We start from the raw sequence: 54,744 nt of genomic DNA, 5'->3' as shown, positions 1-54,744 counted from the left end.
AACGGTGATCTATCTGAAAAACTGAACCGCGCAGCTTAACGCCGCTTCTTTGTTGCCTTGGCGGGCGCCTTGGGCGCAAACCCCAGCGAGGCGCGCGCGAGCGTGTCGGCCTCTTGGTTGCGGTGCCGCGGCACCCACCGAAGGCTCGCTTCTTCGAAGGAGCCGAGCAGCGCTCGGGCATCCTCGAACAAGCCGGCCATGCGCGCGATCGGCCTGGCGCCGGGCCCGCCAAGCTGCTCGACGAGGATGCTGTTGTCGGTATAGGCCAGCACCGCGGTCGCGCCCCTGGCCTTCAGTTCTTCGAGCGCGAGGGTCAGGGCCCTCAGCTCGGCTTCGTTGTTGCAGCCGGTGGCGTGGCTGGCCAGCGACAGCGTGTGACGGACGCCGTCGGGGTCGGTGATCACCGCGCCGGCGCCCATGCGGCCGGGGTTCGGCATGGCGCTGCCGTCGCAGTACACGGTCCACGGGCGAAGTTGCATCGGCTGCGTCGGCTCAGCAGTTGCTGCGCTTGATGCCCGCCAGGTTCTGGCACGGCCGCTGGCCCGGTGGCGGCCCCGGGTCCTGCGGGCGCGGGGGCCGCGGGCGGATGACGGGGCGGCCCCCGTCGTAGTACGGATCGGGCCCCCAGCTGTAGACGGGCGGCGGCTCGGGCGCCACGCGCGGCTCTTCGACGTTGCGCGGAATGATGGCGGGGCCCTGCGGCACATTGCTGACGGGGGGCTGCGGCAACGCCGCGCTCGGCGACGGCGTGTAGGCCGGGCGGCGCGCTTCTTCCGAGGAGGAAGCAGGCGGCACCACCGACAGCGGCTCGGAAATGGGCACCTGGCGCGAGAGCTTACTCCCGGGCGGGCACTGGCCGTCGGTGTAGACGATGCGGCCGCTGGCGTCGGTGCAGCGAATCACGTCCGCCGCATGCGCCGCCATGCCCATGGCCGCGGCAGCAAAGACCGAAATGAAAAGAACCGTTGTGCGCATCATGCGACCCTCGTTGTTCACTGCCGAAGTCTTGCAGCGTTTCCCCTTGGCCGCATTCTGGCCCGAACTCGGGACTTGCGGCAGCACCCGCGCGGCCTTCAAGCCAAGACGCGCAGGCGCGCCGGGCCCTGCTCCATGCGGCCGACCACCGCGGCATGCGAGAAGCCTTCCTCGCGAAAGACCTGCAGCACCGCTTCGGCCGACTCGGCAGCGCAGCTCACGAGCAGACCGCCCGAGGTCTGCGGGTCGCTCAGCAGTGCCTGGGCAGCGGCGGGGAGGCCGTCCGCAAGCTCGATGTCCGCGCCGTAGCCGGCCCAGTTGCGGCCGGAGGCACCGGTCACGAAACCATCCGCCGCCATGGCGGCCACGCCGTCCAGCAGCGGCACGCGGGGCCAGTCGATGGTGGCCGTGAGCTTGGCGCCGCGTGCGAGCTCCAGCGCATGGCCGGCCAGCCCGAAGCCCGTGACGTCGGTGAGCGCATGCACACCCGGCATCGTCGCCAGCGTAATGCCCGGCGTGTTCAGCCGCGTGGTGTTCTCGATGAGCTGCCGGTAACCCGCGAGCGACAGCTTTTCTTTCTTGAGCGCAGCCGAAAGCACGCCCACGCCGAGCGGCTTGCCCAGCACCAGCACGTCGCCCGCACGCGCCTCGGCGTTGCGCTTGACGTGGGCCGGGTCGACCAGGCCCATCACCACGAGCCCGTAGATCGGCTCGACCGAATCGATGGTGTGGCCCCCCGCAATCGGAATGCCGGCCGCGCGGCACACGTCCTGCCCGCCGCGCACGATGTCGCCGATGACTTCCACCGGCAGCTGGTTGACCGGCATAGCCACCAGTGCCAGCGCCATGATCGGCTTGCCGCCCATCGCGTAGACGTCGCTGATGGCGTTGGTGGCCGCAATGCGGCCGAACTCGTACGGGTCATCCACGATGGGCATGAAGAAGTCGGTGGTCGCGATCAGCGCCTGCTTGTCGTTCAGTCGGTATACGGCCGCATCGTCGGCGGTTTCGATGCCTACCATCAGCTCCGGCGGAATGAGGCCGCCGCCGCTGTTCTTCAGAATTTCCGACAGCACGCCAGGCGCGATCTTGCAGCCGCATCCCCCGCCGTGCGAAAAGCTGGTGAGCCGCAGCGGAGCCAGCGGGTTGAGGGGTGAAATCGTCGGCGTGTCGGTCATGGCGCAATCCGTATCAGGGCAGTCGCCCATTATCGAAGCCGCGCGCAAACGGCGCCCGGACACGGGTTTCTACAATCGAAGGTTGTCCCTTCTTCCTTGCGCCATGCCGCGCCACGCCATGAAACCCATCCTTCGCATCGCCCTTGCACTCTCGCTGTCCGCCTTCGCCCTGGGTGCCTTCGCACAAGGCAAGGTGCTGCGCGTCTCAGCCATTCCCGACGAGGCGCCCACCGAACTGCAGCGCAAGTTCACGCCGCTGGGCGACTACCTGAAGAAGGAGACCGGCATGGAGGTGCAGTTCACGCCCGTGACCGACTACGCCGCGGTGGTCGAAGGCCTGGCCACGAACAAGATCGACCTGGCGTGGCTCGGCGGCTTCACCTTCGTGCAGGCCCGCCTTCGCACGAACGGCGGCGCGGTACCGATCGTGCAGCGCGCGGAGGACGAGGTGTTCACCAGCAAGTTCATCGTGCCGGTCGAAAGCACCGCCAAGACGCTGGCCGACCTGAAGGGCAAGACCTTCGCGTTCGGTGCGCCCTCCTCCACCTCGGGCAGCCTGATGCCGCGCTACTTCCTCATGCAAGCGGGCATCGATCCTGAAAAGGACTTCAAGACGGTGGCTTTTTCCGGTGCGCACGATGCCACAGTGGCCTTCGTGGCCGCCTCGCGCGCCGAAGCTGGCGTGCTGAACGCGTCGGTGTGGGAGAAGCTGGTCGAAAGCAAGAACCCGAACGCCGCCAAGGTGCGCGTGCTGGCCACCACGCCCACCTACTACGACTACAACTGGACCGTGCGCCCCGGCCTCGACCCGGCGCTGACGAAGAAGCTCACCGAGGCCTTCCTGAAGCTGGACCCGGCCAATCCCGCCATGAAGGACATCATGAACCTGCAGCGCGCGAGCAAGTTCGTCGCCACCAAGTCGTCGAACTACGACGGCATCGAGGCTGCCGCCAAGTCGGCCGGCCTGGTCAAGTGATGTCGTTGCGGCGCGCCAGCGGAGCCGTCGCGTGAGTTTCTCGCTCGACCGGGTCGGGCTGGTTCACCCGAACGGCCATCGCGCGCTGCAAGGCGTGTCGCTCGCGGCGCGCAGCGGCGAGCGGGTGGCCGTCATCGGGCCTTCCGGCGCGGGCAAGACCACGCTGCTGCGCGTGCTCGGCGCCGCGCTGCGGCCCGGCGAAGGCACGGTGCAACTGCTCGGTGAATCGCCGTGGAGCCTGGCTGCGCCCGCATTGCGCACGCTGCGCTCCCGCATCGGCACCGTGCACCAGAGCCCGCCGATTGCGCCGCGCCTGCGCGTGGTCACCGCCGTGCTCTCGGGACGGCTGGGGCAATGGAGCGCGATGCGCGCTCTGGCTTCGCTGCTGCGCCCTTCGGATCTTGCGGGCGCGCACGAGGTGCTGGCGCGCCTCTCGCTCGAAGACCGGCTGTTCGACCGCTGCGACCGCCTCTCCGGCGGCCAGCTGCAGCGCGTGGGCATTGCGCGCGTGCTCTACCAGCGGCCCGCGCTGCTGCTGGCCGACGAACCGGTGTCCGCGCTCGACCCGACGCTGGCCGATACCGCGCTGCAGCAGCTGGTGGCGCAAAGCGAATCGACCGGCGCCACGCTTGTGGCCTCGCTGCATGCGGTCGACCTGGCGCTGCGCTGGTTTCCTCGCATCGTCGGCATGCGCGGTGGGCAAGTGGTGTTCGACGAGCCAGTCGGCAATGTGACCGAATCGATGCTCGCGGCGCTCTATGCAAGCGAAGGCGGGTTGCCGGTGCAGGCACCGGAACGCCCTCTTGGCATCGCATCGGGTCCCTTCGCTTCAAGCGCCGTCAACTCCATCGAACGCCCGGATTGCCTGTGAGCACCGTGCAGCAGCCATCGCCGCCACGCACAGCGCCCGCGCTGCGCGACCCGCTAGCGCGCCGCCGCGTCGTGTGGCTGCTGGCCGCGCTCGTCATCGCATGGCCGATGCTGCAGCTGTCGGGCTTTGCGCCGTCGGCCCTGTTCGCGCCCGGCAACCTGCAGGTAATAGGCGGTTTCCTGGCCGGCTTTCTGCCGCCCGAAACCGCACCGGATTTTCTGGCGATGCTGGGCAAGGCCACGCTGGAGACGCTGGCCATGGCCACGGCGGGCACGGCGCTGGCATTCGTCATCGGCGCGCCGCTGGCTTTCGTGACCACGCGCGCGCTTTCGGTGTCGCGCATCGGCCCCGGCCCGGGCCGTGCGAAGGCCGGCATGGTGCGGCAAGCCGGGCGCTCGGTGCTGATGGTGCTGCGCGCCGTGCCCGAGATCGTCTGGGCGCTGGTCTTCGTGCGTGCGCTCGGCTTGGGCCCGGCGGCGGGCGTGCTGGCGCTGGCCATCACCTATGGCGGCATGCTCGGCAAGGTGTATGCCGAGGTGCTCGAATCGACCGACACACGCCCCGCCCGCGCGTTGCTGGAAAGCGGCAGCGGGCGCTTTGCCGCACTGGTGTACGGCCTGTTGCCCAACTCCGCGCAGGAGCTCATCTCGTACACGGTGTACCGCTGGGAATGTGCCGTCAGGGCCTCGGTGGTGATGGGCTTCGTGGGCGCGGGCGGCCTGGGCCAGCTCATGGACCAGTCGATGAAGATGCTCAACGGCGGCGAGGCCAGCAGCATCCTGCTGGTGTTCCTGGTGCTGGTGCTGCTCGCCGATGCGCTGAGCAATGCGTTGCGGCGGTTGCTCGCATGAACGGGCGCGTCGACTTGGCCAGGCCGCCCCGCTGCATCCGCTGCTGGGTGGCATCGGCATTGGTTCTGGCGGCCGTGGTGGCCAGCTTTGCGTATCTGGCCATCGACTACCGCGCGCTGTTCACGGCGGAATCGATCGGCTTCATGGGCAAGTTCATCGCCGAGTTTTTTCCGCCCGATTTTTCGAGCGCCTTCCTTTCCAAGACGGCGTGGGGCGCGCTTCAGACGCTGGCCGTTTCGGCGCTGGGCACGCTGCTGGCCGCCGCGGGAGCCGCCGCGCTGGCATTGCCGGCCTCGGGCAGGTCGGGCCTCCTGGTGCGGCAGGGCTGCCGTTTTGTCCTCAACTTTCTGCGCAGCGTGCCTGAACTGGTGTGGGCCGCGCTCATGGTGCTGGCCGCGGGCATCGGCCCGTTTGCCGGAGCCTTGGCGCTCGCGCTGCATACCACCGGCGTGCTGGGCCGCCTGTTCGCCGAAAGCCTGGAGAACGCGCCGCGCGAACCCGAGCAGGCACTGGTTCTCAGTGGTACCGGCGCGGCAGCGGCCTTTGCCTACGGCAGCCTTCCGCTCGTGCTGCCGCAATGGGTGGCCTATGCGCTGTATCGTTGGGAAATGAACATCCGGATGGCCGCGGTGCTGGGTTTTGTCGGCGGCGGCGGCCTGGGCCAGCTTCTCTACTTTCACTTGTCGATCTTTCAACAGCAGCAGGCCATGACCGTATTGATTGCAATGTTCGTCCTGGTGGCCCTTGTCGACCTGGCAAGCGGCCGGCTGCGGCGCAACCTGGGGCACGCCCATGCGTGACCAAGACAACCCGCGCCACCAGCCCACGCGCGTGGCCGACCTGCCCCGGTTCGACACCGTCATCGACGCGCGCTCGCCCTCCGAGTTTGCGCTCGACCATATTCCCGGCGCCATCAACTGCCCGGTGCTCGACGACGAAGAGCGCCGCATCGTCGGCACCATCTACAAGCAGACCGGCGCGTTCGAAGCGCGGCGCGTGGGCGGCGCCATGGTGGCCGCCAACCTCGCGCGGCACCTGCGCGAACGCTTCAGCGAGCAGCCCGCCAACTGGCGGCCGCTCGTGTATTGCTGGCGCGGTGGGCTTCGCAGCGGTTCGATGGTGACCTGGCTGCGCCTGGTCGGCTGGGACGCGCAGCAGCTTGCCGGCGGCTACAAGAGCTTTCGCCACCATGTGCTGGCGCAGATCGAGGCCACGGTGCCCAAGCTGCGGCTCAAGGTGATCTGCGGTGCCACGGGCAGCGCCAAGACGCGCGTGCTGCAGGCGCTGGCCGCGCGCGGCGAACAGGTGCTCGACCTCGAACACTACGCCAGCCACAAGGGCTCGCTGCTGGGCGCCCTGCCCGGCGTGCCGCAGCCGTCGCAAAAGCAGTTCGAAACCCGCATTGCCACCTGCTTCGGTGCGCTCGACCTCTCGCGCACGCTGTATGTGGAAGGTGAGAGCGCCCGCATCGGCCGGCTCTCGGTTCCCATTCCGCTGGTCGCGTACATGCGCGCCGCCGCATGCATCGAAATTCAGGCGGATGCGGCCGCGCGGCTCGACTACCTGCTGCGCGACTATGCCTACCTGGGCGACGACCGCGCGGCGCTCGCGGAACAGCTCGGCAGGCTGAAGGAAATGCAGGGCAAGGCGGTGGTGCAGCGCTGGCAGGAGTGGGCGATGGCGGGCGACCTGCCGCAGCTTTTTGCGGAACTGATGGCACTTCACTACGATCCGCACTACGAACGCTCGCAGGCGCGCCATTTCGAAAAGTGGCCGCTGCGCCAGCAGGTGGCGGCACCCGACCTGACGGACCAAGGCATCGAAGCCGTGGCGGACGCCATCCTGCGCTTGAACGCGGCCGGGTGACCGGCCGAAAAAAGAGAAGGCACGCTCCATGACACTCGAATGGCGCCATTCGCTCCAAGGCATCGACTGGGAAGAACTCTCGCGGCTCTACCAGGCCGCACCGCTCGGCAACAAGCAGCCCGACGGGCTGAAGCTCGTGTTCTCCAACAGCATGTTCAAGTGCTTCGTGTACGACAACGGCCGCATGGTCGGCGCCGGGCGTGCAGTGGCCGACGGGCTCGACTGCTCCTACATCTGCGACGTGGCGGTGCACCCCACGCATCAGGGCACGGGCCTTGGCAAGCAGCTCGTCTCTCGGCTCATGGATCTTTCGAAGGGCCACCGCAAGATCATTCTGTATGCGGTGGCCGGCAAGGAGCCCTTCTACGAAAAGTTCGGCTTCAGGCGCATGAAGACCGCCATGGCCGTTTTCGAGAACCAGGCGCAGGCCGCGGAGCGCGGGCTGATCGAGTGAAATGGAGCTCCCATGTGCAGAAGCATCAAGACCCTCTACAACTTCGAGCCTCCGGCCACCGAGCAGGAGATTCGCGCCGCGGCGCTGCAGTTCGTGCGCAAGCTCAGCGGCTTCAGCGTGCCTTCCAAGGCCAACCAGGAGGCCTTCGAGCGCGCGGTCGATGAAGTCGCTGCAACGGCCGCCCGCCTGATCGAGTCGCTGGTGACCACTGCCGAGCCGCGCGACCGCGCCATAGAGGCGGAGCGTGCCAAGGCCAGGTCGGCCGCGCGCTTCGGCACCTGAACGCAACAACAACCCTGGAGACTTTTCATGCCCGTTGAACTCTGGCTCGCCTTCGTGGCGGCATCGGCCGTGCTGCTGATCATTCCCGGCCCGACCATCCTCACGGTGATCAGCTATTCCATGTCGCACGGCCGGCGCGCCAATGTGCCGCTGGTGGCGGCTGTGGCGCTGGGCGATTCGACGGCGCTGGTGGTTTCGCTGCTCGGCCTGGGTGCGCTGCTGGCCGCTTCGGCGTTCTGGTTCACGGTGGTGAAGTGGGCGGGCGGCCTGTACCTGCTGTACCTGGGCATCAAGCTGCTGCGCGCGGGCATCACGTCGTCCGAAGTCGCGGCGCCTGCGGCACCCGATTCGCGCTGGCGGCTGTTCGCCAATACCTACCTGGTAACGGCGCTCAACCCCAAGGGCATCGTGTTCTTCGTGGCGTTCTTGCCGCAGTTCCTGAGCCCCGCGGCCGACATGACGCGCCAGCTGTGGGTGCTGGCGGTCACCTTCGTGGCCATGGCGGCGCTCAATGCCACGCTCTATGCCGTGTTTGCGGGATCGGCCCGCAAGCTGCTTTCGTCGCCGCGCGCGCAGCGGCGCTTCAACCTTGCGGGCGGTTCGCTGCTGAGCGCGGCGGGCGTGTGGGCGCTGCTCGCGCGCCGGCCCGCCTGAGGCGCGCTGCAGCCTGGATCAGCGATACGGGTTGTTCGGCCGGCGGTCGTACCGGTTGGGCACCCCGTCGCCATCGCGGTCGCGGTCATAGCGGTTGGGCACGCCGTCGCGGTCTCGGTCGCCGCCATGGTACTGGCCGCGCGGCGGGGGCGGACGGTCGTACGGTGCAACCACGCAGCCGGCCAGAATAGCCGATGCGGCAAGCAGAATGGCCAATGTCTTCTTCATGATTTTCTCCTTGGAGTTTTCAAACGCGGCCTGCCTCCGCAAGCCGTCGTCCGCATTGAAGGCCGCCTCCGTCTCGGCTGCGTATCCCGAATGACGCTCGGGCGTGAAGTTCGTTACCGGATGTGGAACCTTGCTGTGAACTTTGGCTGTAATTGCTGAGCAAGGGAGGCGGCGGCACGCCCGAGTCGAAGTAGGTGCAGTTCCCGTGGGCGCATCGCCGAGAATGGCGCGGCTTGGCCACCGATTTGCCCTCCTCCAGTTCACGCCCTCCATGCATCGCCCGTCATTTACCGCCAGCCATCTTGTCGCCGCGTTGATCGTGGCGGCCTGCGCGCAGCCGGCGCTTGCGCTTGCCGCCGGCGTCGTGAGCTTCGACGAGGTGAAGCGCGAGTTCCGTTCTTCCGACACCGCGGTGCTCGACCGCAGCGGCGAGCTGCTGCAGCGCGTGCGCACCGATGCCACGGTGCGGCGCGGCCAGTGGATTGCGCTGGCCGATGTGTCGCCGGCGCTGCGCATGGCCATGGTGCTGAGCGAAGACAAGCGGTTCTACGAGCATAGCGGCATCGACTGGCGCGCGGTGTCGTCGGCCGCGTGGGCCAACCTGTGGAACACGCGCACGCGCGGCGCCTCGACCATCACGATGCAGCTGTCGGGCCTGCTCGACGAAGACCTGCGCCGCGCCAACAGCGGACGCACCTTCACGCAGAAGATCGGCCAGACCGTGGCGGCCACGCAGTTGGAGCGCAACTGGCGCAAGGACCAGATCCTGGAGGCCTACCTCAACACCGTGCCGTTCCGCGGCGAGATCGTGGGCATCGATGCGCTTTCGCGCACGCTGTTCGGCAAGGCGCCGAGCGGACTGGACGCGCGCGAGGCCGCGGTGGCCGCGGCGCTGGTGCGCGCGCCCAACGCCAAGCCGGCGCACGTGGCACAGCGCGCGTGCGAGGTCATGCGCGCGATGGAGCCGGGCCAGAAGATCGACTGCGATGCGCTCGACATGTTCACCAGCGCAGCCGTGCAGCGGCGGGCGTTCGATGCGAACGAAGGCATTGCGCCGCATGCGGCGCGGCGCGTGCTGAAGGAGTTGGCCGAAGCCGAAGCGACCGCAAAGTCCGCGGCGCCCGCGCGGCAAGCAGGCCCGAGGGAAACCGCCGTGCGCACCACCTTGCGCGCGCCGCTGCAGCGCTTTGCGCTCGACGCGCTGCAGCGCCACCTGAAAGAACTGCGCGGGCGCCATGTGGAAGACGGCGCGCTGGTGGTGCTCGACAACGCGAGCGGCGAAGTGCTCGCGTGGGTCGGCTCGTCGGGCCCGCTGAGCCAGGCGGCCGAGGTCGATGCGGTCACCGCGCTGCGCCAGCCGGGCTCCACGCTCAAGCCGCTGCTCTATGCGCAGGCCATTGCCGAGAGGCGGCTCACCGCGGCATCGCTGATCGACGATTCGTCGGCGCAGATCAACACGGCCAGCGGCCTCTACATTCCGCAGAACTACGACCGCCAGTTCAAGGGACCGGTGTCGGCGCGCACGGCGCTTGCCGCATCGCTCAACGTGCCGGCCGTGCGAACGCTGGTGATGGTGTCGCCCGAATCGTTCGCGCGGCAGTTGCGCGCGGCCGGGCTGCCGCTGCGCGAAAGTGGCGACTACTACGGCTACAGCCTCGCGCTCGGCAGCGCCGAGGTGTCGCTGCTGTCGCTCGCCAATGCCTATCGCATGCTGGCCAACGGCGGGCGCTACGGAACCACCACGCTCACGGTGCGCACGGCCGCGCCGCCGCCGGCCTCATCCGCCAAGGCCAAGGCTGGGGACAACGCATCCGCTGTCGCACCCATGCTCGACCCGGCCGCGGCCTTCATCGTCGGCGACATCCTGTCCGACGCGAACGCACGCACGCGCACCTTCGGGCTCGACAGCATTCTTTCCACGCGCTTCTGGACCGCGGTGAAAACCGGCACCAGCAAGGACATGCGCGACAACTGGGCCGTGGGCTGGTCGCAGCGCTACACAGTCGGCGTGTGGGTGGGTAACGCGAGCGGCGCGTCGATGTGGGACGTGAGCGGCACCAGCGGCGCAGCCCCGGTATGGGCCGAGGTGATGCGCTTTTTGCACGCACGCGAGCCGAGCCGCGCGCCCAGGCCGCCCACCGGGCTGGTGGAGGCGCGCGTGGCTTTCGGGCCCGGCACCGACGGCAATCCGCTCGAAGCGGCACGCAGCGAATGGTTCCTGCAGGGCACGGAGCAACCGCTCTTTGCGCTCGACTCCGGCGCGGGCGCGCGGGCGGCAAACACCGCGGCGGCGCGCATCGTCGCGCCGGTCGACGGCACCATCATCGCGCTCGATCCGGACATTCCGCCCCTGCACCAGCGCGTGCGCTTCGAGTCCGAAGGCCGCGGCGTGCAATGGCGCATCGACGGCAAGCACTTTGCGCGCGGCAACAGCGCGCAATGGCTGCCCTGGCCGGGGCGCCACGTGATCGAACTCGTCGACGCGGCAGGCAAGGTGGTCGACCAGCGCAGGATCGAAGTGCGCGGCGCGGGCGTGGTTGCGAAGAACGCCCGCCGATGAGCGGGAGCGATCGGCCCGGTGGCAGTGGCCGATCCCGCGAACAGCAACTCCCAATCCCCTGCTTGCAACTGCGGCATTGAAGCAGGCGGACAATTCATCCAATGATTCAATGAATAGGTCTTTCTAGTTCATATGCTTGCCCAAGCACCCCGAACCTCTCTTGCCGACAGCGCGGCCAACAGCATTCGCGCCGAGATCTCGGCCGGGCGCTGGCCCGTTGGCTCGCGCATTCCCATCGAACCTCAGCTCGCCCTGCTTCTGGGCGTGAGCCGCGGCACCGTGCGCGAAGCCGTGAAAACGCTGGTCTCGCGCGGCTTGCTCGAAGTGCGCCAGGGCTCCGGCACCTATGTGCGCTCGGGGTTCGACCCGTCGGCCAACTTGCAGAAAATGCGTCGCGCGAGCCTGCGCGACCAGTTCGAGGTGCGCCGCGCGCTCGAGGTAGAAGCCGCCCGGCTTGCCGCCGTGCGCCACACCGCCAAGGACCTGCGCAACCTCAGGGCCCTGCTCGAGCGGCGCGGCTTGCCGGATGCAAGCGACGGCGGTGCAAGCTTCATCCAGCGCGACCTGGATTTTCACCTGGCCATCGTCGACGTTTCGGGCAACCTGGCGCTGGCTGAAACCTGCCGCTTCATTACCGGCTACATCAAGGACACCATCGCCAGCTCCATGGGCACCAGCCTGCCCGAACCCGACCAGGCGGCGCACGCGTCCATCGTCGAAGCCATTGCCAGCCGCGATCCCGACCGCGCCGCGGAAGCGGTTCGCGCATTCATGGCGCCCATGATCGACGCACTGTCGAAAGCCGAGCCATGAAGAGCATTCAATGAGCGCAGTGCCTTTTTCGACCAACCGCGCCGCCGGTGAACTGCTGATCGACGCCGAGGCCGACAGCATGCCCGCGCCGCACCCCACGCCGGCGCCGAGCCTGGCCCGCCGCATCCTGCTGGGTGCGAGCGTGGTGCTGATTGCATTCAACCTGCGGCCGGTGTTTGCCAGCCTCTCGGTGATGCTGCCCGAAATCATGGCAGCCACCGGCCTTTCTGCCACCGCCGCGAGCCTGCTGACCACCTTGCCGATCGTCTGCCTGGGCGTCTTCGCGCCGCTCGCGCCGGGCCTGGGCCGGCGCTTCGGCACCGAGCGCACCCTGCTCGGCTGCATGGTGCTCATCCTGGTGGGCACCGCGCTGCGCGGCACCGGCAACATCCCGCTGCTGTTCGTGGCCTCGGCCGTTGCGGGCAGCGGCATCGCGGTGTCGAACGTGCTGCTCTCGGGCCTGGTGAAGCGCGACTTCGCCGGACAGGCGGCGCTGATGATGGGCCTCTACACCATGGCGGTGTGTGGCGGCGCGGCCAGCGCCGCGGGGCTCACGGTGCCGCTCGAACACGCGCTGGGCGGCGGCTGGACCTCCGCGCTGGCCATGTGGGCGCTGCCGGCCCTGCTCGTCACGCTGATCTGGACGCCGCAGGCCCTGCCGCTGAAGCCGGTGGCAAGCGAATCGGGCTTTACCGTGCGCGGGCTCTGGCGCGACCGGCTGGCCTGGCAAGTCACGTTCTTCATGGGTTTGCAGTCGGCCCTCGCGTACATCGTGATGGGCTGGCTCGCGCCGATATTGCGCGAGCGCGGGTTGGGCGGCGAAACCGCCGGATACGCGGTGTCCCTCGCCGTGATGACGCAGGTGGTGACCTGCCTCGTCATTCCCGCGGTGGCGGTAAAGCTGCGCAACCAGCGCGGCCTTGCCGTGGGGCTGGCCCTGCTCACCCTGGCCGCCATGCTGGCGATGCTGTTCGCGCCGCTCTCCGGCGTGTGGTTCTGGGCCGTGCTGCTGGGCATTGCGCAAGGCGGCACCTTTGCCCTCGCGCTCACGTTCATGGTGCTGCGCTCGCCCGATTCGCACGTGGCGGCGCACCTCTCGGGCATGGCGCAGGGCGTGGGCTACATGGTGGCCGCGTGCGGCCCGCTGCTTGCCGGCCTGCTGCATGGCTGGACCGGGAGCTTCCGCGCATCGTCGTGGCTCTTCATCGGGTTGGGCATTGCGCTGGTGATTGCGGGCCTCGGCGCGGGGCGCACGATGCATGTGGGCGCGGTGACGGTTCCCCGGCGCTGAGGCCGGCGCACCGCACCGCTTCCGCAGAATGATTCGGAGGCTACTGCGGCCCGCCGCAGAAGCTCACCCTCTCGGTGGTCTTGGCGGTGAAGTGAAGACGCGTGGTGGTGGTGCCGCTGGCGGGTGTGTTTGCGGGCCATTCGCTCTGCAGCCATGTGTATTGCCAGCTGTAGGGTCCGCCTGGCTTGCCGGGTTCTTCGTAGGCGATGCGAAGGCTGCCGTTGCTCTCGTCGTGGCAGTGCTTCGAACTCTTGTATTCCTTTTCGCTGAAGCAGGCGCGGATCATCTTCGAGCAGGAAAAAGGAATGCCTTCGTGCACGGCCCGGGTGTCGTCGAGCGGCACGAAATCGGCCTTGCTGAACGAGGCGCCGCCGCCCGAGTACATCTCGGACACGGTCTGCAGCACAGCCATCGCCCATTGCCCTTCGGCCACTGGATAGAGTGCCGGCCCAAGCGAAAGGCGCGTGTCGGACATGCCCGTTGCGGCGTCTTTCTTCATGCCGGCCACATAGGCGCTGAAGTCATGCAGTCGCTCGAGCTGCCAGGTCTTCGCAACCTTGTCGCGCGTGATGCGCGCCATGGCCAGCGGCTCGGCCGAGAGCACTGCAAAGCTGTTTGCCCCGGCGCCGCGCAGCCGGTACAAGCCCAGCGCATGCGGGTCGCAAGGCTGCGGCAGCAAAGCGCACAGGCGCGCGCGCCAATCCGGATCGACCGAATGCGGCTTCTTGACGGCATCGAGCACCTGCGCCGTCGGGGCGGCGAACACATGGCCGGCCGATGCGGCAAGCACCATGGCGGCAGTGCACAAAGCAGGCAGCTTGTTCATGCCGGGATGGTAGCCAGAGGATTCGAAAGATGCTGCTACCAAATGCGCCGACATGCCAATGTTGTAGCCTTCGCGTGGTGGCCGCCCGGCCTCGACAACGGAGCGACGAATGGCTGACAAGATCCTGGTGTTCTACGGTTCCTACAGGTCGGACCGCATGGGCATTCGCCTGGCCGACTACCTGGTGGCAGGCCTCGGCGCGCGAGGCGCCGATGCCGAGCTGATCGACGCGCAGGCGGTGGGCCTGCCCATGCTCGACCGCATGTACAAGGAGTACCCCAGGGGCACGGCGCCCGCACCGATGGAAGCGCTGGCGCAGAAGATCCGCGGCGCGGACGCCTTCGTCTTCGTGACGGGCGAATACAACTGGGGCCCGCAACCAGGCCTGAAGAACCTCACCGACCACTTTCTCGAAGAATGGTTCTGGCGGCCTGCTGCCGTTGCCAGCTATTCGGCGGGCCGGTTCTCGGGCGTGCGCTCGGGCACCGTGTGGCATTCGATCCTCTCGGAGATGGGCATGGTCGTCGTCTCGAGCACGCTCGCCGTCGGGCCGATTTCGCAAACGCTGGATGCTGACGGCAAGCCCACGGGCAGCGCGGGCGAATCTCTCCAGCGCTCGTTCGGCCGCTTTGCCGACGACCTGGCCTGGTGGACCGAAGCCGCGCGCGAGCAGCGGGCGCGCAAGGCGCCGCCTTACTGAGAAGCCGAGTCTGACAAGCCGCTTCGCGCCGCTCAGCCCTTGCCCAGCGAAGGACGGCCGAACAGGCTCGACGCGTTGCTGATCGGCCCGAGCTCGGCCGTTGCGGCCAGCAGCGCCGGCGCCAGCTCGTGCATGCGCTCGCTGCCGAGGCGCGTGCGCGGCCCGGCAATGCTGATGACGCCGATCACCTCCTTGCGGCGGAACACGGGCGCGGCCATGGCGGCCATGCCGGGCGCGAAGACCTCATCGATCATCGCGTAGCCGCGCACCCGCGCCGCATGCAGAAAACCCAGCAGCGCGCGAATGGTGGTCGGCGCCTTCGGACCGTATTCCGCCGGTGTGCCGAACCCCTGGCGCGAGACGAGCTCCAGTGCGCGTTCGTCGCTCAGCGCCATCAGCCACGCGTGGCCGGACGACGTGCACGAAAGGCGCGCATCCATGCCCATGTCGGGGTCGTAGCGCAGCCCCGCTTGCCGCGTGCCCTGCGACTTGGCAACCCAGGTGAGGCGGTCTTCGTCCACGATAGAAAGACGCACCAATTCACCCGATGCCTGCGCGAGCCGCTCCAGCAGCGGCTCGGCAATGTTCACGATGCCGGCGCCGCTCAGGAAGCCGAGGCCCAGCGACACCACCTTGGTCGTCAGCACGTAGTCGCCCTGCTTGCACGTCTGGCGAACGTAGCCGCAGCGCTGCAGGTCGGCCAGCAAGCGGTGGCAGGCGCCGAGCGGAATGTCGAGCTCCGACGCGAGCAGCGTGAGCGGCAAGCCCTGCGGATGCCGTGCAAGGTGCTCCACCATGGAGAGGCCGCGGTCGAGTGAGATGCTCATATCCTGCATTATGAAAGTAGTTTCCAGTTTGGAAAGTCTTTCGTGGCCGCGCCGAAGAATCGGCCGCATGAGTTCCATCGTCTACATCCTCAACGGCCCCAACCTCAACCTGCTGGGGGTGCGCGAGCCGCACCTGTATGGCAGCGCCACGCTGGCGCAGGTGGAGCAGCTGTGCCGCCGCGTCACCGGCGAGCTGGGCCTTGACTGCGAGTTTCGCCAGACCAACCACGAAGGCGTGATGGTGGACTGGGTGCAAGAAGCCCGCGAGCGCGCCGCGGCCGTCGCCATCAACCCCGCGGGGCTGTCGTTCCGATCGATACCGCTGCTCGACGCACTCAAGACGCTGGATCAACCCATCGCGGAAGTCCACATCACCAACATCCACCGCCGCGACGCGCTCTATCAGCATTCGCTGGTCTCGCTGGCTGCCACGGGCGTGATCTGCGGCTTTGGCCCGTTCGGCTATGAGCTGGCGATCCGGGCGCTGGCGCAGCGGCTCGCAGCCGCAACTGCGCCGGCAGCCTGAATTTCAGCGTTCATCATCACAACACGACAGGAGACCACCATGACCTTTTCCATCGATCGCCGCACGCTGCTGGGCGCCGGGGCCGCGCTGGCCGCCGGCGCCGTCTTGCCGGCCGGCGCCCAGGCACAGCCCACGCTGCGGTTTGCCGCGGTGTTTTCGGACAAGGACATCCGCGCCGACATGATGAAGATGTTCGCCAAGGACATCGAGGCCGACTACAAGGTCGAGCTGTTCCTGAACTCCACGCTGTTCCGCCAGGGCACCGAGCTCGTCGCGCTGCAGCGCGACAACCTGGAGATGGGCAACATCGCGCCGCAGGATATTTCCAAGCAGGTGCCGGCCTGGTCGCTGCTCACCTCGGCCTACCTGTTCCGCGACCCCGATCACCTCGGCAAGTTCTTCGCGAGCGACCTGGGTGCGCAGATGAAGAAGATGGTGGAAGACCAGCTGAAGGTGAAGATCCTCGGGCCGACCTTCTTCGGCACGCGCCACGTGGGCCTGAAGACGAAGAAGCGCATCAGCACGCCCGCCGACCTGGCCGGCGTGAAGCTGCGGATGCCGCCCGGCGACACCTGGCAGATGCTGGGCCGCTCGCTCGGCGCCAATCCCACGCCCATGGCCTACGCAGAGACCTACACCGGCCTGCAGACGGGCGCCATCGACGGGCAGGACAACCCGCTGCCCAATGTTCAGAACATGAAGTTCAATGAGGTGATGTCGCAGATCGTGCTGACCTCGCACCTGGTGGCCTTCGACCTGCTCACGGTGAACATGAAGACCTGGCAGGCCATGCCGCCCGCGAAGCAGCGCAGCTTCCAGGCTGCCGCTGACAAGGCCATTGCCTGGAGCACGGCCGAGCACCAGAAGCGCGAAGCCGAGCTGGCCGAGAGCTTCCGCAAGCAGGGCCTGGAGGTGTATGTGCCCAACATCAACGCCTTTCGCGACTACGCGCAGAAGGCCTACCTGGCTTCGGACGATGCGAAGAACTGGCCGCCCGGCATGCTCGACAAGATCAACGCCATGAAGTAACCCCAAAGCCATGTTCGACCGTGTGCTTTCGTTGCTGCACCGCTTCGCCGAAGCGGTAGCCGCACTGTTCCTGGGAGTGATCTTCGTCGCGTTCATCGTGCAGATCGCACTGCGCTACCTGTTCAGCTGGCCGGTGGGCTGGACGTCCGAGGTTTCGCTGGCGGCGTGGCTGTGGCTGGTGCTCTGGGGCGCGGCCTTCGTGCTGAAGGACTCCGACGAGATCCGCATGGACTTCGTCGCCGCGAATGCCGGCCCGCGCATGCGCCGTACCCTCGGCGCCATTGCCGCGCTGGGCCTGATCGTGCTGTTCGGCATGTCGCTGCCGGCCTCGTACGCCTACGTGAGCTTCATGAAGGTCGAGAAGAGCTCGTACCTGGGCATTCGCATGGACGTGATGTACGCCATCTACCTGGTCTTCGTCGTGGCGGTGATTGCCCGGAGCCTGCGCCAACTCGTTCGCGGCCCCGCGCCGCTGACGGACGAACCACCCTCTTCTTCCTCATCCGCATTGTGAATTTCACCAGTCCTTTTTCGCTGGCGCTCTACGTCATCGTGGCGCTCAGTCTCCTGGGCGTGCCCATCGGCCACGCAATGATCGGCGGCTCCGTTCTTTACCTGTACCTCAAGGGCATGGACATGGGCGCCGCGGCGGAACAGTTGCTCAACGGCACCTACTCCAGCTTTCTGATGCTGGCCATTCCTCTGTTCATCCTGGCGGCCACGATCATGAGCTCGGGCAGCATCCTGGACCGGCTGCTGCGCTTCTGCAACGCCATCGTGGGCCGCTTTCCGGGCGGCCTGGCGCAGGTGAACGTGCTGCAGAGCATCGTGTTCGCCACCATGTCGGGCTCGGCGCTGGCCGACGCGGCCGGCTCGGGCAAGCTGATGCAGGAGATGATGACCAAGGACGGCAAGTACACGCCGGGCTTTGCTGCCGCGCTGAGCGCCGTGTCGTCCGTGATCGGGCCCATCCTGCCGCCTTCCATTCCCCTGGTGCTGTATGCGCTGGTGTCCGGAACTTCGATCGGCTACCTGTTCATTGCCGGCGTGCTGCCGGGACTGCTTCTGGGCGTGGTGCAGATGGGCCTGATCTACGTGCTGGCGCGCCGCGGGCGTTTTCCGGTCGAGCCGAGGGTGCCGCTGCGCGAAATGCCCCGCATCACCCGCGAGGCGCTGCCGGCCCTCATGCTGCCCGTCATCCTGCTGGGCTGCCTTTACAGCGGCGTGACCACGCCCACCGAGGCGGCGGGCATTGCCGCCGCGTACGCGCTCCTCATTTCGGTGGGGCTTTATCGCAGCATGCGCTGGGCCGACCTGTACCAGTCGCTGCTCTCCAGTGCGCGAATGAGCATCTCCATCGGCATGCTCATCGCCGGGGCGATGGTGTTCAACTACGTCATCACGTCAGAGAACATTCCAGCGACGCTCAGCACCGCGATGAAGGGACTCGATCTGTCGCCGCTCGGCTTCCTGCTGCTGGTGAATGTTCTGCTGCTGGTGATGGGCGCGTTCCTCGAGGGCTCGACGATCATCCTGATCATGCTGCCGGTGCTGCTGCCGACCGCCACCGCGCTGGGCATCGACCCCGTGCACTTCGGCGTGATGGCGGTACTGAACATCATGATCGGGCTGGTGACGCCGCCTTACGGCCTGCTGCTGTTCATGATGGCCAAGATCGCGAATGTGCCGCTGATGGTGCTGATCCGCGAGACCTTTCCCTTTCTCATGGTAATGCTGGGCGCGCTGGCGCTGGTGACGGTGTGGCCGGACATGGTGCTGCTGCTGCCGAGGCTGGCGGGATATTCGGGTTGAGCGCAGCAGGCCAGCCCGCAAGAGCGGACCTGAGCTCGAACTCTTCCATCTCGCTCAACTCGAACACCAGCTTTTTGAACTCAGACTGGTAGCAAGGCAACATCAGCGCGGCCGTGAGCGCATAAACGTCCTTGCCGCTCTCTATATAGGCATTGCACCGCGCAATGCTTCTGAGAACTTCGAGCGCATGCGCGACTCGGCCATGTGCTTGCTCGTCGCGGATGGCAGGGTCTTTGGTTGTCGTGGGGGTCATCGCCAATCCTTGGGCGCATTCAATGGCGCTGCAAGGCAACTCTATTCACCAGAGAGCACAGCGGGGAGTAACAACATCGTCGTGAATCGGTCCGCTGCAGTGCGATCCTCACGGGGACCCGGCAGAACCCTCTGCGCGCACCGCACGCACCACCGACAGCACCGCGTCGACCACGGCATCCGGGTCTTCGAGCTGGATGTTGTGCCCTGAATTCGGCAGCACCCGGTGGGTGCTTCGGGATGACCAGGTCGCCTGGTCTTCATGCAGCTGCTTCCAGATGGCCTGGACCTGCGTGCCTTGCTCCGGCGTGATCTTCATTCCCCGGAGTTCGGCCGCTGTGTAGGGAGCCATGGCCGTGAGCACCACCAGCGGGCGGCTGCCCAGATCCCGAAAGTCCCGCGCCTCGGCAAGAGTACTGTCGGTCGAATCGCTCTCCGCGAGCTGCGTGGTCAGTGACTTTGGCGCGTAGGCCCATATGGTCTGTGCATCGCGTGCAGTCCGGTGTGGCGACCGGGGCAGAAGCACCGGCGCCGCCGCGCGCAGCACACCGGTCCACGCGAGCGCCACACCGACCCGCGACAACATGGAACGCGATTCGGTCATGAAGCCCGCCACCCGCTCGACCTGCTCCGGATGCGAGGGATCGACGAAGACAAGTCCCGCGACCTCCGGGCCGAAGTGCCTCGTGAAGCCCATGGCGTAAAGCGCCCCGATGGACTGGCCCACCAGCACGATGGGACCACGCTCGCCGGCTTTGGTCAGCGCCGCACGAAGGTCTTGCGCCACCTGCCTGGCGCTGTGGGGGGCGCTCGAGGAATCGCTCCACATCAGGCCCGCGCGGCTGTATGAGCAGGCGCGTGTGTGGGCGGCGATCTTCGGCTGCACGGCGGTCCAACTCAGCGAACCTTCGACGCTCAGCCCCGCCTCGAACACGACGGTGGGAGAGCCCGAGCCCCGGCAATCCAGCTGGATCTTCCGGCCGCCGATGTCGACCATTGTTCCGGGCGGAGGAAAGTCCCGTGCGGCCCGGTACTGGCCCAGGCGCTCGTAGGCAACGCCCGCCAGCACGAGCAACGCTGCGAATGCGGCGACTCCCAAAGCGATATGCATGGTTCGGCGTCTGGAGGTTTTCAATGGTGAGCCTCGGGCCGCTCTATTCTTCCGCAGAACTTCCGCAGAACTTTCGCAAATTTGGGCAAAAAATCGGCATGAAGCGGATACCGCTCGCAGGGGTGCGACGACATGCTGTACCACGCCGGCATAGTGCTTTACCGCGAAAGTACACCGCGGCGCTGAGCCCCAAGACGCGCGTTTTGCAGGATCAGGCAAGAACGCCGTTCGATTCGTCTAACGCCCGAGGCACCATCGGCGCGAGACTTGTCAGCATGCCGGCGCAGCGTTGCGCCATGGTTCACACAGACCAGCACGAGGAGTTTCTTATGAGCGCAATCCAGGAAAAAGTCGTCCTCATCACGGGCGCAAGCGGTGGCATTGGCGCAGCGGCTGCACGGCTCTTGGCACGGCGCGGTGCCAAGGTGGTGCTCGGCGCGCGCCGCACCCACCAGCTGGAAGCACTGGCCGAAGAAATCACGGCGGCCGGTGGAACGGCAAGCTTCCAGCGGCTCGACGTGACCTACCGGCCCGACGTGGAAGCGTTTGCCGAGTTCGCACTCGAGCAGCACGACCGCATCGACGTGCTGGTGAACGCCGCGGGCGTGATGCCGGTCTCGCCGCTGTGGACGCGCAAGATCGATGAATGGGAACTGATGATCGACGTGAACCTGCGCGGCGTGCTGCTGGGCATTGCGGCGGTGCTGCCGACCATGCAGGAACAGGGCTGGGGCCACATCGTGAACGTGGCGCCGGTGCCCGCGCACGGCGTGTCGCCCAACTCGGCGGTGTATTGCGGCACGCAGTACGCGGTGGACGCCATCTCCGAAGGGCTGCGGCAGGAGCATGCCGGGCGGGTGCGCGTGACGGTGGTGCGCCCCGACGTGAGCGAGGACCACAACACGCTGGCCGACCGCATCGCCGCCTGCTGCACGTTCGAGCGCATGGTCACGCGGCGGCGCATTGCGGTGCCGCCGGACGCCGTGGCCCGCTCGATTGCCGGCGCCATCGAAGGCGGCAGCATCTCGGCGCCCCGGCGCCAGGCATGGCGGCCGAAGCCGGCCGAGCACGCGGCGTTCTGAGGGGCCGCGTCTTCCGAACTTCCGAACGGCCGCGGGTCAGTAGGTCTTGTAGGGCAGGAATTTGCCCGACAGCACCACATTGACCCGGTCGCCCTTCGGATCGGCCTGGCGCTGGATGTCCATGCTGAAGTCGATGGCGCTCATGATGCCGTCGCCGAACTCTTCGTGGATCAGTTCCTTGATGGTGGTGCCATACACGCTCACCACCTCGTACCAGCGGTAGATCAGCGGATCGGTCGGCACGGGGGTAGGCAGCGAACCCTTGTAGGGCACGACCTTGAGCCACTTCTGCTCTTCCACGGTCAGGCCAAAGATCTTGCCGACGATCTTCGCCTGCTTGTCGTCGAGCGTCATCTGCCCCAGGCATGCGGCGGTGGTCCATTCCTTGGAGAGGCCCACTTTCCTGGCCACGTCGGCCCATTGAATGCCCTTGGACACCTTCACGGTGATGATCTTCTCTGTAACGTCGTTGCGGTTCATGCGGGTTTGCTCCTTGCAGCACTAGCAAGCAACACCCGTGCCCGGGAGCCGGGGCACGCTCAGCGCTCCCAGCGGAACTTGCGCTCCGATTCAGGAATGGGCTGGTCGTTGATGCTCGCGTAGCGCCGCTGCATCAGGCCGTTCTCTGCGAACTCCCAGTTCTCGTTGCCGTGGCTGCGAAACCACTGCCCCGCCGCATCGTGCCATTCGTACTCGAAGCGCACGGCAATGCGGTTGTCCATGAAAGCCCAAAGCGTCTTCTTCAGGCGGTAGTCGTGCTCCCGCTCCCACTTGCGGGTGAGAAATTGCACCACCTGTTCGCGGCCGTTGACGAATTCGGCGCGGTTGCGCCATTCGGTGTCGGGCGTGTAGGCCAGGCTCACGCGGACCGGGTCGCGCGTGTTCCACGCGTCTTCGGCGGCCTGCACTTTCCTGGTTGCGGTTTCAAGGGTGAAGGGCGGCAGCGGCGGGCGGGATTCCATGGCGGTCTTTCGTTGAATGAAAAAGGGAGGAAGAGATGTCGAAGGTCGGCAATGTGCCACATGTAGACAGACCTGTCTACATGCCTACAATACAGCCATGGACATCTCCGGACTGCCCGCGCGCGAGCGCATCCTGCACGCCGCGCACGACCTCTTCTATGCCGATGGCATTCGCGTCACGGGCATCGACCGCGTCATTGCGGCATCGGGCGTGACCAAGGTCACCTTCTACCGGCACTTTCCGTCCAAGGACGACCTGGTGCGCGAGTTTCTCGATCACCGCCATGCGCGGTGGATGGCATGGTTCGTCGATGCGCTCGGCCGGCGCGGCGCACACGAACGCGCCGGTGGTGCGGGGGCGCTGCTGCTGCTGCCCGAAGTGATGGCCGAATGGTTCGCCGACCCGGTCTTCAGGGGCTGCGCATTTATCAACTCGGTGGCCGAGGTGGGCGGCAGCGTGCAAGGCGCCGCCGAGCGCGCGCGCGAGCACAAGCGCGAAATGGTCGAGGTCATCGCGGGCTTGCTGCCTGCTGGCGCTGCTTCGCGCATCGCGCTCGCGCAGGCTGCCGCGCTGGGGGTGGACGGCGCCATCGTCAAGGCGCAGATGGGCGGCACGGCCCTGGCGCGCGAAGCCGTGGACGATCTGCGCCGGCTGCTCGAGGCCTTGGTGGCCGCGCCGGCCTCGGCCGCGAGCCGATAACATCCGCTCCGGACACGGCAACACACATGGCTTCCACGCGACTCCCCTCGACGCAGGGCCTGCAGGCCTTCGAGGCCGTGGCGCGCCTGCGCAGCGTGAACCTTGCGGCGGAAGAGCTCAGCGTGACGCCCAGCGCGGTGAGCCACCGCATACGGCAGCTCGAAACGCTACTCGATCTCAAGCTTTTCGCAGGCAACGACTTCGGCCTGAGCGCCGACGGCGTGGCCTACCTGGCCCGCGTGCGCGAGGCCATTGCGGCGCTGCAGCAGGTGCCTGGCCGCGAGCCCGCATCGCAAGTGCGGCGGCTGCGGGTGGCGGTGACGCCCACGTTCTCCCGCCAGATGCTGCTGCCCCGGCTCGCGCGGTTTCGCGATGCCTATCCGAACATCGAGCTGATGCTGCAGGTGACCATGCCGGTGCGCAACATGACGGCCGAAGAGGCCGACCTGGAACTGCGCTTCGGCACCGGGCCTTTTCACGACCGCGAGTTCTGCCAATTGCTGGCCGACGACGTCGCGCCTGCCTGCAGCCCGGCGTACCTGCAGCGCCACGGGCCATTCGACGGCTTTGCGACGGATGCCGAGGCCTCGCGCGTGCAGCTGCTGCGCACGCCGCTCGAGTCGTGGCGCACCTGGTTCAAGGCCCGCGGCATCGGCCTGCCGGAGCCGGCCACAGGCCACCAGTTCAACGACCTGGGCCTGGCGCTCGATGCGGCGGCCGAAGACTTCGGCGTGGTGCTGATGCACCTGAAGCTCGGCAGCGCCTGGCTGGAGAACGGGCGCCTCGTGCGGCTTTCGGCAGAGAGCGTGCCCTCGCCCAACGCCTACTTCCTGTGCTGGCGGCCGGGGGCGATGGAGCGCTGGGAGTGCGCAACCTTCGTCGAATGGTTGCGGCAGGCGCTGCGCGACTGACTGAATTCTTTTCAGGTCCGGCCCGGGTATTTTTCAGGTCCAAGTCCGTTTCGGACGCCACACTCGGCCCGCGGCGGAGCTTGCCCATCATCCCGCTCACGCGATCGAAAAACAGAGACCATCCAGGAGACTCCCCGTGCCCGACCTTTCCAAGATCACCTGCATCGAAGACCTGCGGGTGGTCGCCAAGCGGCGCGTGCCGAAAATGTTCTACGACTACGCCGACTCCGGCGCATGGACCGAGGGCACCTATCGCGCCAACGAGAGCGACTTCCAGAAGATCAAGCTGCGCCAGCGCGTGGCGGTGAACATGGAGGGCCGCTCCACGCGCTCCACCATGATCGGCCAGGACGTGGCCATGCCGGTGGCGATTGCGCCCACCGGCCTCACCGGCATGCAGCATGCCGACGGCGAAATTCTCGGTGCGCGCGCGGCCAAGGCTTTCGGCATTCCGTTCACGCTGTCGACCATGAGCATCTGCTCGCTGGAAGACATTGCGGAAAACACCGGCCGGCACCCGTTCTGGTTTCAGCTCTACGTAATGAAGGACCGCGACTTCATCGAGCGGCTGATCGAGCGCGCCCGCGCGGCGAACGTGTCGGCACTGCAGCTCACGCTCGACCTGCAGATCCTGGGCCAGCGCCACAAGGACATCAAGAACGGCCTCTCGACGCCGCCCAAGCCGACCATCGCCAACATGATCAACCTGGCGACCAAGCCGCACTGGTGCCTGGGCATGCTGGGCACCAAGCGCCGCACCTTCGGCAACATCGCGGGCCATGCCAAGGGCGTGAAGGACCTGTCGTCTCTGTCGTCGTGGACGGCCGAGCAGTTCGACCCCGCGCTGAGCTGGGCCGACGTGGAATGGATCAAGAAGCGCTGGGGCGGCAAGCTGATTCTGAAAGGCATCATGGACGAGGAAGACGCGCGCCTGGCCGCCAACAGCGGCGCCGATGCGCTCATCGTTTCCAACCACGGCGGGCGCCAGCTCGACGGTGCGCCCTCTTCCATCTCGGCGCTGCCCGCCATCGTCGATGCCGTCGGCAGCAACATCGAGGTGTGGATGGACGGCGGCATCCGCAGCGGACAAGACGTGCTCAAGGCGCGCGCGCTCGGCGCCCGCGGCACGCTCATCGGCCGCAGCTTTCTCTATGGCCTGGGCGCCTATGGGCAAGCGGGCGTGACGCGCGCGCTGCAAATCATCCACAAGGAACTCGACATCACCATGGCCTTTTGCGGCCACACCAATATCGAGAACGTGGATTCGGGCATCCTGCTGCCGGGCACCTTCTAAGCCCCCTCGGGCGACAGGCTTGCGGCGCTGGCTGACAGCGCGCAAATGCGTGCGTGCGGAAAATTGTTGCTTCCAACAACATCGCCCCGCACGGGCGGCAAAACCCATCATGAGCGCAGTCACGCCTGTCACGGAAGGCCCTTCGGCCTCCGCACCCCCTCCCCGCCAGTACACGGCGGAAGAAAAGCGCCACCGCGTCTTCTCGATCATGGCCGCCTCGTCGGGCAACCTGGTCGAGTGGTTCGACTTCTACGTGTACGCCTTTTCGGCGCTGTACTTCGCGTCGGCCTTCTTTCCCAAGTCGGACCCGACCGTGCAGCTGCTGAACACCGCGGGCGTGTTCGCGGCCGGCTTCCTGATGCGGCCCATCGGCGGCTGGCTCTTCGGGCGCATTGCCGACAAGATCGGGCGCAAGACCTCGATGCTGATCTCCGTCACGATGATGTGCGGCGGTTCGCTGGTCATCGCTTTCTTGCCGACCTATGCGCAGATCGGCGCGTGGGCGCCCTTCCTGCTGCTGGTTTGCCGGCTGTTCCAGGCCTTTCGGTGGGCGGCGAATACGGCACCACCGCCACCTACATGAGCGAGGTGGCGCTGCGTGGGCAGCGCGGCTTCTTCTCGTCGTTCCAGTACGTCACGCTGATCGGCGGGCAGCTGCTCGCGGTGCTGGTGATCGTGGTGCTCGAACAGCTGCTCACCGAGGCCGAGCTCAAGGCCTGGGGCTGGCGCATTCCGTTCGTGGTGGGCGCTGTGGCTGCCGTGGTGGCGCTGCTGCTGCGCCGCACGCTGCACGAAACCCAGAGCGCCGAGGCCAAGGCCAACAAGGAGGCCGGCACCATCGCCGGGCTGTTCAAGCACCACACGCCGGCATTCCTCACGGTGCTGGGGTACACGGCAGGTGGCTCGCTCATCTTCTATACCTTCACCACCTACATGCAGAAGTACCTGGTGAACACGGTGCACCTGCCGATCAAGACCGCGAGCTACGTGATGACCGGCGCGCTATTCGTCTACATGTGCATGCAGCCGGTGTTCGGCGCGCTGTCGGACCGCATCGGGCGGCGCAACAACATGCTGCTGTTCGGCGGGCTCGGCGCGCTGGCCACGGTGCCGATTCTCACGGCGCTGCAGCACACCACCAACCCGGTGATGGCCTTCGTGCTGATCATCGTCGCGCTGGCGATCGTGAGCTTCTACACCTCGATCAGCGGCATCGTGAAGGCGGAGATGTTTCCGCCCGAGGTGCGTGCGCTGGGCGTGGGGCTGGCCTATGCGGTCGCCAACGCCATCTTCGGCGGCTCGGCCGAGTACGTGGCGCTGGGCCTCAAGTCGCTGGGGCACGAATCGGCGTTCTTCTGGTACGTGAGCGCGATGATGGTGATCGCGTTCCTGGTGAGCCTGCGCCTGCCGCGGCAGGCGGCTTACCTGCACCACGACCACTGACCCGTCCCCCGCGCGCGGCGCTACTCTTCGGCGATCCAGAGACCGGGGTAGTCGCGCACGAAGCAATCGGAGGTGACGCTCAGCGTTGCCGCGTAGTCGAAGCGCTTCGCATCGTAGGCGTATTCATCGCTCGCGGTGCGTTCGTAGCGCTGCATCAGCTCGCTCAGCACGCCGCCCTCCAGGTCGACCCAGGCCGCCGGCGCATCGGCCCCTTCGCCTTGTGCAAGATTGAGCCGGCGCAATTGCAGCAGGTTGGTGGCTGGCGTAAAGCCAAGGTCGAGGTCCACGCAATGCGAAAGGTCCGGCACCGCTTCGTCGTTGAGTTTCCAATGCCCGCGCGCGTCGCGGGCAATCGACAAATCGACGGCGTCGGCGCCGAGCCACCCGCGCACGGTGCCCCATTGCGCGTGCCAGTGCAGGTCGCAGCGCACGCGGTAGTGCAGTTGCGCAATGCGGCGGTCTTCGAGCCGGAATACGGCGGCGCCGTCGAGCTGCCATGCAGTGGCGTTGCGTTCGAGGCGGCAGGCGTCATGGCCCGGTGCATCGAGCCTGCGCCACAGGATGGAAGCGACGGTTTGCATGCCGCGGATGATGGCGCGTGCGGGAGCAACAGGCAAGCCTTGTCGTGCATGGCGAGCTAACATCGTACGCCCGACCATTCAGAGGAGCGCGCAATTGGAATCCTGGTTCGCCCATGCCAAGCCGATCGACTCGCTGGAGCCCGAGATCGCTTTTCATTTGCAGGACGAGTTCCGTCCCGTTTCGGGGGGGCCGGCCGAACCGCTCGCCTTGCCCGGGTTTCCGCGCGCCGAGCGTTTGCTGGCGCGCACCCGCGAGGTGGTGGGGCACGAGGCGGAGCTTGCCGCCTACTACGCACAGGTGGTTGCGGCGGCCCGCCGCCACGCGCTCACACTCAGCCAGGTGCGGCACTACTTCTGGATGGATCTGCAGCTGGACAACGAGGAAGCCGGCGTTCAGCTGTCGTTCCCCTGGTACGACACCTTTGCCACGATGGACCATTTTCTTGCCGCAATAGCCGGCAACGGCCAAGGCATGATCTACGACGACCAGGACCAGGGCTGGGCCGTGGAGGTCTGGGCTCGCAACGGCACGCTCTACATCCGCCAAAGCGACCCCGATTCCGACGATGACCCCGGCCAGGCCGTTGCGCTGCCCCGGGCGGGCCTGCAGGCCCGCATTGCGCCGCTGCGCGAGCGCACCGTGAAGATCGTGGCCCATCTTGCCAAAGAGTTCGGCGCCGATGTGTGGACCACGGGCGAGGTGCCTTCGCTTCCTTAGCGCAACCCTCGGAGCAAGGTCAGATCGGATACGCCGTCAGGATGTAGAACGGCTTGCCGTTGTAGCTTTCCATTTTCAGGATGATCCGCACGGCCGAGAGGTCGTTGACCGCCGTGCTGCCGAACTGCACGCCCCGCCCCACCACATAACCCAGCACGTGCTCGAGCTCCGGCGACTTGCTGCCTGCGGCCGCACTGCGTGACCAGGCTTGCACGGCGGCTGCATTGGCGCGCAGCGTTTCGGTGATCGCGCGTTCCGCCGTGGCCAGGTCGGCAAAGGTAGACACGGCCTTGGGACCCGGCCGGGTGGCGGTTCGCACCCTGGCCAGCAGTTGCGCGTCGGTCTGGCCGACGTGCCGTGCCATGGTGTGCCCGCCGAGCCTCGATCCGGCGGCGGCTTCATGCTCGGCCAGGCGAATGCGGCCGCCGCGCGTCACGGCAATGATGCGGGCGGCTCCGAGGCCCGCGGCCACGACCAAGGGAACCGCCACATCGACCGCAAGCCCGATACCGTCGGCCGTTTCACGCGAGGCGCCCAGCGCTTCGGCCGCCGAGCTGGCGGTAACGGCGGTGGCGGTGCGCTGCGGAGTGCCCGTCCAGACCTGGCGGCCCGAGGTGGCCAGGGTATCGAAGCCGTGAACGCCAAGCACCACGCAGCCTGCCTTGGTCACCATCGTGGGCTCTGGCGCCAGGCAGAGCACGCCGGCGCCCACCAGTTCCACGACGCCGCCCACCAGCCCGACGGTACCCCAGAGCCGGTTGCTCAGGCTGGCGGATTCGGGCACGTCCTGCCCGCCCAGAACGCCGGCCATCTGCACCGGCGTCAGCGCAATGGTCATGCCTTCGACTTCGTCACTCATGCCAGTTCCCTTTCCTTGCCATGCTTTTCGATGCCATCGGGCGGCCGAAACCGCGGTCCGCTGCATTCTGGCATGCACACGCCGGCGGGCAGATACGGCCCGGCCGCGAGACAATCGGCCCGTGAGTTCCCAGCCTTTGCCAAAGCCTCCGATCCGCCGCATCGCCCACCTCGACATGGACGCCTTCTTCGCGTCCGTCGAGCTGCTTCGCTATCCGCAGCTCAAGGGCTTGCCGGTGGTGATCGGCGGCGGGCGGCGCAGCGTGGACGAGGCGATTCGCCATGTGCCCGAGGGCGGCACGCTGGCCGACATTCCGGTCGACGCCTTTCCGCGCCTCAGGGACTACGCGGGCCGCGGCGTGATCACCACCGCCACCTACCCCGCGCGGCAGTTCGGCGTGGGCTCGGCCATGGGGCTCATGAAGGCGGCCAAGCTGTGCCCGCAGGCAATCATCCTGCCGGTGGATTTCGACGAGATCCGCAAATACTCGCGCACCTTCAAGCAGATCATCAGGGAGGTCGCGCCGCTGATGGAAGACCGGGGCGTGGACGAGGTGTACATCGACTTCACCGACGTGCCCGGCGGCCAGCGCGACGGCGGGCGCTCGCTCGCGCGGCTGATCCAGAAAGCGATTCTCGACGCGACCGGCCTCACCTGCTCCATTGGCGTGGCGCCCAACAAGCTCATTGCCAAGATGGCGAGCGAGTTCAACAAGCCCAACGGCATCTCGGTCGTCTACGAGGACGACTTGCAGACGCTCATCTGGCCGCTGCCTTGCCGCAAGGTGAACGGCATCGGCCCCAAGGCCGACGAAAAGCTCAAGCGCTTCGGCATCGAGACGGTGGGCCAGCTCGCGGCGCGCGACAGGGATTGGCTCATTCAGAATTTCGGCAAGTCCACCGGCGCGTGGATGCACGAGGTGGCCTGGGGGCGCGACAACCGGCCGGTGGTGACCGAAAGCGAGCCCGTGTCGATGAGCCGAGAAACCACGTTCGACCGCGACCTGCATGCGGTGCGCGACCGCGCCGAGCTCGGCGCCATCTTCACCCACCTGTGCGAGAAGCTGGCCGAAGACCTGCAGCGCAAGGGCTACGTGGGCAAGACCATCGGCATCAAGCTGCGTTATGACGACTTCAAGATTGCCACGCGCGACCAGACCATCGACCGCTACATCGCCGACGGCAAGACCATCCGCCAGATTGGCGGGCTGTGCCTGAAGCGCGTGCCGCTCGAGCGGCCGCTGCGCCTGTTGGGCGTGCGCGTGGGTGCGCTTGCAAAGGCGGGCAGCCCCGAGGCGATGGCGCCTTCCGGCGCGGGAGCCACGCGTGCACCAGCGGACGCGGCGACCACCGCGTCGCTCTTCTAGGTTCTCGGCTCGATGCCGAACCGCTGGCCCCGGCGCATTGCCATTGCACTGCTGGCGCTGCCGCTGCTGGCTGGGCTTTATGTGGGCACGGCCTGTGCGCTGATGTTCTGGCCCGCCAACGCAGAGCCTCGAAACGCAATCACCGCAAACACGCCCGGAGTGCCCGCCTGGGTCTTGAGCAACGGCGTACACACCGACCTGGTGTTTCCGATCCGCTCGGCAACCGTCGACTGGCGGCAGCTCTCCCCGCTCGCGCATTTCAAGGCCGTGCCGGCCGATGCCGAGTTCATCGCCATCGGCTGGGGCGACCGCGAGTTCTACCTGAACACGCCGACATGGGGCGACCTGACGGTGTCGCGCGCATTCGGTGCCATGCTCGGCGGCAACCGCGCCCTGCTGCATGTCACCTACCTGCGCCGCGCGCAGCTGCGGCACAACGCCTTCCACCTGCCGCTTTCCGAGGCGCAGTACGCACAGCTCGCGAACTACGTGCGTGCCGCCCTGCCGGCAGGCCGCGCAACGCCGATTGCCGGTGCACACTACGGCAACGACGACGCCTTCTACGAAGCCGAAGGCGGCTACCACCTCTTCGAGACCTGCAACACCTGGACCGGGCGGGGCCTGCGGCAGGCGGGGGTCAAGGCGAGCCGCTGGACGCCCTTCGACTTCAATGTGACGTGGCACCTGCAGCCGGTGCGGCCCTGAGCCCGTTCAGGGCTTCGGCACGCCGGCCTGCCACTGCGGCCAATTGGCGACGATGTGGTCCACCACGCGCGTGCCCACCAGCGCGATGTTCTCCACCGTCTCGGCAAAGCCGCCGGCCGTCTCGCCCGGGGCCGGGTCCAGGTGCTGCAGCGTGCTTTCCTTCGGGTTGCCCTGGTCGAAGTTGACGGCGCCGCGCAGGCTCATCACGCGGTCGGTGCCATGGGTGCGCTTGATCACGAGGGTGATGGCGGCAGCTTCCATTTCGGTGATCACATAGTCGTCGGCGCCGTAGAGCTTGGCGATGTACTGCGCCTGCTTCGACATGCCGGGTCCGTGGAAGAAGGTGTCGCCCGTCATGTGGGTGCCGGTGCCCACGAAGGGCGCGCGCCGCGCCGCCGCGTCGGGGTAGCGCAGCCGGTACTTGCGTGCGCTGTCCGAGTCCTTGAGCGGCGTATGGGACGAGAGCTTCATCGCCCAGCCCACGAGGTCGGGGTTGAGCTTGAAACGGCGATATTCCTCGTAGCCCTTGCGCGGCATGAAGGTGGGCTCTCCGGGCTTGTTCTCTTCGGGCGCCCAGCGGTGGCCGAGGTCGTAGTCCACGAGCCAGGTGGCCCAGCTCACCTCGCCGATGGTGCCGCGCGCGGGCGGCGTGCCGGCCACGCCGGAAATCACGTAGTAGGCCTGCGAAAAATCGAACTGCGGGTTCAGCAGGATGGCCTGCATCGACGACGAGGAATTGACCTTGCCCATGCCCAGCACCGCGCCGCACACGCCGTCGGCATTGCAATACACGGGCTGCAATGCGCCGGGCACGGCCATCGGCGCGGCGCCCTTCCAATAGCGCTCGTACCAGTGCTGGAACTCGCCGGCCCGGTCGCCTGTGTTCTGGCCGATCTCGAACATGGCCGCGACGAAGACCTTCACCTTGATGGGCGCGGCCGTGGCGGCGGCCGAGCGCGCAGCGGGCACGGGCGCAGTGGTCGAAACAGGCGAGGTCGGCGAAGCACAGGCCGTGACAAGCAGCGCCGCGCTGCAAGCCGAGAGCCAGCGCACGCAGGAGGACGGGAACGGCCGATGGAAGAACATCATTTGTTTGGGACTCCAGGAAAGAACAAAGCGCCTCCATCGCACCAGCGGCGATTGCGGCGTCCTACAGGCGGCCATTGTCGGTGCAGGCACAAGCGCTGGGTACCTTCACCAAGCAAACCACATGCCGGCACGCTCCACATCGTCTCCACCGTCCTCGCCGCCTTCCAAGCCGACGCCGATCGCCAACGGCCTGGTCTATGTGAACCCCGACATGCCCGGCATCCGGCGCCTGAAGCACGGGGACCGCTTTCGCTACCGCGATGCAAAGGGGCAGTGGGTGCGCGACCCGGACGAACTCTCGCGCATCCGCATGCTGGCGATTCCGCCGGCCTATGCGCAGGTGTGGATCTGCCCGCTGCCCAACGGCCATCTGCAGGCCACCGGCATCGATGCGCGGGGCCGCAAGCAGTACCGCTACCATCCCGACTGGCGGCTCTTCAAGGACGAAACCAAGTTCGAGCGGCTCGAAGCCTTCGGGCTTGCGCTGCCGCGCATCCGCGCACGCGTGGCGCGCGACCTGCAAGAGGGCGGCAAGGCCGCCGCGCCGGGGCGCCAACTGGTGCTGGCGGCGCTGGTGCGCCTGCTCGACACCACGCTGCTGCGCGTGGGCAATGAAGAGTACGCGAGCAGCAACGGCTCCTACGGCCTCACCACGCTGCGCAACCGGCACGCCGCCGTGCAGGGCGCGGCGCTCCGGCTGCGCTTTCGCGGCAAGAGCGGCGTCATGCACGAAGCCCTGCTGGACGATCCGCGAGTGGCGAAGGTGGTGCGCCAATGCCAGCAGCTGCCCGGCCAGGCGCTCTTTCAGTACCAGGACGAGGACGGCGAGCTGCGCAGCGTGTCGTCCACCGACGTGAACGACTACCTCGCCGAAGCATCGCCGGGCGAGCGCTTTACCGCCAAGGACTTCAGGACCTGGCATGGCACCGTGCAGGCGCTGGAGCTCACGCGGCTGGCCTGCGAACCGGGCCGGACCGCCGCCGACGGCAGCCGCTACAGCGCCAAGGAAATCCTGACAGCAGTGGCCAAGCAGTTGGGCAACACGCCCGCGGTGTGCAAGAAGGCCTATGTGCACCCCGCGGTGCTGGCGCTGGGCAGCGCGCTTGCGGGCGATGGAGAAGACGAGTCGGCGGAAGTGCTGCGAAAGATGTCGGCCCGCACCGCGGCCCGGCGCACGCGCGGGCTCCACGCCGCGGAGGAGCGGCTGCTCGCCTTCTTGCGGGCGCACCGGCAACGGCTGGCACGCGAACTGCGCGAGGCATCGAAAGCACGGAAGGCGAGCGGCAAAGGCAGCCCGACGGCGGCGCCCCGGCCCACGCGGCGCCCGCCGGCGCGGCAAAGGCCTGCTCAGCCCGTGGCGAGCGAGAAGCGAACGCTGTCGCGTTCCAGCGCCACCGTGTAGCCCAGGTCTTCGGCCAGGCTTTGCAGCGCAATGGCGTCGATGGCCAAGGCGCGCGGCGCACGATGCGCACCGAGCACCGGGCTCACGCCCCCGGATTCGCGCGGCAAGGCACTCAAGCGAAGCGCGTCAGCCCCATCGGCATCGATGCGTATGGCGCCGGCCTCCGGCACGCTGTCGTGCAGATAGCCGAGCCCGCCGAGAAGCAGATAGCGCAATGCGGCTCCCTGCGGCCTGCGGGGTTCGCCCTCGAGCGGATCGAGCGCGGGGTCGACATCCAGCGTCACGCCGTGCATGTCGAAGGCCGCGCGCATCAGGCCCACGCATTGCGCCACCAGCGCGCTGCGCGTGATGCCGTCATCCGCCGTGGCCAATTCCCAGTCGCGCAGCGAGCGGATGCCTTCCACGAGCTCGGACACCTGGTTGTCGATAAGCGCCACGCGCTCTTCGCAGGCGGAGGGGTCGATGGGCGTGGCGCCGACCTGGCGCTTGAGCATGAGCAATGCCATGCGGATGACCGAGACCGGCGCCGCCATGTCGTGCCGCAATGCCGGCAACGCGCGAGTGAGCAATTCATGGCGGACGCCGGCGGCGATCCAGCTGCGGGCTCCTGGCGAGGCCTTCATTGCACGGCGGCGCCCAAGGGCTTCGCCTCGTTTTGTGGACAGGCCGGCAGACGGCTGCGGCCTGCAGGTCGGGGGACGGCAATGGGCACGTTCACTTTGCGCTTCCTGAGCGAAGGAAAGTCCACAAGTATCGGCCCCGCCTTCTTCAGCGGGTGTAGGAGCGTGCCTACGCTTTGGGCATTGGAGAAACCAGGTTTTCGGGGTGGACGCAAGGCTACGGTTTGCCGAGGTAGACCCGCACGTCCTTTACCTCCACGCCCGCGGCTGCGACGGCTGAGCGCAGTTGCGCCTCGGTCACGCCCAGGGTCTGGGTCCAGTAGCGCACCTCGTGCGGCTCGTTCACGTTGATGCGGCTCCGGTCTTGCGGGCCGCGCTTGCTGGGATCGTCTGCCATGGTGGTTGGATGCTCCTTGATCGAAGCACACACGATGCGCTCCTTTTCTGCACGGCACTGGAGGACGGCGGCGCGGCTCGATGCAGGAAAAGTCCGAACAGGAGTCCAGTGCCGCACGGGACCGTCGGCGTTGGAGATGTCCGGAAGCGGCGCGCGCGGCGATGGCCTCGCACCTATCTTCAGCGCTCGATCACTTCCCGCACTGAATACCGCATGACCCCCGAACAGAACAAGCGCACCGTTTCCGACGCATGGAAGGCCTTCGCAAGCCACGATGCGGCACGCATTGCCGCCTGGTTCACGGAAGACGCCGAGTGGCTCGCGCCGCAGCGCAACGCCACTGCGCTGGCGCTTGGCATTCCCGACCACATGATCGGACAGAAGGCCGTCGTGCACTTTCTGGCCGAGATGTTCCCGAAGCTTTTCGTCTCCGATGTCACCGTCGATTTCCGCAGCAGGTACTGCGAAGGCAACACCGTGATCGTCGAACTGCGCTTGCAGGCCCTGCTTGCGAACGGCAGAAAGTACGACAACGACTACTGCTTCATCTTCGAACTCCGGGACGGGCGCATCGCCCGCATGCGCGAGTACATGGATACGCAGAAAGGCCACGCCTGCATCTTCGGCTGATGCATGCAGCGCACAAGGCCGCTATCTGCAGCGCGCCTGCAGTTCGCGCTTGAGCACCTTGCCATTGGCCGTGGTCGGCATGGCGCCGATCGCCTCGATGCGCGCCGGCCGCTTGTAGGGCGACAGATGCTCGGCCAGGTACGTGCGCAGAGCGGGCTCCTCCAGCACCGCGCCGGGCTTCATTTCGACGAAGGCGACGATCTGCTCGTTGCCGTCCGCCTCGGGCACACCCACCACCGCGCAAAGGTGCACGCCGTCGAAGCGGCCGATCACCGCTTCGATCTCGGCGGGGTAGACGTTGAAGCCCGAGCGGATGATCATTTCCTTGAGCCGGCCGACCACGAACAGTGCGCCGTCCGCATCGAAGCGCCCGAGGTCGCCGCTCGCATACCAGCCGCCCGGACGCATGACCTGCGCCGTGGCCGCCGCATCGCGAAAGTAGCCCAGCATGAGGCCGGGGCCGCGCAGCCAGATTTCGCCTGTCTCACCCGGCGCGACATCGTTGCCGCCCGAGTCGACGATGCGTGCCTCGCCGCCTTCCACCACGTAGCCCGCGGCCGTGTCCGCGCGCGGAGCTTCGACGCGCGTCAGGAACACCGAGCCCGCGTATTCCGAGAGGCCGTAGCCATAGTGCAGCGGCTGGCCGAACAGCGCCTCGACGCGCTGCTTGAGCCCCAGGTCGAGCGGCGCGGAACCCGTGTAGACGTAGCGCAGCGCCGGAAAGCGAATCGCAACGCGCTCCGCCTCGACGTGCGCCAGCAGGCGCGCATACATGGTGGGCGGGCCGAGCAGGTTCGACACCTGCTCATGCGCGAGTGCCTGCAGCATGTCGGCGGGCGAAAAGCTGGCGCGCAGCACCAGCGCAGCGCCGCCGGTGAGCGCGGCCATCAGCACCGTGCCAATGCCGAAGATGTGCGTCATCGGCAAGAAGGCGTAAACCCGATCGCGCTCGTTCAGTGAGCGCACGCGGGCCGACACGCGGCCGAAATGCAGCAGCCCGCGGTGCGACACCATCACGCCCTTCGGCGTGCCCGAGGTGCCGGATGTGAAGATGATGGCAGCCGCATCCGCCAGCGCGGGGTCGGCCTCCAGTCGGGCCTCGGCGCGGACGGCTGATCGCATCACGCCCGGCAGTGCAGACGGCACTGCGCCGGCGCGGCTCGCATGCTGGAGCGCGGCGTCCGAGGCGCCCGTGGTGAGGTAGCACACACGCGCATCCGCGCGCTCGGCAATGGCCGCGATCTCGCCCGGAGACATGCGCGCATTGACGCCGCACGACCAGGCACCGACACGGCTGCACGCCATGATCAGCGCAATGTGCGCGACGCAGTTCTCGGCCACCAGCAGCACGCGGTCGGTCGGCCGCACGCCAGCCGCCAGCAGGTCTTGGGCGGCGGCCTCTGCCATGGCCTGCAACGCCGCATACGACACGGTGCCCGCGGGCCCGAAAAGAAAAACCGCTTCGGGCGAGCGCGATGCGCGTTCTTCGAGCAGCTCGTGGATTCGCGTGGGTACCATCGGCTATTCCGCCTCGATGCCCTTGGACGCGATGGCCCAGAGCTTCCGGTCGGCCTGGCCCTTGGTGGCCAGCAGTTCCGCAGCACCCGTCCACACCTCGTAGCCCTGCTCGCGCAGGCGATTGGCGATGTCCTCGCGTGCCATGGCCTTCTGCGCGGCCGCATTCAGGCGGCCGACCAGCGACGGGTCCATGCGCGCGGGGCCGTACAGGCCGAACCATCCGCCCACGTCATACCCGGCCACGCCCGATTCGATCATCGTCGGCACCTCGGGCAGCATGCGGTTGCGCTGGCGCGATGTGACCGCCAGCGCGCGCAGCTTGCCCGACTGGATGAACGGGCGCGAGGTGGCGATGATGTCGAACATCATCGTCACGGTGCCGCCCATCACGTCGGCCAGCGCGGGCGCGCTGCCTTTGTACGGCACATGCGTCAGCTGCACGCCGGCCATCTTCTCGAGCAGCGCGCCGCTCAGGTGGTTCGAGGCGCCGATGCCCGCCGAGCCGTAGAACACCTTGCCAGGGCGCGCCTTCGCGTAGGCCAGCAGCTCGGGCACGCTGTGCACCGGCAGATCCTTGTTGACCACGAGTACGTTGGTGTAGTCCACCAGCGGCGCGATGGGCGTCAGGTCCTTCATCGGGTCGAAGGGCATCTTGCGCTGGATGTTCGGGTTGATGGTGATCGTCGGGCTCGCGCCGAAGAACAGCATTGCGGCATCGGGCGCAGCCTTGGCGACCGCGTCGCCACCTACCGAGCCGCTGGCGCCGGGCCGGTTTTCCACGATGACCTGCGTGCCGAGCTCCTGGCCCAGCGCGGGCGCAAGCAGGCGCGCCGCGCCGTCCACCGGCCCGCCCGCGGAGTAGCCGACCACCAGCTTGATGAGTGGCGGCAGCTGCTGTGGCTGTGCGAAGGCGCGCGAAGGCAGTGCGGCCAGCAGTGCGCTGCCTGCCAGCGCGGCGACGGCTTGCCGCCGTGTGAAGTCCGTGGTTTCCATTGGCTTTGTCTCCTGTTGTTTATTTCTTGGGCGAACGCAACCGGCTCAAACAGGCAGATCGAGCACCTGCCGCGCGAGGATGTTTCGCTGGATCTCGTTGGTGCCGCCATAGATCATTGCGGCCGTCGAACCGATCAGCGGCGACAGCACGTTGAAGGTCTGTCCGTCGAGCACCTGGTCGCCGGCCACGGCGCCCTGCTCTTCCCCGGCCTCGATCAGCATTGCGCCAATGCGGTGATAGGTTTCGCTGGCCCAGATCTTCAGCAGCGACACCGATGCAGGCAGCGGCTTGCCCGCGCGCACGATGTCGGCAAAGCCCGTGTAGGCGGCCGACAGGTCGAGCACGTCGAGCCGCAGTGCTGCAAAGCGCTGCGCGAACACCGGGTCTGCAAAAAGGCGCCGCGCCTGCGCAAGCCGCGCCAGTTGGCCGAGTGCGTACTGCGACTGCTTGGGACTGCCGAGAAAGATGCGCTCGAAGCCCAGCAGCGCCTTGGCAATGGTCCAGCCACCGTGCAGCTTGCCCACCAGGTTTTCGGCCGGCACGCGCACGTTGTCGAAGAACACCTCGCAGAACTCCGGCTCGCCCGAAAGCGTGTGAATCGGCCGCACCGTGATGCCCGGCGTGCGCAGGTCGCACAGCAGAAAGCTGATGCCCTCTTGCTTGCGCGCGGCCTTGTCGGTACGCACGAGCATGAAGATGTGATTGGCGTCCTGCGCGAGCGTGGTCCAGATCTTCTGGCCGTTGACGATGAAGTGGTCGCCCTCTGCATCGCGCCCCGCCACGGCCTCGGTGCGCAGCCCGGCCAGGTCGGAGCCGGCGTTGGGCTCCGAATAGCCTTGGCACCACACATGCTCGCCGCTCAATATGCGCGGCAGAAAGCGGCTCTGCTGTTCGGGCGTGCCGTGCTGGATCAACAGTGGGCCGATCATCACGATGCCCTGGTCTGGCGTGCGCGCGACGCCGTACTGCTCGAGCTCCTCGATCCATGCAATGAGCTTGTCGGCGGGCAGGCCCATGCCGCCATGCGCCTGGGGCCAGGCCGGCGCGATCCAGCCTTGCGCCGAGAGCGTGAGATACCAGTCGCGTATCTCGCTCCAGCGGGCCCGGTGCGAAAGGTAGCGCAACTGCTGCGGATAGCGCTGCTGCAGAAAGCCGCGCACCATGCGGCGGAAATCCGCTTCGGGCATTTCGCTCCAGGCAGCGGTGCGCGGAAACTCGCCCTCCCAATCGGCCATGCCCGTTCGTGCTTCCCCGCTGTCAGCCAGCATGGCATGGCGGCGCTGGTGCGCAGCGGCATTGCCGAGCCACGCCGAAAGGCACAGCGTGCGCTTGTAGTACAGGCTCAGGTCGCACTCCTGCGTGTAGCCGATGGCGCCATGCAACTGCACGGCCGCACGCGAAACCTGCAGCGCCGCGGCGGTACAGCGGGCATTCACGCGGCTTGCCTCGGCTTCGAGCCGGTCGGCCGCGAGCCCCTGGCTGGCGAGCGACAGCACCTCCGCCAACGTGGCTTGCGCCACCTCGAGGTGAATGAACATGTCCACGCAGCGGTGCTGCAGCGCCTGGAAGCTGCCGATGGGCTTGCCGAACTGCGAGCGGGTGCGCAGGTAAGCCAGCGTCTGGGTGAGCATGGCCTGCCCCACGCCCAGCAGCTCGGCGGCCTGCAGGATCTGTCCGGCAGCCAGCGCATGGCGCAGCGCGTCCTGCGCAGCGGGGCCTTCCGCCAGCACCGCTTCGGACGGCAACTCCACCTGTTCGAAGCGCAGGCTCGCGGCCTGGCTGCCGTCCACCAGCGGCATCAGGGTTTCGCTCACGCCGGCGGTGCCGCGCGGCACCCACAGCAGCACCGCGTCGTCGCTGCCCCTCGCCGACACCAGCCAGCCGCTGGCCGCCGCGCCGGGCACCACCATGAGCTTCTCGCCCTGCAGCAGCACGCCGCCCGCATGGCCCGCGCGCGGCTCGCAGCCGCATGCCAGCGGCACGGCACTCAGGTCGCCCGCGCTCTCCTGCCAAGCCAATGCGGGCAGGCTGCGGCCGGCCACGAGGTCCGCCAGCAGCGGCTGCGCGCTCTTCGATTCGAGCCGCGCCAGCAGCAGCGCGCTGAGGCCCGCCACCGCCAGCAGCGGTTCGGGGGCGACGTGCTCGCCGGCCGCCCGCAGTATTTGCGCGGCACCCGTGAGGCCCAGGGCCAGACCGCCGGCCGATTCAGGCGCCAGCATGCCGGTCCAGCCCAGTTCGGCGAGCGCGCTCCAGCCTTGCGTCTCGCCGGCATCGGGGTGTTCCATGCGCTCGCGCCGGCGCTGGATGGAACGGCTGCGAACGAAGTAATCGAGCGCGGCTTCGCGTATGGCAGAGAGTGATTCGGTGTCCATCGCCGCAGCGTGACAGAACACCCCCTCGCGCGGCATTTGCATTTGGCGAAGGGAGGGTTTCGCAATCACAGAACCGCCTCGCGCGGGAGAGGCATAGATTCGGTGGATGAACAGCAGCAACGACACCCGTTTTTCCGATATCCGCGACGCCGTGCGCGACCTGTGCGCGCAATTTCCCAACGAGTATTTCCGCAAGGTCGACGAAGCGCGCGGCTACCCCGCCGAGTTCGTCGATGCGCTCACCAAGGCCGGCTGGATGGCCGCGCTCATTCCGCAGGAGTACGGCGGCTCCGGTCTCGGGCTCACCGAGGCCTCGGTGATCATGGAAGAAATCAACCGCTGCGGTGGCAACTCCGGCGCCTGCCACGGCCAGATGTACAACATGGGCACGCTGCTGCGCCACGGCAGCGAGGCGCAAAAGCGCAACTACCTGCCGCGCATTGCCACCGGCGAGCTGCGGCTGCAGTCGATGGGCGTGACCGAGCCCAGCACGGGCACCGACACCACCAAGATCAAGACCACGGCCGTGAAGAAGGGCGACCGGTACGTCGTCAACGGGCAGAAGGTGTGGATCTCGCGCATCCAGCACTCGGACCTGATGATCCTGCTGGCACGCACCACGCCGCTGGCGGACGTGAAGAAAAAGTCCGAAGGCATGTCGATCTTCATCGTCGACCTGCGCGAGGCCATCGGCAACGGCATGACGGTGCGGCCCATCCTGAACATGGTGAACCACGAGACCAACGAGCTCTTCTTCGAAAACCTCGAGATCCCGGCCGAGAACCTGATCGGCGAAGAAGGCCAGGGCTTCAAGTACATCCTCGACGGCCTCAATGCCGAACGCACGCTCATTGCGGCCGAATGCATCGGCGACGGCTACTGGTTCATCGACAAGGTCACGGCCTATACCAAGGAGCGCGTGGTCTTCGGCCGGCCCATCGGCCAGAACCAGGGCGTGCAGTTCCCCATTGCCGAAGCCTTCATCGAGATCGAAGCCGCGAACCTCATGCGCTATGAAGCCTGCCGCCTGTTCGATGCGCGCCAGCCCTGCGGCGCGCAAGCCAACATGGCGAAGTACCTGGCGGCCAAGGCGAGCTGGGAAGCGGCGAATGCCTGCCTGCAGTTCCATGGCGGCTTCGGCTTTGCGTGCGAATACGACATCGAGCGCAAATTCCGCGAGACGCGGCTGTACCAGGTCGCGCCGATCTCGACCAACCTCATCCTGAGCTACGTGGCGGAGCACATGCTCGGCCTGCCGCGCTCGTTCTGAAGGGACTGATCCAATGACCGATTCGAACCACCCGAGCAAAGTGCTCGCCACCTTTGCCGCCGAACTGCAGGTCGCGGACATTCCCGCGCCCGTTCTGCGCCGCACCGAAGACCTGATGCTCGATTGGCTGGGCTCGGTGCTCGCGGCCCGCACTGCGCGGCCGGTGCGCTCCATCGAGCGCTTTGCGCAGATGATGGGCCCCGCCGATGGGCCGAGCGAAATACTCACCTCGCGCCGCACCAGCTCGCCGGTGTTCGCGGCGCTGGTCAACGCGGCGGCTTCGCACTACGTGGAACAGGACGACGTGCACAACGGCTCGGTGTTCCACCCCGCCGCGGTGGTCATCGCACCGGCGCTGGCCGTGGCACAGAGCATCGGCGCGACCGGCGCGCAGCTGCTGACCGCTGTCGTTGCAGGCTATGAGGTGGGCATCCGCGTGGGCGAATTCCTGGGCCGCTCGCATTACAAGACCTTTCACACCACGGCAACGGCGGGCACGCTGGCGGCGGCCGCCGCGGTGGGCAGCCTGCTGAAGCTCACACCGCAGCAGATGCTGCATTCCTTCGGCTCGGCCGGCACGCAGTCAGCGGGGGTTTGGGAGTTTCTGCGCGATGCGGCCGACTCCAAGCAGCTGCACTGTGCCCATGCGGCAGCCAGCGGGCTCATGTCGGCCTACCTTGCGCAGGACGGCTTCACGGGTGCCGCCAAGGTGCTCGAAGGCGCACAGGGCCTTGGCGTGGGTATGTCGAGCGACGCCGATCCGGCCCGCCTCACCGATCGCCTCGGCACCCGCTGGGCACTGGCCGAAACCTCGTTCAAGTACCACGCCTCGTGCCGTCACACCCATCCCGCGGCCGATGCGTTGCTTCAGGTGGTGACGCAGCACAGGCTCAAGCCCGACGATGTGGCCCGCGTGACCACGCATGTGCACCAAGGCGCCATCGACGTGCTGGGCCGCGTCACGGTGCCGGCCACGGTGCACCAGGGCAAGTTCTCGATGGGCACGGTACTGGGCCTGATTGCGGTGCATGGCCGCGCCGGGCTGGGCGAGTTCGACCGCGACTTTCTCGCGCCCGAGGTGGCCGCGTTCCGCGACAAGGTGGCGATGGAGCTCGATGCAGAAGTCGATACCGCGTACCCCGCGCGCTGGATCGGCAAGGTCAGCGTACAGACCCGCGACGGCCGCACGCTGCAGGGCCGCGTGGACGAACCCAAGGGCGACCCGGGCAACACGCTGAGCCGCGCCGAAATCGAAGACAAGATGCAGCGCCTGGTGCACTACGGCGAGGGCGCCACGGCCGAAGAAGCCAGGGCGCTGTGCGAGCGCATCTGGCAGCTCGAAACCGCGCCGCGCGTCGGCCGCTGGCTCGGCTGAGGGGTCTTCCCGTAACTTTGTTTGGCCCTCAGGCCTCGGCGAAGAGCCGGCCCTGCCCGGCCGAGCGCGCATCGAAGCCCGCGGTGCGCACCAGGTCCCAGAAGCCGGCTGGCGAGCTCGACACCACCGGCAGCTGCAACCGCGCTTCCACTTCGCGCACCGCATCGAGCGTGACCAGCCCGCCGCACGAGATGAGAATGCCGTCCGCCCCGGGCTGTGCATCGAACACCCGCAGGCACAGGTCGACCAGAACCTGCGTAGGCACTTGGCCCACTGCCTGCACGTCGGAGATCGCCAGCCCTTCGAGCGCCAGCGGCTCGAAGCCGCTCTGTTCGAGGTAGCGCCGCAGGTGTGCGTTGACCTCGTCGATGTAGGCGGTGGCCACTGCCACGCGCCGCACGCCCAGCTGACGCAGCGCGCCGACGATGGCGTTGCTCATGGTGGTGCAGGGCAAGCCGGTCGCCCGTGCCATCTCGGCCTGCAGTTGCGCATTGAAATCTGCCCCGCGAAAAAAGCTCAACGAGGTGCCCATGAGCGAGACCGCGGAAACGCCTTCTGCCTTGAGCGCTACCGCCTTCTCCACCACCGAATCGATCACCTCGGTGTATCCGCGCGTCGAGATTTCGCCGAGGCCCAGGCCGAGCGCGCTGAAGCGGATGCGCTCGCCGTACAGCAGCGGGCCATCGACCGGCACGGCGCCGGCCGCTGGCGGCACGATCAGGCCAAGGTGCGGCAGCGGTGCCATCTACTTGCCCTCCGCCACGATGTTCTGCTCGGCAATGATGCGCTGCCAGCGCCTGGTTTCTTCGGCCATGTCCTTGCCGAGCTGCGCCGGTGTGGCGTAGGCGCGCAGCGTGCCCTGCGCAGCGGCCGCGGCGCCCGCCTCGGGCGTGCCGAGTACCGCCTTTACGGCGGCCGAGAGCTTGTCGACGATTTCGTCGGGCGTGCCGGCGGGCGCAAGCACAAAGATCCGCGGTGCCACGTCGAAGCCCGGCAGCGCATCGGCCAGCGGCGGCACGCTCTCGGCGCCTTCGAGCCGCGCGGTGTTCATGAGCGCAATTGCGCGCAGCTTGCCGGCCTTGGCTTGCGCCATGCCGGCCGTGGCGCTGACCACGCCAATGGGCACCTGCCCGCCGACCACGTCGGGCACGATCTGCGCGGCGCCGCGGTAAGGCACGTGCACCACGTTGCTCCCGCTCGATTGCTTCAGCATCTCGAAACCCAGGTGCTGCACCGTGCCAACGCCCGAGGTGGCGAACGAATAGCGCCCGGGGTTGGCCTTGAGCTCCTTCACCAGTTCGGCCGGCGTCTTGGCCGGAAAGTCGTTGCCCGTGACAATCATCAGCGGCGAGACGAAAGCGCCCGCCACCGGCTTGAAGCTGGTGAGCGGATCGAGCCCGATCTTCGGCTGCAGCAGCTTGGCGATGAGCAAGGCGCTGTCCCCCATCATGAGCGTGTAGCCGTCGGGCGGCGCCTTGGCGACGAACTCGGCCGCGATCAGCCCGGTGGCGCCGGTGCGGTTGTCGATCATCACTTGCTGACCCAGGACCGCTGAAAGCCGCGTTCCAAGCAGGCGCGCGACCGCATCGACGCCGCCTCCGGCCGAGTAGCCGACCACGAGCCGGATCGGCTTGTCAGGGTAGCTTTGGGCCCACGCGGCGGGCGCGGCAAACAGGCCCGCGAGGCCCAGTGCCATGGCAGCACGCAGCGCCTCGCGGCGTGCAGGGCGAACAATATCTCTGGCTTTCATCGTGTCTCCAATACGGCCCTTCGGGGGGCGTTCATTTCTAGGCTTTTCCCTTGCCGTGAGAAGTGGGCAGCTTCGCGAGCTCGCGCACCCGCTCGGCATTGGGCGCGAAGCCCAGGCCCGGGGTCTCTGGCAGATGCAGCCAGCCGTCTTGCGGTACCGGCAGGCCGTCGAAGATCTGCTTGAGCATCTGCACCGCCACGTAGTGGTATTCGGCCATGCCGCCGTTCGAAACACCCGCATGCAGGTGCATGTTGTGAAAGGGCCAGGCGCCGCCGTTGTCGATCGGCACGTTGAAGGCCTGCGCCATGCCCGCGATCTTCAGGCACTGCGAATAGCCGCCTGAGATGGTCACGTTGGGCTGCAGCACGTCGGCCGCCTGGTTCACCAGCAGGTCGCGAAAGCGGAAGGCCAGCCCTTCGTTCTGGCCGCAGGCCAGCGGAATGCTGGTGCGCGCACGCAGCTGGGCCATCTGGCGCACGTCATTCTGCGTGAGCGGCTCCTCGAAGAAGCTGATGCCGTAAGGCTCGATGCGGCGCGCGAGCTCGGTCGCGTGGAACAGGTCGAGGCCGCAGTTGGCATCGACATACAGCTTCACGTCGGGCCCGACCGCCTCGCGCACGGCGGCCACGCGGCGCACGTCTTCTGCAATGACCTCGTCGATGGGCCGCGGCTCGTCGCGCCGCGCGAGCGCATGGCCGCCGACCGTCATCTTCAGCCGCTGGAAGCCTTGCGAAACCCAGAGCTTGGCGGCGGCGGCGAGCTGGTCGCGCTCGAAGAAGCCGAAGCCGAAGGTCGCATAGACCGGCACTTTCGAACGGGCACCGCCCAGCAGGCGCCACAGCGGCTGGCCGAGCGCCTTGCCCTTCAGGTCCCACAGCGCGATGTCGAGCGCGGCGATGGTGTGGCTTGCATAGCCGGTCTGGCCGCGGGGGGAGAGCAGCCAGTAGAGCTTCTCCCACAGCCGCTCGGTGGCCATCGGGTCTTCGCCGACGAGCGCCGGGCCGGCCACCTCGCGCACGGCGGCGGCAATGATCTCTTCTTCGGTGATGGCCGTCATGCCATGGCCGACGAGGCCGGTGTCGGTCTCGACCTCGGTCAGGCACAGGGAGAGCGAGGTCTGCTTGTTCAGCCCCAGCACGTCGATGGTGACGGGAATGTTCAGCGGCGTGGCGCTGACGCGGGTGATCTTCAAGAATGTCTCCTTTGCTTGCGGTTGCGCCACCATTCTTGGCGCGCAGGCTGCGGGGAACAATTCGTTTTTGGCGGACACGAGCCTTCGCGCCGCGCGAAGGCCCGGGCTCAGTCGGGCCGGCCCAGATGTTCCAGCACCGAGCGCGCTGCGGCGGTCAGGTCTTGCTGCCGCCGCACGCACAGCAGGTGGCGGCGCACCGCCCACGGCGCATCGAGCTTCAGGCAGCGCAGCTTCAATATCTGCAGCTGCGGCAGGATGGCCGCGTAGGGCAGCACGCCGATGCCCACGCCCTGCTCCACCATGCGGCACACCATGTCGAAGCTGCCCACCTGCATGCGCACCTTGAGCGGCAGCTGCGCCTCCAGCGCCGCGTTCAGCAGCACGCGGTGCAGCGCCGTGCCTTCGCGCACCACGATATGGTCGTGCCGCAGCACTTCCTCCACGCCGATGCGCTTGCGCCTGGCCAGCGGATGGTCGCGCGCCACCACCACGGCCAGTTCATCGCTGCGGTAGGGCAGGCATTCGAGCATGTCGGCTGGCGTGTTGCCCTCGATCACGCCGATGTCCGCCAGGCCGGCCTGCACGGCTTTCACCACCTCGGTGCTGGCGCGCTCCTGCAGGTCGATCTTGAGCACGGGATGCAGCCGCAGGAAGGAGCCGATCTGCGCGGGCAGGAACTGCGCAATGGTGGACGCGTTGGCCGTGATGCTGACCACGCCCGCCACGCCGTTCTGGAAGTCGTCGAGCTCCGCGCCCAGCCGGTCCATGGCCGAGAGCACGGCACGCGCATGCAGCAGCAGACCGTGGCCGGCTGAAGTGAGCGTGACGCCGCGCGCATGGCGCACCAGCAGGGGCAGCCGTGCGCGGGCCTCGAGATCGGAGATGCGCTTGCTCGCGGCTGCCAGCGCAATATGGCAGCGCTTGGCCCCTTCACTGATGCTGCCGTGATCGGCCACGGCCACGAACAGGCGCAGCGACTTCAGATCGGCGGACATGGCTGCACGTCTTTTTTTCAGGCCACGGCGAGGTGATCGAACAGCTCGCGCGCCGAAGCCGGCAGCTGCTCGCGGTCGCGCGCGATCAGCTTGAGTTCTCGCTCCGCCCATTCATCGCTGAGTGCCACCGTCGAGATCCGCATTGCCATCGACAGCCGCTGCGCCGACGAGGCCGGCAGCACGCCGACGCCCACGCCCGCTTCGATCATCAGGCAGATGGCCTCGAAGCTGCTGACCTGGATGCGCGGATTGAAGCCGCGGCCGGCCAGCTCGGCGCGGCGCTGCAAAAAGCGGTGAATGGCACTGCCGTGGTGCAGGCCCACATGCTGCTCGTCGAGCGTGTCGGCGAAGGCTACCGAAGGCGCCCCCGCCAGGTGATGCGTCTTGGGCACCACCAGCACGAGCTGGTTGCGGCCGAAGGGGCGCGCGTCGAATTCGCCGGTGTGCACGTCGCCGGCCAGGATGCCGATGTCGGCCTCGCCGTCGGCCACGGCGCGAACGATCTCCTCGCTCAGGTATTCGCGCAGGTCCACCTGCACGGCCGGATGCTGCGTGAGAAAACCCGCGAGCTTCTGCGGCAGGTATTCGGTGATCGAGGTGGTGTTGGCGAACACGCGCACGTGGCCCTTGATGCCCTTGCCGAAGTCCTGCATGTCGCAGCGCAGATGCTCCATCTGCTGCATCACGCGCTTGGCGTGATAGAGCACCGCCTGCCCCGCGGCCGTGAGGCTCACGCCCTGCGCGCTGCGGTGCAGCAGCTTGCCGCCCACGGCCTCTTCCATCTGCTTGATGCGCGTGGAAGCGGCCGCCAGCGAGATGCAGGCTTTCTCGGCGCCGCGCGTGAGGCTGCGCGCGTCCGCCACGTAGACGAACAGTTTCAGGTCGAACAGGTCGAAATGCAGGTTCACCGGACAAGCACGCCAGAAAGGAAAGAAGCCTGCATTGTCCGGCGAATGGCGCTGCGCGCGCCCTTCTCGGGGTTTGACCTCAGACCGGGTCCCAGCTGAACACGTCCGCCGAGCGGTCCAGCGGATAGAAGCTCGCGCGCATGGCGGGCATGGCGTGCTCGGCAATGCTCTGCGGTGTCCAGCCCTCGGAGCGGTGAATGGAGCGCACCGGCCGCGGCTGGCTGATGAGCGAAATTTCGTTGTTGCGCACCGAGAAGATCTGGCCGTTGACCGCGTCGGCCGCTTCGCTCGCAAGGTACACCGCGAGCGGCGCGACCTTGGCGGGCGTCATCTGCTTGATCTTGTCGACGCGGGCGCGCTGCTCGTCGGTGTCGGTGGGAATGGCGCCGATCATGCGGCTCCACGCGAAGGGCGCAATGCAGTTGGAGCGCACGTTGAACTTGAGCATGTCGAGCGCAATCGACTTGGACAGCGCCGCGATGCCGAGCTTGGCCGCCGCGTAATTGGCCTGGCCGTAATTGCCGATGAGGCCCGAGGTCGAGGTCATGTGCACCATGGCGCCGGAGTTCTGTTCCTTGAAGTGCGTGGCCGCCGCGCGGCTCACGTAGTAGGCGCCGTAGAGGTGCACCTTGATCACGGCGTCCCATTCGTCGACCGACATCTTGTGGAAGAAGCGGTCGCGCAGGATGCCGGCGTTGTTGACCACGGCGTCGATGCGGCCGAAGCTCTCGACCGCGCATTCGACGATGCGCGCCGCACTGGCCGCTTCGGCCACGCTGTCGGTGTTGGGCACGGCTTGGCCACCGGCGGCACGAATCTCGTCGACCACCTGCTGCGCGGGGCCGGCGTTGCCGCCCGCGCCGTCGAGTGCGGCGCCGATGTCGTTGACCACCACCTTGGCGCCGCTCTTCGCCATTGCCAGCGCGATGTCGCGGCCGATACCGCCGCCCGCGCCAGTAACAACGACCACTTTTCCTTCAACCATGTGTGCCTGCTCCGGAAATCCGCCCGCAGTTCACGGGCAGTTCCAGAATGCCACAGGGTCCGGCTGGCGAGTTCCGGATTTCCGAAGAGGGGCTTCGGCGGCACCCTCTTCGTTATTGCCGCGCGGTGCGGATGTTCGGCGGCAGCGCCTGCGGCCAACTGGTGCGGAACGGGTTGATGTCGAGCCCGCCGCGCCGCGTGTAGCGCGCATACACCGCAAGCTTGTTCGGTTTGCAGCGGTTCCAGATGTCCGTGAAGATGCGCTCGGCACACGGCTCGTGAAACTCGTGGTGGTTGCGAAAGCTCACGATGTACGCCAGCAGGCCGGCCTGGTCGATGGCAGGGCCGCTATAGCGGATCTGCACGCTGCCCCAGTCGGGCTGCCCGGTGACGAGGCAATTGCTCTTGAGCAGGCGGCTGGTGAGCGTTTCGTTGACGGGCGGCTGGGTGGCGTCGCTCGACAGCAGCTCGGGCGCGGGCTGGTAGTGGGTGCACTCGATGTCGAGCCGATCAAGGTCGAGCCCGTCGAGTTCATGCACGGGCTCGCGGTCGAACATGTCCGGCGCGAGCAGCTTCACGCCAATGCCGGCGGAGTGGTCGCCGCCGCGCCAGAGCGCCTCGGTCAGGTCGGCGCGCATGCGATCGCGCACGGCATCGATGCTCGCGAAAGCGGTGCTGTTGAAGCTGTTGAGATACAGCTTGAACGACTTGCTCTCGATGATGTTGGGCGTTTCACAGGGAATGGTGAAGTGCGCGATGGCCAGTTGCGGCTTGCCGCGCAGGTTGAGCCAGCTCACTTCGAAGGCGGTCCAGAGGTCGGCGCCGAAGAAAGGCAGCGCACCGGCGGCAATGCCCATGGCTTCACGCTGTGTGGCGCGCGCAATCGGAAAGAGCAGCGAGGCGTCGTACTTGTCGGCGTAGTCCGAGGCGCGGCCCAGTTGCGACTGCTCGGGCGTGTTCGAATTTGGGTTCGGGTTGGGGGGAATGTTGTCCAGGCTCATGGCTTGTGGTGTTCTTCGGCCGCGTGCAGGAACGGGGCGATGTGATTGACGAGGATGGCGCACACCTCGGGCGGCAGGTCGTGGCCCATGCCGGGAATGCTGATGAATTTCGAGCCGGGAATGCGCTTGGCGGTGTCCTGCCCGCAGACCATCGGCACCAGCGCATCGGCCTCGCCATGCAGCACGAGCGTCGGGCATTTGATGCGCGGCAGCACCTCGGGCCGGCGCGAGTCGGCGCCGATGGCGAGCATCTGGCGGAACATGCCGGCCGGACGGTAGGCGCGGCGCATGCTGAAGGTGAGGCGCTCGGCCAGCTCTTCGGTGCTTTGCGGATAGGCGGGGCTCTGGATGAGCCTGAGCAGCTTGATGCTGTGCGCCACCAGTTCAGCCTCTCCGCCGCCCAGCGGACGGCGCAGCAGCATGGCGGCCACGTCGCTCCGGGGGCCGGGCAGGCCGCGCGCACCGCTCGAACTCATGATGCTCACGAGGCTGGCCACGCGGTCGGGTGCGTCGGCGGCCAGGTGCTGCGCAATCATGCCGCCCATCGAGGCGCCGATGACGTGCGCATGCTTGATGCCCAGTGCGTCGAGCACGCCGAGCGAATCGCGCGCCATGTCTTGCAGGGTGTAGGCCGAGCGCACCTGCAGGCCCAGGCGCTGGCGAATGCTTTCCCACACGATGTTGCCGGTCCCCGCATGATCGAAGCCCTGGCTCAGGCCGATGTCGCGGTTGTCGTGGCGCACCACGCGAAAGCCCGCATCGACCAGCGCCTGCACAAAAGGCTGCGGCCAACCGACGAGCTGCATGCCCAGACCCATGATGAGCAAGGCGACCGGGCGCCCTTCGCCGCCGGTGTCTTCGACCTCGATCTGCAATCCGTTGGCTTGGAGCTTCATGGGTTCGTTCTATTTGAATTCGCGTTCGCGCAGCCACTTGGTGGCCACCCACTTCTCGCCCGCGAGCACCGGTGCGCCGCCGTGCAGCGTGCGGGTGGCGGGGTCGGGTTCTTCGTAGCTGAAGAACACGCCGGTGCCGCGCACGGGCGCCACTTCCAGGCCGACGTCCGGGAAGGTGGTGGCGCCGCCCTGCTCGGGCTCCTGCAGGTACATCACCAGCGTGGCCACGCGCTGGCCGCCGCGCTTGAGGATGGTCGGCGTGCCCGGCTCGCCGGGGTCGAAGTAGTCGTAGTGCGGGCGGTACTGGGCGCCGGGCGCGTAGCGCAGGATCTGCAGGCCTTCACCGAACTCCACCGGCCAGCGAAGCAGCGCGGCAATGCGCTGCTCGAGGCGGGCGACGATTTCGTTTTCACCGCGTTCGAAGAACATGCCGTCGCTGGTGCGGTCGACATTCAGCACCTCGCCGCCGGTGCGGGTTTCGACCGTGAGCGATCGCGCAAGGCGCACGCGCGCGGCGGCAATCAGGCCTTCGCACTCTTCAGGGGACAAGAGGTTGCCGAAGACGACGACACGCGGATGCTGCATGGTGTGCAGCACCTGGACGCGGCGGTCGCCGGCATCGATATAGAGCGGCGCGCCTTCCAGGTTGGGGCCGGGCATGTCGGTGCGGCGTGGCTTGGAAACCTCCACATGTGGGAACCCAGCCTCGAGCTGCGCCAGCGCGAGGTCGGTGGCGGCGTCCTGCCAGCCGGCCGCACGCATCGAGGCGCGCAGCGCGGGCACCGAATGCCCCGCCGCGAGCTGCGACACCAGCCATTCCTTCAACTCGGGACTGATCGCCTGTGACATATCAAGTCTTCCTTCTGAACACCAGCTTTTCGGCCGTCGATACCTCGGCGTCGAAACCATAACCCTCGAGATCGAACTTTTCCAGCGCCTTGGGCGTCGCGGCCTTGTGCAGCACCGCCCAGCGCGCGAGCAGGCCGCGGGCGCGCTTGGCATAGAAGCTCACGATCTTGTACCTGTCGCCCTTCCACTCCTCGAACACGCATTCGACCACGCGCGCCTTGAGCGCCTTCTTGTCGATCGACTTGAAGTATTCCTGCGACGCGACATTCACGACCACGGGCGTGCGGTCCGCCGCCAGGCGCTGGTTGAGGTGCTCCGCGATGCGCGAGCCCCAGAAGGCATACAAGTCCTTGCCATGCCGATTGGCAAGCGGCGTGCCCATCTCCAGGCGATACGGCTGCAGCAGGTCGAGCGGGCGCAACAGGCCGTAGAGGCCGCTCAGGATGCAGACGCGCTCCTGCGCCCAGGCCAGCTGCGCGGGGGTCAGCGAGCGGGCATCGAGGCCGCCGTACACGTCGCCGTCGAACGCGAAGGCCGCCTGGCGGGCGTTCTTCGGCGTGCTTTTGCCGGCCCAGGCGTGGTAGCGGGCCACGTTGAGGGTGGAGAGCTTGTCCGACAGGTGCATGAGCTCCGAGATCTGCTGCGGCGACTTCTCGCGCAGCAGCTTGATCAGTTCGGCCGAAGGGCCGCGCGGGGCCTCGAAATGGGGTTTGGTGGCCGGGATTTCATCGGGAACGGGCGTGTCGTAGTCGAGCGACTTCGCAGGGGAGAGCAGAAACAGCATTCGCGGAATTATCGGGCGCGCCGATGACGGGATACCTCCCCGGTAAAATCAGCACCATTCCCACCCTGTGACCGACGGCACCCGCGGGTGCCGTTTTGCATTCTCCCCATGAGCGAATCCACCACTCCCACCGCCCAACCTGGACTGGACAGCCTGTCCAAATCGTTCGAACCCGCCGCCATCGAGGCGCACTGGGGCCCGGAGTGGGAAAAACGCGGCTATGCCAAGGCAGGCTTCCGCGGCACCCAGCAGCCCAAGGAAGGCGCCGATTCCTTCGCCATTCAGCTGCCGCCGCCCAACGTGACGGGCACGCTGCACATGGGGCATGCGTTCAACCAGACCATCATGGACAGCCTCACGCGCTACCACCGCATGAAGGGCGACAACACGCTGTGGGTGCCGGGCACCGACCATGCGGGCATTGCAACGCAGATCGTGGTGGAGCGGCAGCTGCAGGAACAGAAGATCAGCCGCCACGACATGGGCCCCACGCCCGCCGAGGCGCGCAAGAACTTCGTTGCCAAGGTGTGGGAGTGGAAGGAAAAGAGCGGCAACACCATTACGGGCCAGATGCGCCGCATGGGCGACACGGTCGACTGGAGCCGCGAATACTTCACGATGGACGACGACCTGTCGAAGGTGGTCACGCAAACCTTCGTCTCGCTGTATGAAGAAGGCCTGATCTACCGCGGCAAGCGCCTGGGCAACTGGGACCCGGTGCTCAAGACGTCGGTGAGCGATCTCGAAGTCGAAAGCGAAGAGGAAGACGGCTCGCTCTGGCACATCGCCTATCCGCTCGAGGATGGCAGCGGCACGCTCACTGTGGCCACCACCCGCCCTGAAACCATGCTCGGCGACACGGCGGTGATGGTTCACCCCGCAGACGAGCGCTACAAGCACCTGATCGGCCAGCGCGTGAAGCTGCCGCTGGTGGACCGCCTGATCCCCATCATTGCCGACGACTATGTCGACAAGGAATTCGGCACCGGAGTGGTCAAGGTGACGCCCGCGCACGACTACAACGACTACGCGGTCGGCCAGCGGCACAAGCTCGAGCTGATCGGCATCCTAACGCTCGACGCGACCATCAACGACAACGCGCCCGAGAAGTACCGCGGCATGGACCGCTTCGTGGCGCGCAAGGCCGTCGTGGCCGACCTCGAGGCGCTCGGTCTCATGGTCGAGGTGAAGAAGCACAAGCTGATGGTGCCGCGCTGCGCACGCTCGGGCGCCATTGTCGAGCCGATGCTCACCGACCAGTGGTACGTGGCCATGACGCGGCCTGGCGCCGACGGCCAGTCGATCGCGCAGAAGGCCATCGACGTGGTGAAGACCGGCGAGGTGCGCTTCGTGCCCGAGAACTGGGTCAACACCTACAACCACTGGATGGAGAACATCCAGGACTGGACCATCTCGCGCCAGCTCTGGTGGGGCCACCAGATCCCGGCCTGGTACGACGACGAAGGCAATGTGTACGTGGCGCACGACGAGGCGGAGGCCGAGGCCAAGGCGCCGGGCAAGAAGCTGCGCCGCGACGAAGACGTGCTCGACACCTGGTATTCGTCGGCGCTGGTGCCCTTCTCTTCGCTTGGCTGGCCAGAGAAGACCAAAGACCTGGAGCTGTACCTGCCCTCGAGCGTGCTGGTGACGGGCTACGACATCATCTTCTTCTGGGTCGCCCGGATGATCATGATGACCAAGCACTTCACCGGCAAGGTGCCGTTCAGGGACGTGTACATCCACGGCCTGGTGCGCGATGCGCAGGGCAAGAAGATGAGCAAGTCCGAGGGCAACGTGCTCGACCCGGTGGACCTGATCGACGGCATTGCGCTGCCCGAGCTGCTCGACAAGCGCACGCAGGGCTTGCGCAAGCCCGAGACCGCACCCGCAGTGCGCAAGAACACGCAAAAAGAATTTCCGGACGGCATTCCGGCCTTCGGCGCCGATGCGCTGCGCTTCACCTTTGCATCGCTCGCATCGCTGGGCCGCAGCATCAACTTCGACAGCAAGCGCTGCGAGGGCTATCGCAACTTCTGCAACAAGCTCTGGAACGCCACGCGCTTCGTGCTGATGAACTGCGAGGGCCAGGATTGCGGCCTGCGCGAGCACACCAAGGAAGAGTGCGCGGTCGGCGGCCCGGCCCACGGCTACCTGAAATTCAGCCGCGCCGATTTCTGGATCGCGTCGCAGTTGCAGCGCGTCGAGGCCGAGGTGGCCAAGGGCTTCGAGGAATACCGTCTCGACAACGTGGCCAACGCCATCTACCAGTTTGCATGGGACGAGTTCTGCGACTGGTACCTGGAAATTGCCAAGGTGCAGATTCAGACCGGCGACGATTCGCAAAAACGCGCCACGCGCCGCACGCTGATCCGCACGCTCGAAGCGCTGCTGCGGCTTGCACATCCGGTGATTCCATTCATCACCGAAGAGCTTTGGCAGAAAGTGGCGCCCGTCGCTGGGCGCGAAGGCGAATCGATCATGGTGGCGGCCTATCCGAAGAGCCAGCCGGAAAAGATCGACGAAGCGGCCGAAGCGCATGTGGCACGGCTGAAGGCGCTGGTCGACGCCTGCCGCACCTTGCGCGGCGAAATGAACGTGTCGCCTGCGGTGCGCCTGCCGCTCTACGCGGTGGCCGACGATGCCGAAGGCGCGGCGTTCCTGCGCGACTCAGCGCCGGTGCTGCAGGCCCTGGCCAAGCTCAAGGAGGTGAAGGTCTTCGACGACGAGGCTTCGTGGTCTGCGGCGGCTGAAGCAGCGCCCGTGGCCGTGGTCGGCTCGGCACGCCTGTGCCTGCACATGGAAATCGACAAAGCGGCCGAACGTGCCCGCATCGGCAAGGAAATTGCTCGCATCGAGGGCGAGATCCTCAAAGTGAACAGCAAGCTGGGAAATGAGGCCTTTGTAGCTAAGGCACCTCCCACCGTGATCGAGCAGGAGCGCAAGCGCCTGACCGATTTCAGCACCACGATGGAGCGCCTGCGGGACCAGCTTGTGCGCCTCGGCTGACACACTTGG

Annotated in this window: 55 protein-coding genes and 1 pseudogene; 29 read left to right on the top strand and 27 right to left on the bottom strand. The window is 67.2% G+C overall.

Annotation, left to right across the window (positions count from 1 at the left end):
• Positions 1–35: 35 nt before the first annotated feature.
• The 3 genes from EJI00_RS01620 to selD all read right to left on the bottom strand — a co-directional run bounded on the left by EJI00_RS01620 (position 36) and on the right by selD (position 2,153).
• A complete protein-coding gene (locus tag EJI00_RS01620) occupies positions 36–479 on the bottom strand; it encodes a ribonuclease HI family protein (RefSeq protein ID WP_126745714.1) in 444 nt (147 codons plus the stop codon).
• 13 nt (positions 480–492) lie between these two features.
• Positions 493–978, bottom strand: a complete 486-nt coding sequence (locus EJI00_RS01615) for a DUF4124 domain-containing protein (protein ID WP_126745713.1) — start codon at positions 976–978, stop codon at positions 493–495.
• A gap of 95 nt (positions 979–1,073) precedes the next feature.
• A complete protein-coding gene (gene selD, locus EJI00_RS01610) occupies positions 1,074–2,153 on the bottom strand; it encodes a selenide, water dikinase SelD (RefSeq protein ID WP_126745712.1) in 1,080 nt (359 codons plus the stop codon).
• Positions 2,154–2,271: 118 nt separating this feature from the next.
• On the opposite strand from selD, the gene EJI00_RS01605 reads away from it, so the two are divergent.
• Genes EJI00_RS01605 through EJI00_RS01570 form a run of 8 tightly spaced genes read left to right on the top strand, consistent with a single transcriptional unit; the run spans position 2,272 to position 8,107 of the window.
• Positions 2,272–3,129 (top strand): putative selenate ABC transporter substrate-binding protein, encoded by an 858-nt coding sequence (locus EJI00_RS01605; protein ID WP_185868033.1) that lies wholly within the window; start codon positions 2,272–2,274, stop codon positions 3,127–3,129.
• 31 nt (positions 3,130–3,160) lie between these two features.
• Entirely contained in the window at positions 3,161–4,000 is an 840-nt protein-coding gene (locus tag EJI00_RS01600) for a phosphonate ABC transporter ATP-binding protein (RefSeq protein WP_126745710.1), read from the top strand.
• The gene (locus EJI00_RS01595) at positions 3,997–4,851 is read left to right on the top strand and encodes a PhnE/PtxC family ABC transporter permease (protein ID WP_260590415.1); all 855 of its coding nucleotides are present in this window, start codon (positions 3,997–3,999) and stop codon (positions 4,849–4,851) included. Before EJI00_RS01600 ends, EJI00_RS01595 begins: the two co-directional genes overlap by 4 nt.
• Positions 4,848–5,651 carry a phosphonate ABC transporter, permease protein PhnE gene (gene phnE, locus EJI00_RS01590; protein ID WP_126745709.1) on the top strand — a complete coding sequence of 268 codons (804 nt, stop codon included), beginning with the start codon at positions 4,848–4,850 and terminating at the stop codon, positions 5,649–5,651. The genes EJI00_RS01595 and phnE overlap by 4 nt, the downstream gene beginning before the upstream one ends.
• Positions 5,644–6,717 carry a tRNA 2-selenouridine(34) synthase MnmH gene (mnmH, locus tag EJI00_RS01585; protein ID WP_126745708.1) on the top strand — a complete coding sequence of 358 codons (1,074 nt, stop codon included), beginning with the start codon at positions 5,644–5,646 and terminating at the stop codon, positions 6,715–6,717. Before phnE ends, mnmH begins: the two co-directional genes overlap by 8 nt.
• A gap of 28 nt (positions 6,718–6,745) precedes the next feature.
• The gene (locus EJI00_RS01580) at positions 6,746–7,171 is read left to right on the top strand and encodes a GNAT family N-acetyltransferase (RefSeq protein WP_126745707.1); all 426 of its coding nucleotides are present in this window, start codon (positions 6,746–6,748) and stop codon (positions 7,169–7,171) included.
• A gap of 12 nt (positions 7,172–7,183) precedes the next feature.
• Complete coding sequence (locus tag EJI00_RS01575) at positions 7,184–7,453, top strand: DUF2277 domain-containing protein (protein WP_126745706.1); 270 nt, start codon at positions 7,184–7,186, stop codon at positions 7,451–7,453.
• A gap of 27 nt (positions 7,454–7,480) precedes the next feature.
• Positions 7,481–8,107, top strand: coding sequence for a LysE family translocator (locus tag EJI00_RS01570; RefSeq protein ID WP_126745705.1), 627 nt, complete (start codon positions 7,481–7,483; stop codon positions 8,105–8,107).
• Positions 8,108–8,125: 18 nt separating this feature from the next.
• Here the strand turns inward: EJI00_RS01570 and EJI00_RS01565 are convergent, their stop codons facing one another.
• Entirely contained in the window at positions 8,126–8,335 is a 210-nt protein-coding gene (locus EJI00_RS01565) for a thrombospondin type 3 repeat-containing protein (RefSeq protein ID WP_126745704.1), read from the bottom strand.
• Positions 8,336–8,606: 271 nt separating this feature from the next.
• Here EJI00_RS01565 and pbpC point away from each other — a divergent pair, with 271 nt between their 5' ends.
• From pbpC to EJI00_RS01550, 3 genes are all read left to right on the top strand, one after another.
• Complete coding sequence (gene pbpC, locus EJI00_RS01560) at positions 8,607–10,895, top strand: penicillin-binding protein 1C (protein WP_126745703.1); 2,289 nt, start codon at positions 8,607–8,609, stop codon at positions 10,893–10,895.
• A 132-nt stretch (positions 10,896–11,027) separates the two neighbouring features.
• The gene (locus EJI00_RS01555; RefSeq protein ID WP_126745702.1) at positions 11,028–11,708 is read left to right on the top strand and encodes a FadR/GntR family transcriptional regulator; all 681 of its coding nucleotides are present in this window, start codon (positions 11,028–11,030) and stop codon (positions 11,706–11,708) included.
• Between the two features lie 10 nt (positions 11,709–11,718).
• Positions 11,719–12,999, top strand: coding sequence for a CynX/NimT family MFS transporter (locus tag EJI00_RS01550; RefSeq protein ID WP_126745701.1), 1,281 nt, complete (start codon positions 11,719–11,721; stop codon positions 12,997–12,999).
• Positions 13,000–13,039: 40 nt separating this feature from the next.
• Here the strand turns inward: EJI00_RS01550 and EJI00_RS01545 are convergent, their stop codons facing one another.
• The gene (locus EJI00_RS01545) at positions 13,040–13,825 is read right to left on the bottom strand and encodes a hypothetical protein (RefSeq protein ID WP_126745700.1); all 786 of its coding nucleotides are present in this window, start codon (positions 13,823–13,825) and stop codon (positions 13,040–13,042) included.
• A gap of 109 nt (positions 13,826–13,934) precedes the next feature.
• Between EJI00_RS01545 and EJI00_RS01540 the strand changes: the two genes are divergently transcribed.
• Positions 13,935–14,525, top strand: a complete 591-nt coding sequence (locus tag EJI00_RS01540; protein WP_126745699.1) for an NADPH-dependent FMN reductase — start codon at positions 13,935–13,937, stop codon at positions 14,523–14,525.
• 32 nt (positions 14,526–14,557) lie between these two features.
• Here the strand turns inward: EJI00_RS01540 and EJI00_RS01535 are convergent, their stop codons facing one another.
• The gene (locus EJI00_RS01535) at positions 14,558–15,352 is read right to left on the bottom strand and encodes an IclR family transcriptional regulator (protein WP_126745698.1); all 795 of its coding nucleotides are present in this window, start codon (positions 15,350–15,352) and stop codon (positions 14,558–14,560) included.
• Between the two features lie 67 nt (positions 15,353–15,419).
• On the opposite strand from EJI00_RS01535, the gene EJI00_RS01530 reads away from it, so the two are divergent.
• The 4 genes from EJI00_RS01530 to EJI00_RS01515 are packed head-to-tail and all read left to right on the top strand — an operon-like array spanning position 15,420 to position 18,719.
• The gene (locus tag EJI00_RS01530; protein WP_126745697.1) at positions 15,420–15,878 is read left to right on the top strand and encodes a type II 3-dehydroquinate dehydratase; all 459 of its coding nucleotides are present in this window, start codon (positions 15,420–15,422) and stop codon (positions 15,876–15,878) included.
• A 39-nt stretch (positions 15,879–15,917) separates the two neighbouring features.
• On the top strand, positions 15,918–16,907 hold the full coding sequence (gene dctP / locus EJI00_RS01525; RefSeq protein ID WP_126745696.1) for a TRAP transporter substrate-binding protein DctP: 990 nt from the start codon (positions 15,918–15,920) through the stop codon (positions 16,905–16,907).
• A 10-nt stretch (positions 16,908–16,917) separates the two neighbouring features.
• Positions 16,918–17,421, top strand: coding sequence for a TRAP transporter small permease (locus EJI00_RS01520; protein ID WP_126745695.1), 504 nt, complete (start codon positions 16,918–16,920; stop codon positions 17,419–17,421).
• Positions 17,418–18,719 carry a TRAP transporter large permease gene (locus EJI00_RS01515; RefSeq protein ID WP_126745694.1) on the top strand — a complete coding sequence of 434 codons (1,302 nt, stop codon included), beginning with the start codon at positions 17,418–17,420 and terminating at the stop codon, positions 18,717–18,719. Before EJI00_RS01520 ends, EJI00_RS01515 begins: the two co-directional genes overlap by 4 nt.
• 361 nt (positions 18,720–19,080) lie before the next feature.
• On the opposite strand, the gene EJI00_RS01505 is transcribed toward EJI00_RS01515, so the two are convergent.
• On the bottom strand, positions 19,081–20,082 hold the full coding sequence (locus EJI00_RS01505) for an alpha/beta fold hydrolase (protein ID WP_126745693.1): 1,002 nt from the start codon (positions 20,080–20,082) through the stop codon (positions 19,081–19,083).
• 329 nt (positions 20,083–20,411) lie between these two features.
• Here EJI00_RS01505 and EJI00_RS01500 point away from each other — a divergent pair, with 329 nt between their 5' ends.
• Complete coding sequence (locus EJI00_RS01500) at positions 20,412–21,164, top strand: SDR family oxidoreductase (protein ID WP_126745692.1); 753 nt, start codon at positions 20,412–20,414, stop codon at positions 21,162–21,164.
• Positions 21,165–21,200: 36 nt separating this feature from the next.
• Here the strand turns inward: EJI00_RS01500 and cynS are convergent, their stop codons facing one another.
• The gene (gene cynS, locus EJI00_RS01495) at positions 21,201–21,644 is read right to left on the bottom strand and encodes a cyanase (RefSeq protein ID WP_126745691.1); all 444 of its coding nucleotides are present in this window, start codon (positions 21,642–21,644) and stop codon (positions 21,201–21,203) included.
• A gap of 59 nt (positions 21,645–21,703) precedes the next feature.
• Positions 21,704–22,126 (bottom strand): DUF1348 family protein, encoded by a 423-nt coding sequence (locus EJI00_RS01490; RefSeq protein ID WP_126745690.1) that lies wholly within the window; start codon positions 22,124–22,126, stop codon positions 21,704–21,706.
• Positions 22,127–22,223: 97 nt separating this feature from the next.
• Here EJI00_RS01490 and EJI00_RS01485 point away from each other — a divergent pair, with 97 nt between their 5' ends.
• From EJI00_RS01485 to EJI00_RS01470, 4 genes and pseudogenes are all read left to right on the top strand, one after another.
• Positions 22,224–22,826 carry a TetR/AcrR family transcriptional regulator gene (locus EJI00_RS01485; RefSeq protein ID WP_126745689.1) on the top strand — a complete coding sequence of 201 codons (603 nt, stop codon included), beginning with the start codon at positions 22,224–22,226 and terminating at the stop codon, positions 22,824–22,826.
• A 26-nt stretch (positions 22,827–22,852) separates the two neighbouring features.
• Positions 22,853–23,737, top strand: a complete 885-nt coding sequence (locus tag EJI00_RS01480; protein WP_126745688.1) for a LysR substrate-binding domain-containing protein — start codon at positions 22,853–22,855, stop codon at positions 23,735–23,737.
• 136 nt (positions 23,738–23,873) lie between these two features.
• Complete coding sequence (locus EJI00_RS01475; protein ID WP_126745687.1) at positions 23,874–25,031, top strand: alpha-hydroxy acid oxidase; 1,158 nt, start codon at positions 23,874–23,876, stop codon at positions 25,029–25,031.
• 253 nt (positions 25,032–25,284) lie between these two features.
• Positions 25,285–26,474: pseudogene (locus EJI00_RS01470) on the top strand (MFS family transporter).
• Between the two features lie 20 nt (positions 26,475–26,494).
• On the opposite strand, the gene EJI00_RS01465 reads toward EJI00_RS01470, so the two are convergent.
• Positions 26,495–27,055, bottom strand: a complete 561-nt coding sequence (locus tag EJI00_RS01465) for a putative glycolipid-binding domain-containing protein (RefSeq protein ID WP_126745686.1) — start codon at positions 27,053–27,055, stop codon at positions 26,495–26,497.
• Positions 27,056–27,149: 94 nt separating this feature from the next.
• Between EJI00_RS01465 and EJI00_RS01460 the strand changes: the two genes are divergently transcribed.
• Positions 27,150–27,773 (top strand): hypothetical protein, encoded by a 624-nt coding sequence (locus tag EJI00_RS01460; protein WP_126745685.1) that lies wholly within the window; start codon positions 27,150–27,152, stop codon positions 27,771–27,773.
• Between the two features lie 19 nt (positions 27,774–27,792).
• Here the strand turns inward: EJI00_RS01460 and EJI00_RS01455 are convergent, their stop codons facing one another.
• Entirely contained in the window at positions 27,793–28,632 is an 840-nt protein-coding gene (locus EJI00_RS01455; RefSeq protein WP_126745684.1) for an RNase A-like domain-containing protein, read from the bottom strand.
• A 175-nt stretch (positions 28,633–28,807) separates the two neighbouring features.
• On the opposite strand from EJI00_RS01455, the gene dinB reads away from it, so the two are divergent.
• Together dinB and EJI00_RS01445 are read left to right on the top strand one after the other, a co-directional pair.
• Positions 28,808–29,998 (top strand): DNA polymerase IV, encoded by a 1,191-nt coding sequence (dinB, locus tag EJI00_RS01450; RefSeq protein ID WP_409513999.1) that lies wholly within the window; start codon positions 28,808–28,810, stop codon positions 29,996–29,998.
• Between the two features lie 12 nt (positions 29,999–30,010).
• Entirely contained in the window at positions 30,011–30,703 is a 693-nt protein-coding gene (locus tag EJI00_RS01445) for a TIGR02117 family protein (RefSeq protein WP_126745682.1), read from the top strand.
• Between the two features lie 6 nt (positions 30,704–30,709).
• Here EJI00_RS01445 and EJI00_RS01440 read toward each other — a convergent pair whose 3' ends face one another.
• Complete coding sequence (locus EJI00_RS01440) at positions 30,710–31,792, bottom strand: purine-nucleoside phosphorylase (protein ID WP_126745681.1); 1,083 nt, start codon at positions 31,790–31,792, stop codon at positions 30,710–30,712.
• 121 nt (positions 31,793–31,913) lie between these two features.
• Here EJI00_RS01440 and EJI00_RS01435 point away from each other — a divergent pair, with 121 nt between their 5' ends.
• Positions 31,914–33,194: a DNA topoisomerase IB gene (locus EJI00_RS01435; protein ID WP_126745680.1), complete on the top strand. Its 1,281-nt coding sequence runs from the start codon at positions 31,914–31,916 to the stop codon at positions 33,192–33,194.
• On the opposite strand, the gene EJI00_RS01430 is transcribed toward EJI00_RS01435, so the two are convergent.
• Both EJI00_RS01430 and EJI00_RS01425 read right to left on the bottom strand, forming a co-directional pair.
• Positions 33,140–33,817, bottom strand: a complete 678-nt coding sequence (locus EJI00_RS01430) for a hypothetical protein (protein WP_126745679.1) — start codon at positions 33,815–33,817, stop codon at positions 33,140–33,142. The genes EJI00_RS01435 and EJI00_RS01430 overlap by 55 nt on opposite strands.
• Before the next feature lie 214 nt (positions 33,818–34,031).
• A complete protein-coding gene (locus tag EJI00_RS01425) occupies positions 34,032–34,211 on the bottom strand; it encodes a DUF3606 domain-containing protein (protein WP_126745678.1) in 180 nt (59 codons plus the stop codon).
• Positions 34,212–34,424: 213 nt separating this feature from the next.
• Between EJI00_RS01425 and EJI00_RS01420 the strand changes: the two genes are divergently transcribed.
• A complete protein-coding gene (locus EJI00_RS01420; protein WP_126745677.1) occupies positions 34,425–34,841 on the top strand; it encodes a nuclear transport factor 2 family protein in 417 nt (138 codons plus the stop codon).
• A 21-nt stretch (positions 34,842–34,862) separates the two neighbouring features.
• Here the strand turns inward: EJI00_RS01420 and EJI00_RS01415 are convergent, their stop codons facing one another.
• The 3 genes from EJI00_RS01415 to EJI00_RS01405 are packed head-to-tail and all read right to left on the bottom strand — an operon-like array spanning position 34,863 to position 39,725.
• Complete coding sequence (locus EJI00_RS01415) at positions 34,863–36,359, bottom strand: class I adenylate-forming enzyme family protein (protein WP_126745676.1); 1,497 nt, start codon at positions 36,357–36,359, stop codon at positions 34,863–34,865.
• A gap of 3 nt (positions 36,360–36,362) precedes the next feature.
• The gene (locus EJI00_RS01410) at positions 36,363–37,352 is read right to left on the bottom strand and encodes a Bug family tripartite tricarboxylate transporter substrate binding protein (RefSeq protein WP_126745675.1); all 990 of its coding nucleotides are present in this window, start codon (positions 37,350–37,352) and stop codon (positions 36,363–36,365) included.
• Positions 37,353–37,397: 45 nt separating this feature from the next.
• On the bottom strand, positions 37,398–39,725 hold the full coding sequence (locus tag EJI00_RS01405; RefSeq protein ID WP_126745674.1) for an acyl-CoA dehydrogenase: 2,328 nt from the start codon (positions 39,723–39,725) through the stop codon (positions 37,398–37,400).
• A 106-nt stretch (positions 39,726–39,831) separates the two neighbouring features.
• Here EJI00_RS01405 and EJI00_RS01400 point away from each other — a divergent pair, with 106 nt between their 5' ends.
• Positions 39,832–40,995, top strand: coding sequence for an acyl-CoA dehydrogenase family protein (locus EJI00_RS01400; protein ID WP_126745673.1), 1,164 nt, complete (start codon positions 39,832–39,834; stop codon positions 40,993–40,995).
• A gap of 13 nt (positions 40,996–41,008) precedes the next feature.
• Entirely contained in the window at positions 41,009–42,370 is a 1,362-nt protein-coding gene (locus tag EJI00_RS01395) for an MmgE/PrpD family protein (RefSeq protein ID WP_126745672.1), read from the top strand.
• Between the two features lie 28 nt (positions 42,371–42,398).
• Here the strand turns inward: EJI00_RS01395 and EJI00_RS01390 are convergent, their stop codons facing one another.
• The 10 genes from EJI00_RS01390 to yaaA all read right to left on the bottom strand — a co-directional run bounded on the left by EJI00_RS01390 (position 42,399) and on the right by yaaA (position 51,729).
• Positions 42,399–43,115 (bottom strand): aspartate/glutamate racemase family protein, encoded by a 717-nt coding sequence (locus EJI00_RS01390; protein ID WP_126745671.1) that lies wholly within the window; start codon positions 43,113–43,115, stop codon positions 42,399–42,401.
• Positions 43,116–44,120: a Bug family tripartite tricarboxylate transporter substrate binding protein gene (locus EJI00_RS01385; RefSeq protein ID WP_126745670.1), complete on the bottom strand. Its 1,005-nt coding sequence runs from the start codon at positions 44,118–44,120 to the stop codon at positions 43,116–43,118.
• Between the two features lie 37 nt (positions 44,121–44,157).
• Positions 44,158–45,312, bottom strand: a complete 1,155-nt coding sequence (locus EJI00_RS01380) for a mandelate racemase/muconate lactonizing enzyme family protein (RefSeq protein ID WP_126745669.1) — start codon at positions 45,310–45,312, stop codon at positions 44,158–44,160.
• A 107-nt stretch (positions 45,313–45,419) separates the two neighbouring features.
• Entirely contained in the window at positions 45,420–46,307 is an 888-nt protein-coding gene (locus tag EJI00_RS01375; RefSeq protein ID WP_126745668.1) for a LysR family transcriptional regulator, read from the bottom strand.
• Between the two features lie 17 nt (positions 46,308–46,324).
• Positions 46,325–47,215 (bottom strand): LysR substrate-binding domain-containing protein, encoded by an 891-nt coding sequence (locus EJI00_RS01370; RefSeq protein ID WP_126745667.1) that lies wholly within the window; start codon positions 47,213–47,215, stop codon positions 46,325–46,327.
• A gap of 79 nt (positions 47,216–47,294) precedes the next feature.
• Positions 47,295–48,200 (bottom strand): SDR family NAD(P)-dependent oxidoreductase, encoded by a 906-nt coding sequence (locus tag EJI00_RS01365; protein WP_126745666.1) that lies wholly within the window; start codon positions 48,198–48,200, stop codon positions 47,295–47,297.
• Between the two features lie 112 nt (positions 48,201–48,312).
• A complete protein-coding gene (gene queF / locus EJI00_RS01360; RefSeq protein WP_126745665.1) occupies positions 48,313–49,200 on the bottom strand; it encodes an NADPH-dependent 7-cyano-7-deazaguanine reductase QueF in 888 nt (295 codons plus the stop codon).
• Positions 49,197–50,096 (bottom strand): alpha/beta fold hydrolase, encoded by a 900-nt coding sequence (locus tag EJI00_RS01355; protein WP_126745664.1) that lies wholly within the window; start codon positions 50,094–50,096, stop codon positions 49,197–49,199. The genes queF and EJI00_RS01355 overlap by 4 nt, the downstream gene beginning before the upstream one ends.
• A 9-nt stretch (positions 50,097–50,105) precedes the next feature.
• Positions 50,106–50,945 (bottom strand): 2OG-Fe(II) oxygenase, encoded by an 840-nt coding sequence (locus EJI00_RS01350; RefSeq protein WP_126745663.1) that lies wholly within the window; start codon positions 50,943–50,945, stop codon positions 50,106–50,108.
• Position 50,946: 1 nt separating this feature from the next.
• A complete protein-coding gene (gene yaaA / locus EJI00_RS01345) occupies positions 50,947–51,729 on the bottom strand; it encodes a peroxide stress protein YaaA (protein WP_126745662.1) in 783 nt (260 codons plus the stop codon).
• A 108-nt stretch (positions 51,730–51,837) separates the two neighbouring features.
• On the opposite strand from yaaA, the gene EJI00_RS01340 reads away from it, so the two are divergent.
• Positions 51,838–54,735 (top strand): valine--tRNA ligase, encoded by a 2,898-nt coding sequence (locus tag EJI00_RS01340; protein WP_126745661.1) that lies wholly within the window; start codon positions 51,838–51,840, stop codon positions 54,733–54,735.
• Positions 54,736–54,744: the final 9 nt, after the last annotated feature.

The sequence above is a fragment of the Variovorax sp. DXTD-1 genome (assembly GCF_003984625.1).
Taxonomy (GTDB): Bacteria; Pseudomonadota; Gammaproteobacteria; order Burkholderiales; family Burkholderiaceae_C; genus Variovorax.
This window is presented reverse-complemented; position numbering and strand designations above follow the sequence as displayed.

What these genes read in the sequence shown, in the direction of transcription:
- EJI00_RS01550 (WP_126745701.1), top strand. Translation starts at nt 11,719, where the DNA reads ATGAGCGCAGTGCCTTTTTCGACCAACCGCGCCGCCGGTGAACTGCTG.
- EJI00_RS01555 (WP_126745702.1), top strand. Translation starts at nt 11,028, where the DNA reads ATGCTTGCCCAAGCACCCCGAACCTCTCTTGCCGACAGCGCGGCCAAC.
- dctP (WP_126745696.1), top strand. Translation starts at nt 15,918, where the DNA reads ATGACCTTTTCCATCGATCGCCGCACGCTGCTGGGCGCCGGGGCCGCG.
- EJI00_RS01570 (WP_126745705.1), top strand. Translation starts at nt 7,481, where the DNA reads ATGCCCGTTGAACTCTGGCTCGCCTTCGTGGCGGCATCGGCCGTGCTG.
- cynS (WP_126745691.1), bottom strand. Translation starts at nt 21,644, where the DNA reads ATGAACCGCAACGACGTTACAGAGAAGATCATCACCGTGAAGGTGTCC.
- queF (WP_126745665.1), bottom strand. Translation starts at nt 49,200, where the DNA reads ATGAGCCTGGACAACATTCCCCCCAACCCGAACCCAAATTCGAACACG.
- EJI00_RS01430 (WP_126745679.1), bottom strand. Translation starts at nt 33,817, where the DNA reads ATGAAGGCCTCGCCAGGAGCCCGCAGCTGGATCGCCGCCGGCGTCCGC.
- mnmH (WP_126745708.1), top strand. Translation starts at nt 5,644, where the DNA reads ATGCGTGACCAAGACAACCCGCGCCACCAGCCCACGCGCGTGGCCGAC.
- EJI00_RS01565 (WP_126745704.1), bottom strand. Translation starts at nt 8,335, where the DNA reads ATGAAGAAGACATTGGCCATTCTGCTTGCCGCATCGGCTATTCTGGCC.
- EJI00_RS01520 (WP_126745695.1), top strand. Translation starts at nt 16,918, where the DNA reads ATGTTCGACCGTGTGCTTTCGTTGCTGCACCGCTTCGCCGAAGCGGTA.
- EJI00_RS01440 (WP_126745681.1), bottom strand. Translation starts at nt 31,792, where the DNA reads ATGATGTTCTTCCATCGGCCGTTCCCGTCCTCCTGCGTGCGCTGGCTC.
- EJI00_RS01545 (WP_126745700.1), bottom strand. Translation starts at nt 13,825, where the DNA reads ATGAACAAGCTGCCTGCTTTGTGCACTGCCGCCATGGTGCTTGCCGCA.
- EJI00_RS01410 (WP_126745675.1), bottom strand. Translation starts at nt 37,352, where the DNA reads ATGGAAACCACGGACTTCACACGGCGGCAAGCCGTCGCCGCGCTGGCA.
- EJI00_RS01505 (WP_126745693.1), bottom strand. Translation starts at nt 20,082, where the DNA reads ATGCATATCGCTTTGGGAGTCGCCGCATTCGCAGCGTTGCTCGTGCTG.
- EJI00_RS01340 (WP_126745661.1), top strand. Translation starts at nt 51,838, where the DNA reads ATGAGCGAATCCACCACTCCCACCGCCCAACCTGGACTGGACAGCCTG.
- EJI00_RS01580 (WP_126745707.1), top strand. Translation starts at nt 6,746, where the DNA reads ATGACACTCGAATGGCGCCATTCGCTCCAAGGCATCGACTGGGAAGAA.
- EJI00_RS01540 (WP_126745699.1), top strand. Translation starts at nt 13,935, where the DNA reads ATGGCTGACAAGATCCTGGTGTTCTACGGTTCCTACAGGTCGGACCGC.
- EJI00_RS01375 (WP_126745668.1), bottom strand. Translation starts at nt 46,307, where the DNA reads ATGTCCGCCGATCTGAAGTCGCTGCGCCTGTTCGTGGCCGTGGCCGAT.
- EJI00_RS01390 (WP_126745671.1), bottom strand. Translation starts at nt 43,115, where the DNA reads ATGGCACCGCTGCCGCACCTTGGCCTGATCGTGCCGCCAGCGGCCGGC.
- EJI00_RS01415 (WP_126745676.1), bottom strand. Translation starts at nt 36,359, where the DNA reads ATGGTACCCACGCGAATCCACGAGCTGCTCGAAGAACGCGCATCGCGC.
- EJI00_RS01615 (WP_126745713.1), bottom strand. Translation starts at nt 978, where the DNA reads ATGATGCGCACAACGGTTCTTTTCATTTCGGTCTTTGCTGCCGCGGCC.
- yaaA (WP_126745662.1), bottom strand. Translation starts at nt 51,729, where the DNA reads ATGCTGTTTCTGCTCTCCCCTGCGAAGTCGCTCGACTACGACACGCCC.
- EJI00_RS01485 (WP_126745689.1), top strand. Translation starts at nt 22,224, where the DNA reads ATGGACATCTCCGGACTGCCCGCGCGCGAGCGCATCCTGCACGCCGCG.
- phnE (WP_126745709.1), top strand. Translation starts at nt 4,848, where the DNA reads ATGAACGGGCGCGTCGACTTGGCCAGGCCGCCCCGCTGCATCCGCTGC.
- EJI00_RS01535 (WP_126745698.1), bottom strand. Translation starts at nt 15,352, where the DNA reads ATGAGCATCTCACTCGACCGCGGCCTCTCCATGGTGGAGCACCTTGCA.
- EJI00_RS01405 (WP_126745674.1), bottom strand. Translation starts at nt 39,725, where the DNA reads ATGGACACCGAATCACTCTCTGCCATACGCGAAGCCGCGCTCGATTAC.
- EJI00_RS01605 (WP_185868033.1), top strand. Translation starts at nt 2,272, where the DNA reads ATGAAACCCATCCTTCGCATCGCCCTTGCACTCTCGCTGTCCGCCTTC.
- EJI00_RS01620 (WP_126745714.1), bottom strand. Translation starts at nt 479, where the DNA reads ATGCAACTTCGCCCGTGGACCGTGTACTGCGACGGCAGCGCCATGCCG.
- EJI00_RS01385 (WP_126745670.1), bottom strand. Translation starts at nt 44,120, where the DNA reads ATGAAAGCCAGAGATATTGTTCGCCCTGCACGCCGCGAGGCGCTGCGT.
- EJI00_RS01455 (WP_126745684.1), bottom strand. Translation starts at nt 28,632, where the DNA reads ATGAGTGACGAAGTCGAAGGCATGACCATTGCGCTGACGCCGGTGCAG.
- EJI00_RS01445 (WP_126745682.1), top strand. Translation starts at nt 30,011, where the DNA reads ATGCCGAACCGCTGGCCCCGGCGCATTGCCATTGCACTGCTGGCGCTG.
- EJI00_RS01575 (WP_126745706.1), top strand. Translation starts at nt 7,184, where the DNA reads ATGTGCAGAAGCATCAAGACCCTCTACAACTTCGAGCCTCCGGCCACC.
- EJI00_RS01355 (WP_126745664.1), bottom strand. Translation starts at nt 50,096, where the DNA reads ATGAAGCTCCAAGCCAACGGATTGCAGATCGAGGTCGAAGACACCGGC.
- EJI00_RS01350 (WP_126745663.1), bottom strand. Translation starts at nt 50,945, where the DNA reads ATGTCACAGGCGATCAGTCCCGAGTTGAAGGAATGGCTGGTGTCGCAG.
- EJI00_RS01435 (WP_126745680.1), top strand. Translation starts at nt 31,914, where the DNA reads ATGCCGGCACGCTCCACATCGTCTCCACCGTCCTCGCCGCCTTCCAAG.
- EJI00_RS01365 (WP_126745666.1), bottom strand. Translation starts at nt 48,200, where the DNA reads ATGGTTGAAGGAAAAGTGGTCGTTGTTACTGGCGCGGGCGGCGGTATC.
- EJI00_RS01400 (WP_126745673.1), top strand. Translation starts at nt 39,832, where the DNA reads ATGAACAGCAGCAACGACACCCGTTTTTCCGATATCCGCGACGCCGTG.
- selD (WP_126745712.1), bottom strand. Translation starts at nt 2,153, where the DNA reads ATGACCGACACGCCGACGATTTCACCCCTCAACCCGCTGGCTCCGCTG.
- EJI00_RS01425 (WP_126745678.1), bottom strand. Translation starts at nt 34,211, where the DNA reads ATGGCAGACGATCCCAGCAAGCGCGGCCCGCAAGACCGGAGCCGCATC.
- EJI00_RS01530 (WP_126745697.1), top strand. Translation starts at nt 15,420, where the DNA reads ATGAGTTCCATCGTCTACATCCTCAACGGCCCCAACCTCAACCTGCTG.
- dinB (WP_409513999.1), top strand. Translation starts at nt 28,808, where the DNA reads ATGGACGCCTTCTTCGCGTCCGTCGAGCTGCTTCGCTATCCGCAGCTC.
- EJI00_RS01480 (WP_126745688.1), top strand. Translation starts at nt 22,853, where the DNA reads ATGGCTTCCACGCGACTCCCCTCGACGCAGGGCCTGCAGGCCTTCGAG.
- EJI00_RS01490 (WP_126745690.1), bottom strand. Translation starts at nt 22,126, where the DNA reads ATGGAATCCCGCCCGCCGCTGCCGCCCTTCACCCTTGAAACCGCAACC.
- EJI00_RS01465 (WP_126745686.1), bottom strand. Translation starts at nt 27,055, where the DNA reads ATGCAAACCGTCGCTTCCATCCTGTGGCGCAGGCTCGATGCACCGGGC.
- EJI00_RS01395 (WP_126745672.1), top strand. Translation starts at nt 41,009, where the DNA reads ATGACCGATTCGAACCACCCGAGCAAAGTGCTCGCCACCTTTGCCGCC.
- EJI00_RS01500 (WP_126745692.1), top strand. Translation starts at nt 20,412, where the DNA reads ATGAGCGCAATCCAGGAAAAAGTCGTCCTCATCACGGGCGCAAGCGGT.
- EJI00_RS01420 (WP_126745677.1), top strand. Translation starts at nt 34,425, where the DNA reads ATGACCCCCGAACAGAACAAGCGCACCGTTTCCGACGCATGGAAGGCC.
- pbpC (WP_126745703.1), top strand. Translation starts at nt 8,607, where the DNA reads ATGCATCGCCCGTCATTTACCGCCAGCCATCTTGTCGCCGCGTTGATC.